The organism is Photorhabdus hainanensis (genome assembly GCF_018448965.1).
GTDB lineage: Bacteria > Pseudomonadota > Gammaproteobacteria > Enterobacterales > Enterobacteriaceae > Photorhabdus > Photorhabdus akhurstii.
Map to the genome: position 1 here is coordinate 1 of NZ_RCWD01000015.1, position 57,671 is coordinate 57,671.

The 57,671-nt window shown below is 41.5% G+C and carries 53 protein-coding genes (1 of these 53 running past the window's edge); 22 read left to right on the top strand and 31 right to left on the bottom strand.

From position 1 onward, the window contains the following. Positions 1–1,257: 1,257 nt before the first annotated feature. From trhP to EAE92_RS11015, 7 genes are all read right to left on the bottom strand, one after another. Positions 1,258–2,619 (bottom strand): prephenate-dependent tRNA uridine(34) hydroxylase TrhP, encoded by a 1,362-nt coding sequence (trhP, locus tag EAE92_RS10985; protein ID WP_214068106.1) that lies wholly within the window; start codon positions 2,617–2,619, stop codon positions 1,258–1,260. Between the two features lie 197 nt (positions 2,620–2,816). After that, on the bottom strand, positions 2,817–3,161 hold the full coding sequence (locus tag EAE92_RS10990; RefSeq protein WP_036805088.1) for a YegP family protein: 345 nt from the start codon (positions 3,159–3,161) through the stop codon (positions 2,817–2,819). Between the two features lie 97 nt (positions 3,162–3,258). After that, positions 3,259–3,963, bottom strand: a complete 705-nt coding sequence (gene baeR, locus EAE92_RS10995) for an envelope stress response regulator BaeR (protein WP_214068107.1) — start codon at positions 3,961–3,963, stop codon at positions 3,259–3,261. After that, entirely contained in the window at positions 3,960–5,348 is a 1,389-nt protein-coding gene (gene baeS / locus EAE92_RS11000) for an envelope stress sensor histidine kinase BaeS (RefSeq protein ID WP_214068108.1), read from the bottom strand. The genes baeR and baeS overlap by 4 nt, the downstream gene beginning before the upstream one ends. After that, entirely contained in the window at positions 5,345–8,431 is a 3,087-nt protein-coding gene (mdtC, locus tag EAE92_RS11005; protein ID WP_214068109.1) for a multidrug efflux RND transporter permease subunit MdtC, read from the bottom strand. Before mdtC ends, baeS begins: the two co-directional genes overlap by 4 nt. Beyond that, positions 8,428–11,574 carry an MdtB/MuxB family multidrug efflux RND transporter permease subunit gene (locus EAE92_RS11010; protein ID WP_214068110.1) on the bottom strand — a complete coding sequence of 1,049 codons (3,147 nt, stop codon included), beginning with the start codon at positions 11,572–11,574 and terminating at the stop codon, positions 8,428–8,430. The genes mdtC and EAE92_RS11010 overlap by 4 nt, the downstream gene beginning before the upstream one ends. Continuing rightward, the gene (locus EAE92_RS11015; protein WP_214068111.1) at positions 11,574–12,779 is read right to left on the bottom strand and encodes an MdtA/MuxA family multidrug efflux RND transporter periplasmic adaptor subunit; all 1,206 of its coding nucleotides are present in this window, start codon (positions 12,777–12,779) and stop codon (positions 11,574–11,576) included. The genes EAE92_RS11010 and EAE92_RS11015 overlap by 1 nt, the downstream gene beginning before the upstream one ends. 642 nt (positions 12,780–13,421) lie before the next feature. On the opposite strand from EAE92_RS11015, the gene EAE92_RS11020 reads away from it, so the two are divergent. The 3 genes from EAE92_RS11020 (at position 13,422) to EAE92_RS11030 (ending at position 16,357) form a co-directional block, all read left to right on the top strand. Beyond that, a complete protein-coding gene (locus tag EAE92_RS11020) occupies positions 13,422–14,351 on the top strand; it encodes a nucleoside hydrolase (protein WP_214068112.1) in 930 nt (309 codons plus the stop codon). A gap of 25 nt (positions 14,352–14,376) precedes the next feature. Next, complete coding sequence (add, locus tag EAE92_RS11025) at positions 14,377–15,366, top strand: adenosine deaminase (protein ID WP_214068113.1); 990 nt, start codon at positions 14,377–14,379, stop codon at positions 15,364–15,366. 310 nt (positions 15,367–15,676) lie between these two features. Beyond that, positions 15,677–16,357, top strand: a complete 681-nt coding sequence (locus EAE92_RS11030; protein ID WP_339959372.1) for a Crp/Fnr family transcriptional regulator — start codon at positions 15,677–15,679, stop codon at positions 16,355–16,357. An 81-nt stretch (positions 16,358–16,438) separates the two neighbouring features. Here the strand turns inward: EAE92_RS11030 and asnB are convergent, their stop codons facing one another. The 4 genes from asnB to EAE92_RS11050 are packed head-to-tail and all read right to left on the bottom strand — an operon-like array spanning position 16,439 to position 21,144. Next, positions 16,439–17,971: an asparagine synthase (glutamine-hydrolyzing) gene (gene asnB, locus EAE92_RS11035; RefSeq protein ID WP_214068114.1), complete on the bottom strand. Its 1,533-nt coding sequence runs from the start codon at positions 17,969–17,971 to the stop codon at positions 16,439–16,441. Positions 17,972–18,006: 35 nt separating this feature from the next. After that, positions 18,007–19,362 (bottom strand): 3-phosphoshikimate 1-carboxyvinyltransferase, encoded by a 1,356-nt coding sequence (aroA, locus tag EAE92_RS11040; protein ID WP_214068115.1) that lies wholly within the window; start codon positions 19,360–19,362, stop codon positions 18,007–18,009. 28 nt (positions 19,363–19,390) lie between these two features. After that, positions 19,391–20,695: a 3-phosphoshikimate 1-carboxyvinyltransferase gene (locus EAE92_RS11045; RefSeq protein WP_214068116.1), complete on the bottom strand. Its 1,305-nt coding sequence runs from the start codon at positions 20,693–20,695 to the stop codon at positions 19,391–19,393. A gap of 50 nt (positions 20,696–20,745) precedes the next feature. Beyond that, positions 20,746–21,144 (bottom strand): RidA family protein, encoded by a 399-nt coding sequence (locus tag EAE92_RS11050; RefSeq protein WP_036805111.1) that lies wholly within the window; start codon positions 21,142–21,144, stop codon positions 20,746–20,748. A 451-nt stretch (positions 21,145–21,595) separates the two neighbouring features. Between EAE92_RS11050 and EAE92_RS11055 the strand changes: the two genes are divergently transcribed. Continuing rightward, a complete protein-coding gene (locus EAE92_RS11055; protein WP_214068117.1) occupies positions 21,596–22,870 on the top strand; it encodes an ATP-grasp domain-containing protein in 1,275 nt (424 codons plus the stop codon). A gap of 15 nt (positions 22,871–22,885) precedes the next feature. Then, a complete protein-coding gene (locus EAE92_RS11060; protein WP_214068118.1) occupies positions 22,886–23,731 on the top strand; it encodes a DMT family transporter in 846 nt (281 codons plus the stop codon). A 250-nt stretch (positions 23,732–23,981) separates the two neighbouring features. Here EAE92_RS11060 and ppx read toward each other — a convergent pair whose 3' ends face one another. The 5 genes from ppx to purM all read right to left on the bottom strand — a co-directional run bounded on the left by ppx (position 23,982) and on the right by purM (position 30,143). Then, positions 23,982–25,514, bottom strand: a complete 1,533-nt coding sequence (ppx, locus tag EAE92_RS11065; RefSeq protein ID WP_214068119.1) for an exopolyphosphatase — start codon at positions 25,512–25,514, stop codon at positions 23,982–23,984. 3 nt (positions 25,515–25,517) lie between these two features. Then, positions 25,518–27,587, bottom strand: a complete 2,070-nt coding sequence (ppk1, locus tag EAE92_RS11070) for a polyphosphate kinase 1 (protein ID WP_214068120.1) — start codon at positions 27,585–27,587, stop codon at positions 25,518–25,520. Between the two features lie 63 nt (positions 27,588–27,650). Next, positions 27,651–28,220, bottom strand: a complete 570-nt coding sequence (speG, locus tag EAE92_RS11075; protein ID WP_110087418.1) for a spermidine N1-acetyltransferase — start codon at positions 28,218–28,220, stop codon at positions 27,651–27,653. 247 nt (positions 28,221–28,467) lie between these two features. Continuing rightward, positions 28,468–29,106, bottom strand: coding sequence for a phosphoribosylglycinamide formyltransferase (gene purN / locus EAE92_RS11080; RefSeq protein WP_214068121.1), 639 nt, complete (start codon positions 29,104–29,106; stop codon positions 28,468–28,470). Then, complete coding sequence (gene purM / locus EAE92_RS11085; RefSeq protein ID WP_214068122.1) at positions 29,103–30,143, bottom strand: phosphoribosylformylglycinamidine cyclo-ligase; 1,041 nt, start codon at positions 30,141–30,143, stop codon at positions 29,103–29,105. The genes purN and purM overlap by 4 nt, the downstream gene beginning before the upstream one ends. 225 nt (positions 30,144–30,368) lie before the next feature. Here purM and upp point away from each other — a divergent pair, with 225 nt between their 5' ends. Beyond that, on the top strand, positions 30,369–30,995 hold the full coding sequence (gene upp / locus EAE92_RS11090; protein ID WP_036805138.1) for a uracil phosphoribosyltransferase: 627 nt from the start codon (positions 30,369–30,371) through the stop codon (positions 30,993–30,995). A gap of 69 nt (positions 30,996–31,064) precedes the next feature. Further along, positions 31,065–32,357: a uracil permease gene (gene uraA, locus EAE92_RS11095; RefSeq protein ID WP_214068123.1), complete on the top strand. Its 1,293-nt coding sequence runs from the start codon at positions 31,065–31,067 to the stop codon at positions 32,355–32,357. A 134-nt stretch (positions 32,358–32,491) separates the two neighbouring features. Here the strand turns inward: uraA and EAE92_RS11100 are convergent, their stop codons facing one another. The 7 genes from EAE92_RS11100 to EAE92_RS11130 all read right to left on the bottom strand — a co-directional run bounded on the left by EAE92_RS11100 (position 32,492) and on the right by EAE92_RS11130 (position 36,894). Next, on the bottom strand, positions 32,492–32,683 hold the full coding sequence (locus EAE92_RS11100) for an AbrB/MazE/SpoVT family DNA-binding domain-containing protein (RefSeq protein WP_214068124.1): 192 nt from the start codon (positions 32,681–32,683) through the stop codon (positions 32,492–32,494). Positions 32,684–32,760: 77 nt separating this feature from the next. After that, positions 32,761–32,931 (bottom strand): hypothetical protein, encoded by a 171-nt coding sequence (locus tag EAE92_RS11105; RefSeq protein ID WP_214068125.1) that lies wholly within the window; start codon positions 32,929–32,931, stop codon positions 32,761–32,763. Then, positions 32,915–33,358 carry a hypothetical protein gene (locus EAE92_RS11110; protein ID WP_214068126.1) on the bottom strand — a complete coding sequence of 148 codons (444 nt, stop codon included), beginning with the start codon at positions 33,356–33,358 and terminating at the stop codon, positions 32,915–32,917. Before EAE92_RS11110 ends, EAE92_RS11105 begins: the two co-directional genes overlap by 17 nt. 208 nt (positions 33,359–33,566) lie before the next feature. Continuing rightward, positions 33,567–34,874, bottom strand: coding sequence for a 6-phospho-beta-glucosidase (locus tag EAE92_RS11115; protein ID WP_214068127.1), 1,308 nt, complete (start codon positions 34,872–34,874; stop codon positions 33,567–33,569). After that, the gene (locus tag EAE92_RS11120; protein WP_214068128.1) at positions 34,871–35,212 is read right to left on the bottom strand and encodes a PTS lactose/cellobiose transporter subunit IIA; all 342 of its coding nucleotides are present in this window, start codon (positions 35,210–35,212) and stop codon (positions 34,871–34,873) included. Before EAE92_RS11120 ends, EAE92_RS11115 begins: the two co-directional genes overlap by 4 nt. A gap of 18 nt (positions 35,213–35,230) precedes the next feature. After that, on the bottom strand, positions 35,231–36,559 hold the full coding sequence (locus tag EAE92_RS11125) for a PTS sugar transporter subunit IIC (RefSeq protein ID WP_214068129.1): 1,329 nt from the start codon (positions 36,557–36,559) through the stop codon (positions 35,231–35,233). 29 nt (positions 36,560–36,588) lie between these two features. Next, the gene (locus EAE92_RS11130) at positions 36,589–36,894 is read right to left on the bottom strand and encodes a PTS sugar transporter subunit IIB (protein ID WP_214068130.1); all 306 of its coding nucleotides are present in this window, start codon (positions 36,892–36,894) and stop codon (positions 36,589–36,591) included. Between the two features lie 294 nt (positions 36,895–37,188). On the opposite strand from EAE92_RS11130, the gene EAE92_RS11135 reads away from it, so the two are divergent. After that, positions 37,189–37,794 carry a hypothetical protein gene (locus EAE92_RS11135; RefSeq protein WP_214068131.1) on the top strand — a complete coding sequence of 202 codons (606 nt, stop codon included), beginning with the start codon at positions 37,189–37,191 and terminating at the stop codon, positions 37,792–37,794. Positions 37,795–38,102: 308 nt separating this feature from the next. Then, positions 38,103–38,810 (top strand): DnaA inactivator Hda, encoded by a 708-nt coding sequence (gene hda / locus EAE92_RS11140; RefSeq protein WP_011146972.1) that lies wholly within the window; start codon positions 38,103–38,105, stop codon positions 38,808–38,810. Between the two features lie 41 nt (positions 38,811–38,851). On the opposite strand, the gene arsC is transcribed toward hda, so the two are convergent. Together arsC and bepA are read right to left on the bottom strand one after the other, a co-directional pair. Then, positions 38,852–39,208, bottom strand: coding sequence for an arsenate reductase (glutaredoxin) (gene arsC, locus EAE92_RS11145; protein ID WP_036805162.1), 357 nt, complete (start codon positions 39,206–39,208; stop codon positions 38,852–38,854). Between the two features lie 9 nt (positions 39,209–39,217). Continuing rightward, the gene (gene bepA, locus EAE92_RS11150) at positions 39,218–40,681 is read right to left on the bottom strand and encodes a beta-barrel assembly-enhancing protease (protein WP_214068132.1); all 1,464 of its coding nucleotides are present in this window, start codon (positions 40,679–40,681) and stop codon (positions 39,218–39,220) included. Between the two features lie 136 nt (positions 40,682–40,817). On the opposite strand from bepA, the gene EAE92_RS11155 reads away from it, so the two are divergent. Next, positions 40,818–41,897, top strand: coding sequence for an AI-2E family transporter (locus tag EAE92_RS11155; RefSeq protein WP_214068133.1), 1,080 nt, complete (start codon positions 40,818–40,820; stop codon positions 41,895–41,897). 125 nt (positions 41,898–42,022) lie between these two features. Here EAE92_RS11155 and bcp read toward each other — a convergent pair whose 3' ends face one another. Beyond that, the gene (bcp, locus tag EAE92_RS11160) at positions 42,023–42,493 is read right to left on the bottom strand and encodes a thioredoxin-dependent thiol peroxidase (protein ID WP_214068134.1); all 471 of its coding nucleotides are present in this window, start codon (positions 42,491–42,493) and stop codon (positions 42,023–42,025) included. A 26-nt stretch (positions 42,494–42,519) separates the two neighbouring features. Further along, entirely contained in the window at positions 42,520–43,065 is a 546-nt protein-coding gene (locus EAE92_RS11165; RefSeq protein WP_214068135.1) for a glycine cleavage system transcriptional repressor, read from the bottom strand. 271 nt (positions 43,066–43,336) lie between these two features. On the opposite strand from EAE92_RS11165, the gene dapA reads away from it, so the two are divergent. From dapA to EAE92_RS11225, 12 genes are all read left to right on the top strand, one after another. Beyond that, complete coding sequence (gene dapA, locus EAE92_RS11170) at positions 43,337–44,236, top strand: 4-hydroxy-tetrahydrodipicolinate synthase (RefSeq protein WP_214068136.1); 900 nt, start codon at positions 43,337–43,339, stop codon at positions 44,234–44,236. A 16-nt stretch (positions 44,237–44,252) separates the two neighbouring features. Continuing rightward, a complete protein-coding gene (bamC, locus tag EAE92_RS11175; RefSeq protein WP_214068137.1) occupies positions 44,253–45,302 on the top strand; it encodes an outer membrane protein assembly factor BamC in 1,050 nt (349 codons plus the stop codon). Between the two features lie 296 nt (positions 45,303–45,598). Continuing rightward, complete coding sequence (locus EAE92_RS11180; protein WP_214068138.1) at positions 45,599–46,042, top strand: type III secretion system chaperone; 444 nt, start codon at positions 45,599–45,601, stop codon at positions 46,040–46,042. Next, complete coding sequence (locus EAE92_RS11185; RefSeq protein WP_214068139.1) at positions 46,029–47,195, top strand: VopS family T3SS effector adenosine monophosphate-protein transferase; 1,167 nt, start codon at positions 46,029–46,031, stop codon at positions 47,193–47,195. Before EAE92_RS11180 ends, EAE92_RS11185 begins: the two co-directional genes overlap by 14 nt. Positions 47,196–47,431: 236 nt before the next feature. Further along, positions 47,432–48,145: a phosphoribosylaminoimidazolesuccinocarboxamide synthase gene (purC, locus tag EAE92_RS11190; protein WP_105397116.1), complete on the top strand. Its 714-nt coding sequence runs from the start codon at positions 47,432–47,434 to the stop codon at positions 48,143–48,145. Between the two features lie 588 nt (positions 48,146–48,733). Next, a complete protein-coding gene (locus EAE92_RS11195; RefSeq protein ID WP_246545140.1) occupies positions 48,734–50,449 on the top strand; it encodes an ABC transporter ATP-binding protein in 1,716 nt (571 codons plus the stop codon). Then, positions 50,446–52,092: an ATP-binding cassette domain-containing protein gene (locus tag EAE92_RS11200; RefSeq protein WP_214068141.1), complete on the top strand. Its 1,647-nt coding sequence runs from the start codon at positions 50,446–50,448 to the stop codon at positions 52,090–52,092. The genes EAE92_RS11195 and EAE92_RS11200 overlap by 4 nt, the downstream gene beginning before the upstream one ends. Positions 52,093–52,183: 91 nt before the next feature. Next, positions 52,184–52,351, top strand: coding sequence for a hypothetical protein (locus tag EAE92_RS11205; protein WP_181150187.1), 168 nt, complete (start codon positions 52,184–52,186; stop codon positions 52,349–52,351). Continuing rightward, positions 52,335–52,535, top strand: a complete 201-nt coding sequence (locus EAE92_RS11210) for a hypothetical protein (protein ID WP_046397888.1) — start codon at positions 52,335–52,337, stop codon at positions 52,533–52,535. Before EAE92_RS11205 ends, EAE92_RS11210 begins: the two co-directional genes overlap by 17 nt. Beyond that, positions 52,528–53,247, top strand: a complete 720-nt coding sequence (locus EAE92_RS11215; RefSeq protein WP_214068142.1) for a nucleotidyl transferase AbiEii/AbiGii toxin family protein — start codon at positions 52,528–52,530, stop codon at positions 53,245–53,247. The genes EAE92_RS11210 and EAE92_RS11215 overlap by 8 nt, the downstream gene beginning before the upstream one ends. Positions 53,248–53,501: 254 nt before the next feature. Beyond that, positions 53,502–53,687 carry a hypothetical protein gene (locus tag EAE92_RS11220; protein WP_214068143.1) on the top strand — a complete coding sequence of 62 codons (186 nt, stop codon included), beginning with the start codon at positions 53,502–53,504 and terminating at the stop codon, positions 53,685–53,687. Between the two features lie 106 nt (positions 53,688–53,793). Next, the gene (locus tag EAE92_RS11225; protein WP_214068144.1) at positions 53,794–54,969 is read left to right on the top strand and encodes an alpha/beta hydrolase; all 1,176 of its coding nucleotides are present in this window, start codon (positions 53,794–53,796) and stop codon (positions 54,967–54,969) included. A gap of 11 nt (positions 54,970–54,980) precedes the next feature. On the opposite strand, the gene EAE92_RS11230 is transcribed toward EAE92_RS11225, so the two are convergent. The 4 genes in view from EAE92_RS11230 to EAE92_RS11245 are tightly spaced (at most 34 nt apart) and all read right to left on the bottom strand, a layout consistent with a single transcriptional unit that may run on beyond the window. After that, on the bottom strand, positions 54,981–55,211 hold the full coding sequence (locus tag EAE92_RS11230; RefSeq protein ID WP_046394789.1) for a phosphopantetheine-binding protein: 231 nt from the start codon (positions 55,209–55,211) through the stop codon (positions 54,981–54,983). 34 nt (positions 55,212–55,245) lie between these two features. Then, the gene (locus EAE92_RS11235; RefSeq protein WP_214068145.1) at positions 55,246–56,469 is read right to left on the bottom strand and encodes an ABC transporter permease; all 1,224 of its coding nucleotides are present in this window, start codon (positions 56,467–56,469) and stop codon (positions 55,246–55,248) included. A 2-nt stretch (positions 56,470–56,471) separates the two neighbouring features. Then, positions 56,472–57,137 carry an ABC transporter ATP-binding protein gene (locus EAE92_RS11240; protein ID WP_214068146.1) on the bottom strand — a complete coding sequence of 222 codons (666 nt, stop codon included), beginning with the start codon at positions 57,135–57,137 and terminating at the stop codon, positions 56,472–56,474. Continuing rightward, on the bottom strand, positions 57,121–57,671 hold the end of the coding sequence (locus EAE92_RS11245) for an efflux RND transporter periplasmic adaptor subunit (RefSeq protein ID WP_214068147.1). The gene runs 607 nt beyond the window's last position; the window shows 551 of its 1,158 coding nt (coding positions 608–1,158); its start codon lies off the right edge, out of view — the gene reads right to left on this strand; it ends in the stop codon at positions 57,121–57,123. Before EAE92_RS11245 ends, EAE92_RS11240 begins: the two co-directional genes overlap by 17 nt.

Consider the following 57,671-nt stretch of genomic DNA (forward strand, 5'->3'; position numbering starts at 1 on the left):
CGAAATCATGGCTGTCAGTATATGTGGCAATTGCTTGAGAAAGTGAAAACGTTTTTAAATTCATGTCCCTACAGGAATAGCAGAGAATAAAAAGAGTGAGTGTATTATAATTATGAAAAGTTATTTAACATCAATGTTTTTAAATCCATATAATCCTGTAAGCAACAGTCAATATGGTTATTTATTCTTTCTTAAAAGTGATAATAATATTAAATAGTAATTATACTAAATTCTTAGTTTTGACTTGTATTTATCAATTAATTAACTGATTGATAAATACATCAATATAGTTTGATTTTATCACAGGTAGAAAATTTCTCATGTTTTTATTACCAATAGTGACATTTCGGTTTCTTTCATTTACCAAGAGTAATTTATTATTACATTTCTTCTTTAGTAGTTTGTTTGCAAACGATGTTTTATAAAGTTATTGGTTCAATCGATATAGGTTAAAAGCTTGATAGATAAAGGTTGAATGTCTATTGCTATTACTCGCTAAACTAATTTTTCCTGATGTTATTGTTGGGTGATATTTTTCATGCTGGTCCGGTGTAAAAATGGGTTTCTATAGTTTTTTGGTTTACTAAGCAGCTCCTATTGTGGGATTAAATTTCATCTTTACAAGAGAGTAACATGTACTGTGCTGTTGTTTATCATCTTTAAGGTGATTTGGCTATTTTATCCCTGTTTATACTATGGATATATAAACCGAAATCCATTTTGGGCTGTTAAGTCGGTATAGTCAGCTAAATGTTGAACTAATAGTTTTAACAATAAGTAAATTGTAATTATCTGTTTTCATAATTTTCACCTGATTAATTCTATCAAATTGTATAATATTTGGTCTAAATATGATGAATTTCCTGAATTATTGAACAGTGGAAAATTTTAATTACATTTCTTTAGATAGTGTGATATTTCAATAAGTAGAAATATTCTCTTATTAATATATAGGTATAAGGAACACATTGATATAAATATTCATCGCTTTAATAGTTAAATTTCTCTATTTAATTAATCATGTAAATGAATTTTGTAACTTGTTGATTTTATTTCTCGGAGAAAAAAGAAAAGGCCAGCTCAAGGGAGATTGAGCCGGCCAAGGAGGTGGTTCCTAGTCTTACTGTAAAACTTTTTTAATTTTTTATTTTTCGTCAGCAATACTACGGTAAATAAAATAGTATTGATGTGATCTGTTTCTAAAAAAAGAAATATATCCTCATAAAGAGGGGATATTGATGATTATTTGTCTGAGTCTCAGTTCGTTTGAGCAGATTGAGAATTAATACCATTTAGATTACGTATTAATAAGGCATAATTAATATCGATTTGTTCTGGAATTGGCAAATAGACAATATACCCATCACCAGGCGCAACTTCCATTGGTTGGCCTTTTTTATCCTGCATTGCTTCCAATGTAAACTGGATATTGCCTGATGGCGTCATTAATTCGAGACGATCTCCGATTATGAATTTATTCTTGACAGCAACTTCAGCTAATCCGTTGACTCGTTTACCCGTAAATTCACCGACAAATTGTTGTGTATCGGATATCGAATAGCCATATTCATAAGTCTGATAGGCATCATGGGTATGGCGGCGTAAAAATCCTTCGGTATAGCCGCGATGAGCGAGTCCTTCTAACGTTGTTAGCAGAGTTGGATCAAAAGGTTTCCCTGCGACGGCATCATCAATGGCTCGGCGGTAAACTTGCGCTGTGCGAGCGCAGTAATAGAAGGATTTTGTCCGTCCTTCGATTTTCAAAGAGTGAACGCCCATTTTAGTTAATCGCTCAACATGCTCAACAGCACGTAAATCTTTAGAATTCATGATATAAGTACCATGCTCATCTTCGAAAGCTGACATATATTCACCAGGGCGTTTTGCTTCTTCGAACGTAAATACTTTATCTGTTGGTGTGCCCTTTCCCAATGTTGGCTCGATATTTTTTGTCGGTATAGGTTCATGCATATGCACAATATTACCGATATCATCCTCTTTGCCTTCTTGGACATGATATTCCCAACGGCAGGCATTAGTGCAGGTTCCCTGATTGGGATCTCGTTTATTAATGTAGCCGGATAACAGGCAACGGCCAGAATAGGCCATACACAACGCGCCATGTACGAAAACTTCCAGTTCCATACCGGGAACCTGCTGGCGAATCTCGTTAATTTCATCGAGAGAAAGTTCTCGGGAAAGAATGACCCGCGTCAGCCCCATTTGTTGCCAGAATTTTACTGTTGCCCAGTTAACCGCGTTAGCTTGGACGGAAAGATGAATCTCCATTGCAGGAAAAGCTTCACGAACCATCATGATCAGTCCGGGATCGGACATAATGAGAGCATCTGGTCCCATGTCAATGACAGGTTTTAGATCACGGATAAAAGTTTTCAGTTTGGCATTGTGAGGCGCAATATTGACCACAACATAAAAGCGTTTACCAAGCTCATGGGCTTCTTTAATGCCGAGCGCCAGATTTTCGTGATTAAATTCATTATTGCGAACGCGCAGGCTGTAACGTGGTTGACCGGCATATACGGCATCTGCGCCATAGGCAAAAGCATAGCGCATATTTTTCAGCGAACCGGCAGGGGAAAGTAATTCTGGAGTAAACATGGTTAAAAAATTCTCGATTTGAGTTGAGATTAATTTTCACTATAAAAAGTAAGGATAAGGCGGGGATTCTAACGCTTAATTTGTTGAGGACACAAATTTATTGGCATGAAATGTTCGTTGCAAGTGATTGATGAAGGGCGCCTTATCAATTGATAGTAACTTTCAACTGATAAGGTGCGGTTTATCATGAAAAAATGTCATTCTGACTTTGTTAAATCTCGGACATTGGTGCTGGAGCCATGTTTAATCGCAGATTGAATGCCTTTTTTGGCTGCGACTTCATTATCGTGAGATTCGCTGATGCCGATAACTTGATAGTTTCTCGCTTTCAGCACGAAATAGGACTTGCCAGATTTATTTTCTCTGATTTCGAAGTTTTTTTCTGCCGGTGAATTTGCTTGGACAGAACGAATTCCTTTATTCGCTGCTGCCTTGGTGGTGTACATTTCACTGGTAAGGATAACTTCACCGTTCGATGCTTTTAAATTGAAGTAATACTGCTTGTTTTTTGTTCTCTTAAGATCATAATGACCTATAGCCATAAGAAATTCCTCCAATTAAAGGTAAGTATTTTTAATATAGCTGAATTTCTGACCGGTGAAAGGTTGAGAGAAATTTAATTCAGTTAAAATGTGACAGTTATAACAAACGGCATATATCCGCTTCCCATCGGTAGCCAAGTCCATAAATAGAACGAATGAATGTTTTACTGTTGTCCAATTGCTCCAGTTTACGGCGTAAATTTTTAATGTGACTATCAATAGTACGGTCTGTCACGATTCGGTGATCGTCGTACAGATTATTCAGTAATTTATCACGGGAAAATACTTGTCCTGGGCGACTTGCCATCGTTTTTAATAACCGGAATTCAACTGGGGTTAAGTCCAATATTTTATCGCGGTAACGCGCTTGGAAACAGGCTTCGTCAATTTGCAGATCGCTTTGCTTGACAATATCTTGTGGTCGGTAACAACGCCGAAGAATCGTTTTAACTCGCGCGACAATTTCACGTGGACTATAAGGTTTACAAATATAATCATCTGCCCCAATTTCCAATCCAAGTAAACGGTCAATTTCTTCCGTTTTGGCAGTGACCATGATAATCGGTACGTCAGAGAAGCGGCGAATGTCCCGACAGATAGATATGCCATCACAGCCTGGAAGCATCAGATCCAGCAAAATAATATCTGGAATATGTTGTTGTACGTGGGAGACAGCTTCATCACCCCGCAGTAGCCACTGGGTTTTGTAATCAGCCGCCCGCAGGTAATCAACCAGCAACTGACCAAGCTTGGGTTCATCTTCAACAATCAAAACAGTATATTGTTCAAATTCCGTACTCATAACGTTTCGCCGTCGAGGGATTTAGTTAGCGGTAATTCTACGATAATTCTCAAACCACCTAAAGGTGAGGGTTCGGCATGGATTGTGCCGCCATGTGCTTCAACAATGTTATAGCAAATAGCTAATCCAAGCCCTGATCCGCCACTGGCGCGGTTTCGTGAGGATTCACTACGGTAGAATCGTTCAAAAACCCGTTGGCATTGCTCTGGTGACAAACCGGGCTTACTGTCCTCCCAATTCAGAATGAAGTGGTTATCGTGAAAGCAATCTTTAATGATTAATTTTCCATTATCAGCGGTATAGCGAAGACTGTTTTCCAGTAAATTATGAAATAGCTGAGTCAATCTGCTTGGATCAGCAAACACCATAATAGTTTCAGGAAGTTTAACATCTATTTGGATTTGCTTATCAAGGAAACGTCCACGATAAGATGCGATAGCAGCCTGAATTAACTCACTGATATTGATAAATTCTTTCCGGTATGCCAGCGCTCCGCGATCGGATAAAGAGAGTTGGTGTAGATCATCAACCAGTTTGGTCAATGTGGTAATTTCAGCCAATAACGAATTGAGCGTTTCTGGGGTGGGTTTGTGAACACCATCCTGTAACGCTTCCAATTCACCGCGCAATATAGAAAGGGGGGTGCGCAGTTCATGAGAAATATCGGCCATATAATCGCGACGCATCTGCTCGTTTTTTTCCAGGGTACTGGCGAGCTGGTTAAAATTGTGGGCAAGCTGACCAATTTCATCTTTACTTGATGGTGTGACTCGGGCGCTGAAATCGCCGGCTGCCAGTTTATGCGTCCCTTCAACCAAACGTTTAACGGGTTTTAACATACCGCGGGATAATAATAGCGTGGCTATGATTGCCAGCAAGGTAGATAAACCGGCAATGATCCAGCTTGTCAGTTGTTGTTGGCGATCAAAACTGATGTCAGCTTGACGGGTAATTTTATCTGATGTGCTGACAATGACCCAGCCAACGACTTGATGATGATAGAGGATTGGTTTGCGATAGGTCTCTGCCGGGATTCTACCTTCATGACCGACCAGTAGTTTCATGTCGCTGTCCACTACCCAAAATTGAGTTCGCCAGCCGCGAGGGGGTGGACCTTGATAACTTTCACTGGTTTGTTCAATGGAGCGAATAATTCGAAAAATTACCCGGTCATTTCTCTTTAAGAATTTCCAGTTACCATATTGCTGATATTGTTCAGCCAGCGCTTCGGCTAACATAGCGGTACGTAACTGGATATTTTGTTTGATATAACCAATAAAACCGTGCTGGAAGCTGCTTCTTACGCCCCAATGCATAGTGATAAGCACCAGCATACAAGTGGCGAAGATGGCCATAAATAATTTACTGCTGATGCCGAGTTTCATGATGGCTCCATAATTTGCCTGGCGGCACGCCATTGTCGCCACTTTTCCCTTAATCGATCAAAACAGAGATAGACCACCGGTGTGGTATATAGCGTCAAAAGCTGGCTCATGACCAAACCACCCACAATGGTTATTCCTAAGGGTTGACGTAATTCCGCACCATCGCCACTACTCAAAACCAGTGGCAGAGCACCAAACAAAGCGGCCAGTGTAGTCATCAGAATTGGACGGAAACGTAACAAGCTGGCTTGGAATATCGCATCACGGGCGCGGATATTACCGTTACGTTGAGCTTCAATAGCAAAATCCACCATAATAATGGCGTTCTTTTTCACGATACCAATCAATAACATGATGCCAATTAACGCTATCAGGCTGAATGGTGTGTCAAACAGTTCCAATGCCAGTAGGGCGCCAATGCCGGCAGAAGGTAGGGTAGAAAGAATAGTCAATGGATGGATATAACTTTCATACAGTATCCCTAGCACCAGATAGACGGTAATAATGGCGGCCAGAATCAAGAATAATTGGGATTTCTGAGTTTCCTGGAAAATCTGGGCGGTACCAGCAAAAGTGCCGCGAACTGTTGAGGGTACACTGAGTTCAGTCATGGTTCTTTCAATTGCATTGACAGCGTCAGAGAGGGTATAGCCTTCCGGTACATTGAAAGCAATGGTTGAAGCAGCAGAAAGCCCTTGATGATTGACACTTAGCGGAGCGTTAGCCGGTTGCCAATGGGCAAAATAGGAGAGTGGAATAGCTTTTCCTTGATTGTTAATCACAAACATTTTTTCCAGCGCACTGACATCCTGTGTATACTCTGGTGCAACTTCCATCACAACCTTGTACTGATTAAGTGGTTGATAAATGGTGGATATTTGTCGCTGACCAAAAGCATTGTTCAGCAGGCTATTGGCGTCATTGACATTGATCCCCAGACGAGACATGGTGTCGCGGTCATAGATTATTGCCATTTCAGCCCCTTTATCCTCTTTATCCGAATTTACGTCGGTCAGTTGGGGCAATTGCCCTAATGCTTTACGGATAACCGGCTCCCATTTGCGAAGATCGTTTAGATCATCTGCCAGCAATGTAAATTGATAGCTAGCATTAGCCTGGCGACCGCCAGCCTTAATATCCTGTACCGGAATGAGAAACAGATTTGCCCCCGGTTCATTGGCAAGTTTAATTCTCAGGCGTGAAATAACCTGTTCAGCGCTTTCTGACCGCTCTTTTAATGGTTTCAGAGAGATAAACATAAAGCCATTATTTACCCTTCCACCGCCAGTAAAGCCGATAACGCTGTCCACCGTAGGATCTGCATTGATTGTTTGCATGAAGTTTTTCATTTTTTCACGCATAGATTGGAAAGAGATACTTTGGTCCGCCCGAACGAACCCTAGCAACCGACCGGTATCTTGCTCCGGGAAGAAAGTTTTGGGGATATGGATGTAGAGCCAAACATTTAGGGCAATGATGCCAGCCAAAATTAACAATATCCAACGGCTATGATTAAGAACCCACATCAGGGAGCGTCCGTAAATTTGCTGAATTTTCAGCAGAACTTTACCGAATCCCCGTATTTTCTTCTGTGCTTTGGGAAGCTGAGATTTTAGTAAATGAGCGCACATCATTGGCGTTAGTGTTAGAGAAACCAATAATGAGATGCCGATTGAGGTGGTTAAGGTAATGGCAAATTCACGGAACAGCCGACCAACCAATCCATCCATGAGTAGGAGTGGGATAAAGACCGCTACCAGTGAAATACTCATCGAAAGGACGGTAAAACCCACCTCCCGGACACCACGTAGTGCCGCTTGCATAGGTTTTATACCTGCTTCAAGGTGGCGGGAAATATTCTCCAGCACCACAATCGCATCATCCACCACAAATCCTGTGGCAACCGTCAGCGCCATTAAAGAAAGATTGTTCAAACTGAAACCGCACAGATACATGGCGGTAAAGGTGCCAATGAGTGAAACGGGTACAGCGATGGCTGGGATCAATGTTGCGCGACCGGAACGCAAAAACAGGAACACCACTAGAATGACTAGCCCGATAGCAATCACCAATGCACGTTCTACTTCTGCTAATGAAGCACGAATCGTTGGTGTGCGATCTTGAGTAACTTTCAGTTGAATACTGGCAGGAATAGATTCACGTAATGCAGGTAATTGTTCCCGGATACGGTTTACTGTGGCAATAATATTCGCGCCGGCCTCACGGCGAATAATCAACAAAATAGCTGGTTTACCGCCAGAAATTCCGGCTGCTCTGACATTCTGAACAGAATCTTTTACGTTTGCTACATCCTGCAATCGCACCGGTGAACCGTTGTTGTAGTGAACGATGATTGGGCGATAGCTTTCGGCTGTTTTTAACTCATCATTCGTTTGGATTTGCCAGTGTTGCTGATCGGAATCCACATATCCTTGTGGACGGCGAACATTGGCGCTGCCGATAGCTTTGCGTACCGCGTCTAACGAAACTCCCTGATGAAACAGGGCGCCAGGATTCAATTCAACTCTGACTGCCGGTAATGAGCTTCCGCCAACAGAGACTTCACTGACGCCTTCAACTTGGGCGATTTTCTGAGCCAGCTGAGTAGAGGCAAAATCATAAAGCTGCCCTTGATTATAGGTATCAGAAGTCAATGTGAGGATCATTATCGGGGCGTCAGACGGGTTGACTTTGTAATAATGCGGTCTGCTCGGCATACCGGAAGGCAACAGACTTTGAGCGGCGTTCAGTGCTGCCTGTACATCCCTTGCTGCGCTGTTAATATCACGATTAAGGTCAAATTCAAGTGTGATATCGGTATTGCCAAGGGAGCTGCTCGACGTCATTTCATTCACTCCGGCAATTCGGCCTAGGGCATGCTCCAACGGAGTAGCGACAGATGAGGCCATTGTCTCCGGTGAGGCGCCCGGTAATGAGGCGTAAACGGAGATCACCGGAAAGTCCACTTGTGGTAAAGGAGAAACCGGCAACAAGGTAAATCCTAATACTCCACATAGGGTTATGGCTAAACTCAATAGCGTGGTGGCAACAGGACGTTGGATAAATAAGGCAAAAAATTTCACCGCGGCTCCTGATGATCAATAGATGAAGTGCTTGGGGCTGATAGCTGGCGATTGCGGCGATAGTGCGCCAACCGGTCAAATAGTAAATAGATCACCGGCGTAGTAAACAACGTCAGGATCTGGCTCATAATCAGTCCACCTACCATACAGATACCCAGAGGCCGACGTAATTCAGCGCCTACACCGGTGCTGAGCATTAAGGGGAGCGCTCCAAGCAACGCTGCCATTGTGGTCATCAGGATTGGGCGGAAACGTAATAAACACGCCTGATAAATGGCTTCGTAAGGCGATAATCCCTGTTCGCGTTCTGCCGCCAGCGCGAAATCGATCATCATGATGGCATTTTTCTTCACAATACCTATCAACAAGATAATGCCGATGATTGCAATGACATCCAGTTCCTGACCTGCCATCATCAGCGCTAGTAGCGCCCCCACTCCTGCTGTCGGCAACGTGGAGAGAATTGTCACCGGATGGATGAAGCTTTCATACAATATGCCTAGCACGATATACATAGCGATAATGGCAGCCGCGATTAGCCACAATGTATTGCCCAGCGCACTTTCAAATGCCAGCGTTGTTCCCTGAAATTGGGTGGAAATGTCTTTGGGCATTTTGATCAATTGTGCTGCATTACGAACAGCGTTCACCGCCTGTTCGAGAGAAGCATCCTCGGCAACGTTAAAAGAAAATGTCGCTGAGGGAAATTGAGCGAGATGATTGATTGCCAGTGGGCCAAATCGTTGTTCAATAGTCGCGATGGCTCTGAGAGGCACGACATGGCCGTCAGTTCCGTTAAGGCGGATGTTATCAAATGCTGCCAGCCCTGGAGTCGATGTTACATCATGTTCCAAGATGATCCGATATTGATTAGCCTGTGTATAAATGGTTGAAATTAGCCTCTGGCCGAATGCGTTGTAGAGTGCGTTATCTATAGCGGCCATTGAGATACCCAATCGGCTGGCAGTGTCTCGGTCTACTTTAACGTAAGCGATTAGCCCCTGATCTTGCCAGTCGCTGCTGATATCAACCAGTTCTGCTCTCTGCTTTAGTTCAGCCAGCAATTTGGGCACCCAGATACTCAGTTCATCGAGAGAGGTTGCCTGCAAAGTGAATTGGTATTGGGTTCGGGTAACCTGAGTGTCAATCGTCAAATCTTGCATCGGTTGCAGATAGAGTTTTATGCCGGGTATAGCGGCAACTTTTTCCTGCAAACGCGGAATAATACCAATGATTCTGTCATCACGCTGATTCAGTGGTTTTAGTGTGATTTGCAATCGTCCGTTATTCAATGTTGGGTTACTGCCATCAATACCGACAAAGGTGGTGATATTTTCTACTGCCGGATCTTGCAGTAATAAAGATGAAACTTGCTGTTGCTTATCTACCATTGCAGCAAAGGAAATGGATTGCGGCGCTTCAAGTGTTCCCTGAATCAGCCCATTATCCTGCGATGGAAAAAATCCTTTTGGAATCAACAGATAAAGCAGGGCAGTTAGCGCCAATGTGCTTAGGGCGATGCCGAATGTGATCCACGGATGGTTCAGCGCTCTTTTTAGCCATACGGCATAACCGGCGATCATTTGTTCAAAAAAGCGTTCACTGGCTTGTTCGAAACGATTGTGTTTTACCTGTGATTCCGGTTTCAGTATTCGAGCGCACATCATAGGGGTTAATGTCAGCGAGACAATGGCTGAAATCAGAATTGCCACGGCCAGGGTAATCGCGAACTCACGAAACAGGCGGCCAACGATATCGCCCATAAAAAGCAGTGGGATTAGCACCGCAATCAAAGAGAAAGTCAGGGAGATAATGGTAAAACCGATTTCACCCGCACCTTTCAATGCTGCTGTCATCGGTTTCTCGCCTCGTTCTATATAACGAGAGATATTTTCAATCACTACAATGGCGTCATCCACGACAAAACCGGTGGCAATGGTGAGCGCCATTAGCGTCAGGTTATTGACGGAGAAACCGCAGAAATACATCACTGCGAATGTACCAATCAGTGAAAGAGGAACGGCGATACTGGGAATGAGTGTTGCAATACCGTTACGTAAAAACAGGTAAATCACCATAACAACCAGTGCAATTGCCAGTAACAGCTCAAACTGAACATCTTTCACAGAAGCGCGAATGGTTGTCGTGCGGTCAGTCAGGATTTTCATCTCGACGGATTTAGGCAAGCTGCTAATAAGTTCCGGTAATATCTGACGAATGTTATCTGTGGTTTCAATGACATTGGCGCCGGGCTGGCGCTGAATATTAATCACAATGGCCTGTTTGTTATTTGACCATGCGCCGAGTTTGGTGTTTTCAGCGCCTCGTTCAATGGTTGCGACATCTTGTAACCGTACCGGTGATCCGTTTTTATAGGCAACGATCAAGTTGCGGTAATCGCTTACTGATTTCATTTGATCGTTAGCTGAAAGCGTGACGGAACGGGTCGGACCATCAAGGCTGCCTTTGGCGGAGTTAACGTTAGCGTTGTTGATTGCAGTACGGATCGTTTCGCTATCCAAGCCCTGTGCCGCGACAGCTTGAGCGTTTAACTTCACTCTGACGGCTGGTCGCTGGCCGCCGGCGAGTGTCACCAATCCTACGCCGTTGATTTGGGAAATTTTCTGTGCGATACGGGTTTCCACCATATCTTGAATCTGTGTCATTGGCATTGCGTCGGAGGTGACCGCCAGCATTAAAATAGGCGGATCAGCGGGGTTAACTTTACTGTAAATAGGAGGGTAAGGAAGGTCATTCGGCAGTAAATTACTGGCTGCGTTAATGGCTGCCTGCACTTCCTGCTCGGCGACATCTAACGGCAAAGTCAGTTGGAATTGTAATGTGATAACGGAAGCCCCGCCGGAACTTTGGGATGCCATCTGTTTAAGACCGGACATTTGCCCGAGTTGTCGTTCCAGTGGTGCGGTGACTGCCGAAGTCATCACATCGGGGCTTGCGCCGGGGTAGAGTGTGACAACCTGAATGGTGGGATAGTCCACTTCCGGTAATGCAGACACGGGCAGCATGCGATAGCCGATAATACCTGCCAGCAGGATTGCTGCCATAAACAGCGTAGTGGCGACAGGTCGCAAGATGAACAGACGTGATGGTCCGCCTCCTGGGATTAGGGAGCTTGCCTGCATCAGGAATTCTCCGTTTTGTCGTGTTTTTGCGGCTGAGGCTTATTTACCATCGGCGTGACAATATCCACCTTGGCGCCATCTGTCAGGCGATCGATACCGTCAGTGACCACTTTATCACCTGCTGCCAAGCCGGTACTGATAACAACGCGTTTTGTATCCTGCAATTTGACCGTGACCAGATGCTTGCTGACTTTATTCTCTTTGCCTAACATCCAGACAAAATTCCCTTCATTACCCATTTGCAAAGCAGCATTTGGGATCACCACTGCGTTTTCCAGTGTATCGACTTTAATACGGACATTAACGAACTGATTTGGGAATAAGACGCTATCTTGATTGGAAAAACGGGCTTTCAGCTTAATTGTACCGGTAGCGGCATCAATTTGATTATCAATGCTCAACAATTTTCCTTCGGCAAGTTGTTGCTGGTTATTGCGATCCCAGGCGCTAACAACGACGTCATGATTCGCTTTTTGAGCTTGCAAAACAGCATTGATATCGTTTTCAGGGAGTGAAAATAGCACATCTACTGGATCGGTTTGGGTAATAATCACAATAGGAGAATTGTTGCCGCTGGAGATAAAATTTCCTATATCAATCTGTTTCAAGCCCACTTTACCGGAAATGGGCGCTGTAATACGACTATAAGTGAGTTGGAGTTTAGCGCTATCAATGGTTGCTTGATCAACTTTCAGACTGGCTTCGTGTTGACGGACAAGCGCGCGTTGATTATCCATTTCTTGTTGGGAAATCAGTTTAGTGTTTGCCAATTTCTGGTAGCGATTGAGGTCTTGACGGGCATTCGCCAATATTGCCTCGTCTTTAGCCAGTTGGCCTTTGGCTTGTGCTAACTGAACTTGAAAAGGGCGTGGATCAATTTCCGCCAGTAAATCCCCTTGTTTAATTTGTTGACCTTCCTGAAAGTGCAAAGCGATAAGCTGACCTTCAACCCGGCTGGTTATCGTGGCGGTATTGGCGGCCTGAATGGTGCCAAGCCCGGTCAGAAAGCGAGGGACCGCCTGCTCTTTTGCCGTGGCGATTTGAACCGGAGGCAACGGGGGATGCCTTAAACCGGAAGGTTGATCCGATGCGCTAGATTGTTGAGGGGTTTTAAATTGGCACCAAAAAAATATGGCCGCAGCGATGGCAATGACGGCTAGTGTTGCACGGAAAATAAGGGTACGGCGTTTATTATTTTGATTCATTTCTTCGACATTCTCTCAAACGCAAGGTCAAGGTATTGCTTGATTATATCCGATTGAAATATCGGTTTAATCACATCTATTAGTTTAGACAGTGAGGATAGGCTAAAAAATGGAGAAAATGTGGAAAATATGTCAAGGAAGCGCTTTTTAAGGTAAATTGAGGCGTTTTTTGTCATTTTTTTCGAGACGGCTCCAGAAATTATGCAAATGATGCTGCCTTCGTTACCTTCTTTTCCTTTTTCTCGTTCATATTTGAGTATAATTTTAAATAGATAAACTTAATGAAAGACGTTAATTGTCTATCTTAGGCAGCTATTTTTTCTTTATATTTTGCATGTATGTATTATTTATAACCCATAACTTCAAATGATTTATTGACGGTATATACCCAATGGATTTCAAGATGCATCGCGACGGCAAGGGGGTGAATCCCTGGGAGCATAGAAAACTATGTGACCGGGGTGAGTGAGCGCAGCCAACAAAGAGGCAACTTGAAAGATGACGGGTATATTGTGAAATAGATCACATACTCGTTATATATCTCTATGCACATTGTTTCTTGATTTTGAAAAAAGGTCATGTGACTTTTTTTGGGCGGAACTTATAACTTAATGTAAGGAACATAATAAAGGGAGGTAATCTATGAGACATTTCATTATTGATACGGATACGGCTTCCGATGATGCGGTTGCATTACTGATGGCGCTCCGTGAACCTTCAGTTTTTATTGAGGGTATCACCATTGTTGCCGGTAATTGTGCTGTTGCTCAATGTAGGAAAAATGCGTTAATTAGTATTGAAAAAGCAGGAACATATATTCCTCCGGTATATGAAGGAATGAGCAAGCCATTATTTAGAGAACACTATGCTTCATATCATATTCATGGAAAAGATGGTATGGGTAATATGGATTTACCTGAGTCTTCACTAATAGCAGAGGATAAACATGCAGTAGATGCAATTATTGATATCGTAAAAAAATTCCCTGGTGAGATAGAGATAATCACTTTGGGGCCGTTGACAAATATTGCGATGGCTATCTTAAAAGAGCCAGATTTGTATAAGCTTATCAAGGGGGTTTATATTATGGGTGGGTCGGGGATGAAACCGGGTAATATTACGCCGTTAGCTGAATTCAATATTTATGTTGATGCTGAATCAGCTCATATAGTATTGAATTCTGGATTGAATCTTATATTTTGTGGGTGGGAGTTAGGTATGGATGAGGCTTTTATTGGTGAATTCGATATGGATAAATTAAATTCTTTAGGTGATCTTGGTCAGTTTGCAGTGAACTGTAATAGGACATTGATTGAATTTAATGCGGAAAGAACGAATAGAAAAGGGTTTGATCTGCCTGATCCTATAACAATGGCTATTGCTTTATATCCGAATGAAATGATAGAGGATAAATTAGAGGCGTATGGTTATGTTGAATATCAAAGTGTGCGTTCATATGGGCATTTAGTTATTGATTCAACTGATCTTCTCAATCATCCCCATAATATGACTGTGGTGACTAAAATCAAAGGTAGAGTATTTAAGAATAAATTATTTGCATTATTATCATAATTTTAATCATATAGGCGAATAAAAGATGAATTTTAATCCTGATTTACTGAGAAAGGTGGAGTTACATACACATCTTGATACTGGGTTGAGCTATCATTTCGTTAAAAAACTTATTCCTGATATTACCCAGAAGTCGTTTTGTGAAAAATATATTGCCTCTGAAAAATGTCATGATTTAGGTGATTTTTTAAATAAGATTACCCCTTCATTGGATTTGCTACAAAAAAGGGACGTCATAGCCGATGCTGTAGAAGATCTTTTCATACAATTAAAAAGCGATAATATAGTCTATGCTGAGATTAGATTTGCCCCTTTACTGCATCTTCGTTTAGGATTAAGTGACCGCGATATTGTGGAAATTGTTTTGGAGGCAATGAAAAATTCTTCAATTAAATATGGTATAGCAGCTGGTTTAATATTATGTACATTGCGGCATTTTTCAGAAGATCAAAGTTTGAGAACCGCATATCTGGTCAATGAATATATTAAATATGGTGTTGTTGCTCTCGATCTTGCTGCCGATGAGGCAAGATATCCGCTCAATGCGCATTTGAAGGCGTTTAGAATGGTGTTGGAAAATGGTGGAAATGTTATTGCACATGCAGGCGAAGCGAAAGGGGCTGAGAGTGTGCGTGAGACTATTAATGAATTAAATATCTCTCGTATAGGGCATGGTGTCAGAAGCATTGAAGATCGAGATGTTATTGAGCTTATTATAGAAAGAAATATCCATTTAGAAATATGTCCGACATGTAATATTGTTTGCGATATTTATGATATCTATGAAAACCATCCAGTTAATTTTTTAAAAGAGATTGGTGTCAATATTGGGATTAATACGGATGCCCGGACAGTTGCAAATATAACTTTATATGAAGAATATTTAAGGCTTAATCGATATTTTGGTTGGCAATATAGTGATTTTATTGAAACAAATTTGAATGCATTACAGGCTTCCTTTTCTAGTAATGAATTGAAAAATCGATTAGAAAAGGAAATAATGAGATTATCGTAGTGAAAAATTGCATTTTATTCATCTTTATATATAATTGGAAAAGTTTATATTAAATCTGTAATCTGTAATCTGTAATCTGTAAATATCTTAATGGAGAAATCTATGGAGAATAAATGGAAAGATCGGAGATATTTAAATATACTTAGTTATATACCCTATGGATTTCAAGTTGCATCGCGACGGCAAGGGAGCGAATCCCCGGTAGCATAGAGAACTATGTGACCGGGGTGAGTGAACGCAGCCAACAAAGAGGCAGCTTGAAAGATAACGGGTATAATGTGATTTAAGATATAGTGGATTAAATATGTGTGTGGATAAACAGAGGAAGCTGAAAAATTATATTGATAAATATCATCTTGATAGCATTTTTCCATTAGAATTTATGCAAAAGTTGGATGTGGTTGATGTTAAGAAAAATGCTTATCTTACGCATCAGTCATCGAATTTTACTCATCTCTATATTTTGGTTGAGGGGAAACTTAAGGTTGAGTTTTATAATGTTAATGGCAAATTCTTTGTTTTTGCCTTTGCTACTCCTCTTTTTCTTATTGGAGATTTAGAGCTTTTTCATTCCCAAGAGAATAACATAATTAATACTATTTTTGCTCAGGAGCAGTCAGTACTTCTATCAATACCGTTAGAGACGGTGAAAACATTTGGCTTAACGGCTCCTGGATTTCTTGAATTTGTTTGTAAACAACTCAGTAATAAGCTTTTCGAGTCATTTTTGTTTCGGTCGGGAGTATTTTTGACTGTTGAGGATAAATTAAAGCGATTTCTTTATTATAATTCGGAAAGAAATGGATTTGTACAGATATTAGAGAGAAGGGAAGACTTAGCATCTATTTTAGGTGTTTCAGTTAGGCAATTAAATAGGGCTATTAAGAGTTTGAATGAGAAAGGAATCATTATGTCAAAGAATAAGAGAGTTGAAATTATTGATTATGATTTTTTAAAAAAGGATATTGAGTTCCAGTTTGATGTTAAGTGATGTAAATAATAAATTCTATTTTCTCAAATAACTGCATTGTTAGCAGGATAAACAATGCAGCATATCAACACAATGGCGAAATTATGATATGAAATTAAAGTAACCAGATTCTGAGAAATCTTTACCAGATTCTTTGAAACGTTCCTTGGGTAGTGGATAGCCTAAAGAGAGATATTTTTCAGCGAAATAGAGAGCGCTTTGGTTGGTTAACCCGATAGTATTAAGGTTGTCAACAACGCTCTTTGGTAGATCGCATTTAATATCTTTAATGTAATCTATGATAGTATTTTTTACCCCGCTACCATCTGGCATTCTTATTTTGGGTCTGTCAATGATATATTCGGGTATTTTTCCTCTGAATGCTTCACGTAAAATATATTTTTCTACCCCGTTATTAAGTTTGTAAGAGAAATCCAGACTTAAGACATAAGGAACTAGTGCTGAATCCATAAAGGGAACTCTTGCTTCAACCGTATTTCTCATGCTTGCTCGATCAACTCTTTGTAAATCAGTCCTATGTAGATTATTTAATCGATATAGGGAGAGATAATGGGGATCGGGGTATGTCTTAAATAGATCGTAGCCAGCAAAAATTTCATCACTGCCTTCTCCACATAGCGCGATTTTAAAGCCGAGGCGGTTAGCGATATAATAACCAAAGTGAGCAATATTCGAATCAATTGCATCAATCTGTTCGAAAAATTCACCATAATAGATAGCATCTTGGATGTTATTAATTAATTCTTCCTGAGTAAAGGTATAGATGATGTGTTTTATCTTATTCTCAGAACAATATCTTTGGGCAATTTCAATATCTTTTGAGCCGGGTAATCCAAATGAAATTGCTGTAACATCGTGGTGATATTTGTGTGCAAGATAGAGCACAATGGTGCTGTCTATACCGCCGCTAAACATAATTGATATGGGCAGATCTGTATCAACCCTCTTTTTGACCGCATTATCTAAAAGTGAATAGACTTTTTCTTTTGCCCGTTCGAAATTATCGTTGCTTGCGAAAATATTTGTGTCGTAGCTAATATATTTTTCACTGGTAAAGCCGTCGAAAATTGAACCGGGTTCAACAGGTTTAATTTCTGAATTGAATTCGATCAATGATTTTATTTCTGATGCTACATACCAGTTACCCTCTTTTTGGGTATAATAGAGTGGTTTTATTCCGACGTGATCTCTTCCTAATAAGAATTTATTATTCTTATTATCAAATAGAATAAAACTGAACATTCCATCTAATTTTTTAATAAATGACTTGCCATAGCAAATGTAGGCGATTAGGGTAACTTCTGCGTCGCCGCCATTTTTAAATTGATAGCCTTGTTTAATTAATTCATTTCGAAGAGACTTATAGTTATAAATTTGACCATTTAGAACAAGATGAAGATCATGTTCCTGATTCGATATGGGTTGATAGGCTGAATCACGTTCGACAATAGCAAGCCTGTTGGTTGCGATTGCAAAATTATTTCTGACAACCTTTTCATTAAACCGAGATGAATCACCTCGATGCGCTATTTTTGACATTATAGTATGTAGCTTATTTTCAATATCATCAATAAGCCTGTTTTCTGTATTAAAAATACCACCAATTCCACACATAGTGAATTCCTTTGGTTAAGAGTTATCAATGATATTTAAACGTCTTCTGGTATAGGGCCAGAATATTTTAATTCATTCACGTTGGCGCCCAATGTGGATATTTCGGCGAAATATTCTGGATAGGTTTGACCAACATGATATGGTTCACTAATAATGAGTGGCTCATCACAATGTAAACCTATTGTGGTGAGCGCCATGATTAACCCATGATCATAATGGCCATCAACAATAACACCGCCTTTATATCCATATGGATTGCCATAAATAATTAATTGATCTAGCTTCTCTTCTGATCTAATTCCTATTTTGTCTAATTCCCGCCGAAAATCGGAAATTCTATCTGATTCTTTATAGCGAATATGTTCAATGTTATAGAAAACGCTTTTACCATCGGCAAACGCGGCTAATGCAGCAAGTGCAGGTACCGCATCCGGCGCCAGTGAACCATCGAAATCTTGCGCTTTTAGGCAGCCGTCAGAGCGAATATTGAGACAATCTTCTCTGATAAAGCTGATTTTCGTTCCACTGTTAATTAAATAATCCACCACTGCGCCGTTACCTAATTCTTCCTCAAAGAAACCGTTTAGGGTGACGTCAGAATTCAGTGAGGCGCAAAGTGCAAGGATCGCTGCCGTGCTGGCGGGATCAGCGCCGACGCTAAATTCTGATGGGATAAATCGACTTTTTCCTGTGGTAAAGAAATTGCGGAATTTATCGTCATATTCAATATTGATGCCGGATTTGCGCAAATTATTAATTGTCGTGTGAACCATCGATGGCGCGGTAATTGTATCGGTGACTTTTATTTGTAGATCTCGTTCACTGATAGCGCCTAAGTAAAGTAGTCCACTCAGGAATTGAGAGCTTTTTCTGCATGAAATCTCAGTGTAATTACCGATATTTCTGTTTGATTTCATGCTTATTGGTAAAAGTGAATCTGGCCCAACGGCGGTACACTGAATATTGAGTAATTTGAGTGCATTGACCATTTCTGATTGTGAACGTGTACCCAGGGAGTGACGGTATTCTGTAATAAATTCAGTATCAGGTAAATAACCGGATACACCCATTAATAGTCGTAATACAACGCCAGAATTACCTGGATTAAAGATGATTTTTTTATTAATTTTTCTGATATCTATGCCTTCTACAATGGTTCCTGTAATATCATTATTAAATGATGCTCCTAAACGGGAACAGTTTAATTTCATTGCTGTTGTATTGTTCCCTGATGCCATGTTATTTATTTTACTTGTACCTTCCGTTAATGATGCAGTCAGAATGGCGCGAGTTGAAGAACTTTTTGAGGCAGGTAAAGTTATTGAACCATTTAGTGATTTGGTTTTATTTATTTCGATAAATGGCGGATGATTATTACCATAATACTTCATATTTTTATCTCGCTTATTATACTGTTAGCTAATTTATTCTAGCCCCGAGAGAATTTAAGGATTGGATAAATCCAGGAAAACCATCATCTAATTTATGTATATGATTAACGGTTGTTGGTTCTCTTGCTCCTAGTGATGCAATAATATTGGATGCGCAAATCCGATGATCATAGTAGCTGAATATTTCAACGCCTCCATTTAATGGTCCGTTACCGTTAATCCTTATTTTTTCGAAAGCCCCAGTATCATTAAAAATTAAATAACTTTTTCCTCCCATCATGCGTATGTTCTCATTAATAATAAATGCTCGTTGGCATTTATGATTATTTATAGCATTAAGGCCGGAAAATGTGATATCTCTATTACCATTAATCGCCGCCGCGATGATATTAGTGGCAACAGAAGGGAGTTCATTTAAATGGATTTCATCTGTAATGGCGTTATATTCCTCCTCTAGGCTGATATTAAGTTCATTCTTAATTGGGTTATGGTTTAAATTCATACCAAATTTTTTATATATATCAAATAGTACTCTTTCGTTAATGGTATTCCCCAGATAATAATTTTTTATGGTGACTTTGCTTGGTCGATTAATACTTAATATTGATGAAGCAATGTAGCTTAGTGATGTAAAATCCGAAGGGATATTAATAGTAATATTCTTTGATTGATATTCAGTTGAAATAAATGTGCTGCCTATGCGGGTAATTTTACTTCCCAGTAACTCCATCATGCTAATTGTTATATTGACATATCCATTTTTAGTTTCGCCGTTGTTGTTAATGATAAGACTTTTTCCCTTAATAAATGGCGAAATAAGAAGAGAGAATGATAGGAATTGAGTGCTCTTATTGAAATTTAATGGTGATTGTGATGGATATATTCTTCTGGAAACCATGATGATATTTTCTTCTTGCTTTTCTGCAAATACATTTAGATATGAAAAAAATGATTCATCATACAGGCTTTCTCTGTTAAACAGTGAATCATTGCATTTTATATAAACTTCTTTTTCCGTCAGTGAGGCTAACGCGACACTGATTCTAAATAACATACCAGATCCATTAGCATTAATAATCCCATTGCAATGATATATTGGACGTGCTCCTTTCAATATGATGTGATTTTTACCTCTGTCCAGAATTTGTAAACCAAACTGTTGTAAAGCAATAAGGAGATCTTCTGTTTCGGTACACCACGATATATTATTTACAGTAGTTATTTCTTCATTCAATAGTGCTAATAGTAGCGCTCTTTGGATATGAGGCTTAGATGATGGTATGACTATTTCCCCATTAAGAGTGGAGCCGGGGAGCACGCTAATTTTATTCATGCCAAGCCTCCAGGTAGATCAATTACCATTGGTATTATTCTTTAATTTAACTATTTGCTGTCGATGGCAATAGTTGTAATTTCAACATAATGTTCTGGCTTCACCATCGATTTAACGGCAATGGTGGTATTGACCGGCCGTATATCGCCAAATTTCTCATTAAATGCTCGACAATAATCATCAAAATGTTGGAAGTCTGTTAAATGTGTTACCGTACTAACAACATCAGTCAGCTCTGCACCAAGTTCTTTCAAATATTTCTCAATTTTTTCTATGATAAATAGAGTTTGTTCGTAAGCATTTTCCCCCATAACATTTCCATCACCATCTGAGGCGACACATCCTGCAATAAAGATTTGATTGCCAACTCTTTTTCCTCTTGAATATCCCATTTTATTTTCCCACGGGGAAGGGCTGAATACTGTTTTTCTAACTTCATGAGATGACATAAATACTCCTATAAATGAAAATATATAAGAAGAAGATTTGGGAATAATAAATAAATTTAAACAATTTATTCTATTAACTAAAAAATATCCGTAAATCAATGTAGTATTAATAAAAGTATATAAATTCTGATATGTCAAATAAATCTAATTATTAAAATAGAATAATTTTTTGTTTTTTTATTAAAAAAGTGAATAAATATTTTATCTTAACAGTAAAGTTATTTTTTATGAAAAAAATTCTATTATTATTTAATTAGTTATGTATCAAAGAGATGAATCTGGTTGTATTTTGACTATTTTTGTATTTGAAAGTCACCTTAGTTGGAACTATACATGATAATTAGGTTGTCTTAATTTTGATGGAAATTTTATTTATTAATAAAAATAGATAATTTAAAGAGTGAATAAAATGGGTATAAAGTAATAATTATTAACTGATGATGGGGTGGATATGGGCGTTTTTATTTTTATTGAAGCAAGGCCGGTTGAATGCTCTGCGATTGATTATATTAGAAATTTAGGATTTTCTCCTGTATTGTTTACTTCAATGGAGTCAATGAATAAAGGATTATATGATGATTTGAAGAAGGAATTATTTGATAATGTTTATTATTTAAATACGAGAAGTAGTGCGGATATCATTAATTTAATTAAAGATAACAACATTCCTGTTGTAGCGATCCTGGGCTGCTATGATGATTTTATGATTGTAGCGTCTGAAGCGGCGTTAGAATTCGGTTTGCCTCATTCGGATATAGATGGTTTGAGGAACGCATTTAGTAAGAAGAATGTTAGAGATATCCTGGCGCAGCACGGTTATGAACAACCTGCCTACGAGGTTTTTCCTTATAATAATATGCCAGAAAATCCTAAAGTTCCTTTCCCATTTGTTATTAAGCCACTTCGTGATGCGGGGGCTTATGGGGTATCGCTTTGTAAGTCTCAAGATGATTACCGTCATGTGATTTCAGAAATTTCATCTAATGGCACGATGTCGATGCTTGGTGAAGTTAATGAGGAGTTCTTGATAGAGGAATTCTTGCAAGGAAATTTTTATGGGGCGGAATTAATTTGTAGTCATGACGAATGGCATATAATTGGCATCAACAGAATTTTTGTTTCTCCTGATGATGACCTGTGTATGATAGGTTTATCTCATCCTGCTGAGTTGTCTGAATTTGAATTTACAATGGCTTGTAAGCTTGTTAAAGAGTGGGTAGCTGTTTTGGGATTACGGGGCGGCGCAATCAATGTAGAATTTATTTATACCTCTCGTGGGCCTGTATTGGTTGAAATCAATTTACGTATAGCGGGCGCTAGAGCCGCTCAACAGATCTTCATGACCTCTGGAATTAATATGGTCAAATACTTGGTCGATTTTGTTTGTGGTATCGAAAGTTCTATATCACCGGAGTCAGAAATAGTTTATCCATTTGTTGCTGATGCATTTGTCTTTTATCGTGATGAGGGGATGGTAAATGATATCGAGGTAGATACTGATATCCCTTATTTTATTTCCGCAGGGTTTAAAAAAACGCCTTTTACTATTTCACCTAAAAATAAAAGTTCGTCCAAAAATAAAAGTTCACCTAAAAATAAAAATTCATCGAAGAATAAGAATTTTGGTTCTATTGTCGGTTATGTTCTGGCTTATGGTGATAGCTGCGAGGAAGCGATGGAGAATGCGACACGTATTGCTAACAGTGTTCGGTTAACAACAAATTAATAAGAGATCATCATTATGGCTATCCTGATGGGGTTGATTTCAGCATTGTGCTGGGGGAGTACTGATTTTCTGGCAGGGCAAGTGGCAAGAAAAATCGGCGTTGCTAAATCTTTATTCTACAGCCAGCTATTTGGTTTTTTTGTTTTATCGTTGCTGCTGTTTTTTTATTTTGAGATGTCGTTTGTTAATGCAAGCTTCTTGCAACTGACTATATGTGTTGTTGCTTCGGTTTGCAATTTAATGGCAATGGTGTTTTTGCTTAAAGCGTTATCGATCGGCAAAGCCTCTATTGTCGCGCCGATTGTTTCGCTTTATGGGGCCGTTACCACGATTTTGTCACTGATAAATGGGAAAGCAATGACCGCTTTGGTTTTGTTTAGTCTATTTATTTGTGTTGTTGGCGCCTGTCTAACCAGTATACCGAAATCAAAAGATGGACGACGAGAATCATCTGGTTCAATTTTCTTCGCGCTTTTATCTTCATTGATGTTTGGTTTGGGCTTCTGGCTGCAAGGGGAATTTGCTGTTAAAGATCTGGGTGTTATCAATGCATTATGGGTTTACTATTTAACCGCTGTGGTTCTTTTGTTCCTCACGTTGTTACAAAAAGGGAATTTATCATTACCGCCGATTTCAATTATCGCTCTGGTTTTTTCAATTAGTTTCTTTAGTTTGATAGGGTTTGCTTCATTAGCTTACGGCTCTGCTACGGGACATGTTGCCGTTGTTACCGTTTTGAGTTCATTGGCAAGTGGCGTCACCGCGTTATTAGGTTTTTTTATTCGCGGAGAACGGTTGAGCCGAATTCAGTGGATGGGCATTGTGATAATAATTGTGGGTGTTATTCTTTTGAAATTATGACATTTATGATAGCTTGTTTCCCCGAATTCTTCGGGGAAGCAGTGAAATAATTACATTAATTTAGGCGCCAGGTTGATTATTTCATTTGATGATTTTCACTTTTCTCTATTATGGCTTTTTTATTTTGCTGATGATGCTCTAATGCCGCGATGGATGAGTAAATGAAACGGCCAAATAAAATCAGAAAGCTGATAAGTAAAACCAATTTAATTATCTGAGATCGCTTCTTTTTTTTCATAGTTTGAGATCGCTATATTGATTCCTCGGCTATTTCTAATTGCCAACCCGTAACGTTATGCCAGTAACTTTGCTCTTTTTCCAGATCAAGTTGCATCAGGGTGTTTTCTGATAAATAGTTGTAAGGCAGGTAGAGCGCCCAATGACTATCATCAGTAACGAGTCTGAGTGATTCAGGGATAGTTGTGGATTGGCGTTGATTATTGAGTAACGTTGCCAGACGTAGGATCTGTATTAATGGCAGATACTGTTTTTTCTTGAATAAATTGAATCTTGGTAAATCATCCAGTTTTATTGTTTTACGATGATAGCGAACCAAGGTTGCCAGTAGTAATTGTTGTTCCTGATTAAAGCCCGGTAAGTTGGTGTTTTGCAGAATATAGGCAGAGTGTCGTTGTAATCCGCTTAAGTTAATACTTAGTCCAACTTCATGTAGCATTGCCGCCCAGTGTAAAATCGCTTCGAGTTGAGGTTGCGCCAGTTTGGGATTTTGCATTGCCCACTGTTGGTAAAGTGTTTCAGTCGTATTAAGTACGCGCCTGGCCTGTTCTCTGTCGATATTATAGTGTTCAGCTAAACTTTTTGCGGTTCTTTGGCGAATATCTTGATGACGGAAGCGGCCTTCCATTTCATACAAAACACCTTCACGTAGTGCGCCGTCCGAGAGTTGTAGCGTTTTTATGTGCAGAGCATCGAATATACCGCATAAGATAGCCAGGCCAGGAATAAAAAAATGTTTGCGATCGTCTGATAATCCAGGTAGATCAAAGGTTTTTAACTTTTTGAATTTGAGTATTTCTTTGACTAGCATCTCTAATCGTTCAGGGGTGATTAATCCATCCTTTTCTCCCATTGCGACCAGTACTTCATATACGGCTTTAATCGTCCCTGATGCGCCAAGTGCTGAATTCCAGCCGGTGACGCGGTATTGCCATGAGAGATTTTCCAGTTTTTGCGCGGCTTCGAGCCGCGCTCTGCGGAATTTCTCTGTGCTAATTTCGTCATCGGGAAAAAATTGGTGGGCGAAACTAATGCATCCCATTCGGCGGCTTTCTACTAATACTGGCTCAAAATTTTCACCAATTACCAGCTCAGTGGAGCCGCCGCCAATATCAATCACCAGTTTACGGTCTTTTTCTGGTTGCGTATGTTCCACTCCCATATAGATTAGACGGGCTTCTTCATGACCGGAAATAATTTCAATCGGGTAGGGGATAACGTCTTTAGCGCGTTCAATAAATTCTTTTGCATTACTGGCTTCACGTAGGCTGTGAGTGCCCACCAGACAAACATTATCAGCAGGAAAGCTTTGTAATCGTTCTGCGAATAGAGCCAGACAAGCAAGACCGCGCTCCATTGCTTCTTCGCTTAATTGATTGTTGTGGTCAAGGCCGTCGGCGAGATGGACGCGTTGTTTTAGGCGGCCCAGGATCTGAAATGCGCCGTTAACAATTCGTGCGATAATCATATGAAAACTGTTTGAGCCCAGATCAATAGCCGCGATTTCTATTGGTCTGGGTGTTGGCTTGTCGTGTGTTAGCGGCATAGATTAAGCTCTTGGTTCAGGTTGTTCGAGGGCTTTTATATAGTCATAAATAGCCAGTTGCGCCCGGATTTTCCGCTTATTACCTCGTGGCACATAACTATTGCTCAGTTCTTTATCAACGTAACGGGCTTTGACTGTATCATTGAATTGTAATTCGAGAATATCCAGTACCCGTTGTTTTAATTGTGGATCAAGTAGGCAAACCGCAACTTCAATTCGGTAGTCGATATTACGGGTCATCCAATCGGCAGACGACAGAAAGACTTTTTCATCTCCGTCATTAGTGAATACGTAAACCCGATCATGTTCGAGGAAACGGTCAACGATACTGATAATCTGAATATTTTCACTAAACCCGGGCTGATTGGGTACCAGTGAACACATACCACGTATCAGCAGACGTATTTTTACCCCCGCTTCTGAAGCGTCGTATAAACGGTCCACCAGCTCTTTATCAACCAGATTATTAATCTTTAATGTAATGCCTGCCGGCTTATTTGCTTTGGCGTTGGCGATTTCCTGTGAAATAAGCTGGTTGAGCATCGCGCGGGAATTTTGCGGCGAAACCATCAGGTTTTCAAATTTAACCGGACGGTAGGGATTTTCAATAAAGTTGAATACCCGACGTACTTCGTTAGTAATTTGTGGATTGGCTGTCAGCAAGGAGTAGTCGGTGTAGAGGCGAGCTGTTTTTTCATTAAAATTACCCGTACCAATATGAGCATAGCGAATAATTTCTTCGCCTTCCAGACGGGAAATAAGGAACAGCTTTGCGTGAATTTTTAGTCCCGGTGCTGAGAAAATAACATGTACACCCGCTTCGGTTAGCCGCTTGGCCCAATGAATATTGGCTTCCTCATCAAATCGGGCCTGTAATTCAACCACAACTGTCACTTTTTTACCGTTATGGGCGGCATGGATCATGGAATCAATAATGCGGGAGTCTTTTGCTACCCGGTAAATATTGATCTTGATGGAAAGTACACTTGGGTCGAAAGAAGCCTGACGTAATAATTCCAACACATGTTCAAAGGTGTGATAGGGATAATAGAGCAGCACATCTTGTTCACGAATCGCATCAAATCCATTGCGGAAATTATCAAACCAAGTGTGTCGTAATCTCGGCAAGGGTTTATTGAGTAGATTTCTCTTCCCCTCATTGGGGAATTTAATGAAATCTTTAAAATTGTGATAGCGTCCGCCAGCAATCACCGAGTCATCGTTTGACAAACCAAGTTTGCTACGCAGTAATTCCACCATTTCATCTGGCATTTCTCGTTGGTAAACGAATCTTACCGGTTCCGCTGTCAGCCGTTGTTTCAGCGTGGATGACATCAGTTCGAGCAAGCTTGATTCCATCTCTGTGGCTAGATCATATTCAGAATCACGGGTCATTTTCATTGAGTAGGCGTTCAGGGAATCATAATCGAAAAAGCCTTTGAAAATTTCATCAAGACAATAACGCATAATATTATCTAGCAGGATCATTGATTTGCGGCGATGCGGCATTTCAGGCGGCAAGTTAACAAAACGTGGCACCTTATCTGACGGAATTTCCAATAGCGCATATTGAATATTCTGTCCGTGGACAATTTCAACTGCCAGATAAGTGTAGTCATCTTTCAGAAATTCAACCAGGTTGGTTTCTGGATTGATTAAGATTGGCGTAGTGTGTGGCCGCAGATGTTGACGAAAATATTGACGTAACCAGATTTGTTGATTGGGTGAAATTTGTCGTTCATTGATTAGAAAAATTTGATTACGAGCGATTTCTAATAGCAATTCATTATAGAGCACATCAAATTCTTGATCGGTTTTAGCCACTTTAGCTTGAATTTTTTTCAGTACATTTCGAGCGCTGGCGGCCGATCCTCGTTCTTCATTAATTAATATCCGCCGTTTTACATCAGCAAAACGGACTTTGTAAAATTCATCCAGATTATTGGAGTAAATACCAAGGAACCGCATCCGTTCTATTAATGGATTGCTCTTATCCGCCGCTTCTTGAAGCACACGTTCGTTGAATGATAACCAACTAAGTTCTTTCTCGGTATAGAGCCTGTCTTGGGACATTGTTACTCCAGGTGTTAAGGTAAAAGTATTAAAACTTTGAATACGACAGGGCGTCGTTTGTCGCTATATTTCTGTCTGTAATTGCTGACTCATTTTTTCATCTTCCTTGGATACAAAATATTGATGTTGAAAAACGCACATGCGAATGGCTGTGTGGTAACTACCATTAATAAAGAATTCGTCTATTAACTCGCCTTCAGTATAGAAACCTAGTTTATTATAGATGTGAATGGCCTTGGCGTTCTCTTTATCAACAATCAGGTAGAGTTTATACAGATTAAGGACGGAAAATGCATATTCCATCGCTAGTTTTGCCGCTTTGGTTGCATGACCTTGGCCCTGATGCGCAGGAGCGATAATAATCTGAAATTCTGACCGGCGGTGGATATAGTCGATTTCGACTAATTCAACTAAACCCACTTTGGCGTCAGAACTTTCGATAATAAACCTGCGCTCGCTCTGGTCGTGAATATGTTTGTCATAGAGATCGCATAGTTCAACGAAAGCTTCATAAGGTTCTTCGAACCAGTAACGCATTACGCTGGCATTGTTATCTAATTGATGGACAAAAGGGAGATCTTCCCGTTCAAGGGGACGTAACCTAACAGGTGGGGTATGAGAACCACCAGACATTTGACACCTCAGTGTTTTTAGTAAGGAACATAATTAATAATAGCTCGCAGTGCCGGGTATGTTACCACAGCACTGTAATTAGCCGTTAATGCCGTTAATATACCCATTAGGGTATATACCCGTCACCTTTCAAGTTGCCTCTTTGTTGGCTACGCTCACTCACCCCGGTCACATAGTTATCTATGCTCCCGGGGATTCGTTCCCTTGCCGTCGCGATGCATCTTGAAATCCATAGGGTATAAATAGATTATTCCGCGGCATAGCCTTCTGGAGGGAGCATCTTTCCATCCAGATACGCTTTGCCATTAACCATACTTAGGCGCCCTTCGATAAACCAGTTGATAACTAACGGATAGATGTCGTGTTCTTGGGTCTGAACCCGTTTAACAACCTCATTTTCCTGATCACCGGCAAAAATAGGAACTTTAGCTTGCAGGATCACCGGACCGCCATCCAGTTCTTCTGTTACAAAATGGACGGAAGTACCGTGCTCTGTATCACCATTTTCTATCGCTTTGCGGTGAGTATGCAGGCCAGGATATTTGGGCAACAGAGAAGGGTGAATGTTTAACAGGCGGCCAAGATAGTGTTGCACGAAATCTGGCGTCAGAATACGCATATAACCCGCGAGGACCACCAAGTCTGGTTGATACTGATCAATGGCATGTTTCAACGCTTCATCATAAGCCGGGCGATCTGCATAGTCTTTCGGGCTAATAACATGAGCGGGAATATCCGCCTGTTTAGCGCGTAACAGACCGTAAGCATTTGCTGTATTGCTAAATACCGCGCAAACCTGACCATTGATTCTGTTCTGCTGGCAGGCGTCAATCACCGCCTGGAGATTGCTGCCGCTGCCAGAGATGAGTACAACGATATTTTTCATTTAATAATGACCTGTTGTTCACCCTCTTGCAGTGCCGCGATAGAGCCGATATGCCAGGCTTTCTCACCGGCGGCAGTGAGTAATTCAATAGCCTGTTCAACGGCTGTTGGTGGTAATGCGATTACCATCCCGACACCACAGTTGAATGTACGGTACATTTCATGACGGCTAACATTGCCTGTCTGTTGCAGCCAATTAAATATGGCCGGCCACTGCCAACTGGATTCGTTAATCTGCGCCTGGGTTTTTTCAGGTAGAACGCGCGGAATATTTTCCCAGAAACCGCCGCCGGTTAGATGAGCAATAGCGTGAACATCAACGTGTTCAATCAAGGATAAAAGGGATTTCACATAAATTTTTGTCGGGGCGAGTAGGTGATCTGCCAGTGATTTACCTTCAAGCTCTGTTGTTTCTGGATCGGTGTTGCTGACGGCCAGAATTTTGCGTATCAGAGAATAGCCGTTTGAGTGAGGGCCGCTGGCGGCAAGGGCAATCAAGGCATCACCCGCTTGAACCTTACTGCCATCGATAATTTCTGATTTTTCAACCACGCCGACGCAGAAGCCGGCAACATCATAATCTTCGCCGTGGTACATCCCCGGCATTTCTGCGGTTTCTCCACCGACCAAAGCACAGCCGGATAATTGACAGCCTTCCGCGATACCGGTGATAACGCTGGCGGCAGTATCAACATCCAGTTTTCCGGTTGCATAGTAATCGAGGAAAAATAGGGGTTCTGCGCCTTGAACAACCAGGTCATTAACGCACATTGCAACTAAGTCAATGCCGATAGTGTCATGGCGTTTGAGATCCATTGCCAGACGTAACTTGGTGCCGACGCCATCAGTACCAGAAACCAGAATGGGTTCGCGGTATTTTTGTGGTAATGCGCATAAAGCGCCAAACCCGCCTAAACCACCCATAACTTCCGGGCGACGGGTCTGTTTTACAACACCTTTAATACGGTTGACTAAGGTGTTACCGGCGTCGATATCGACACCGGCGTCTTTATAACTGAGAGAGGTTTTGTTGGTCACTCGAAGCCCCCAAGGCGGTTGCGTTTGATAAATTAAGACAGAATAGTAACAATTCTAACAGTCTAAGCAAACGTTTGCGAGACTCTTGTTTAGGATCAAAATTCTCGCAAGTAGGGCTGCGCTTGATGAAAATCAACGGATTGGTAGTGGTGTTATGGTTAAAAGAGGGTATAATCTCGCGGTTTTTTTGTCTGCTGGCGACATGACATACAGTAGGAGAAGTCCATGAAGATCGTTGAGGTGAATCACCCTCTTGTTAAACATAAACTCGGTCTGATGCGAGCGAATGATATCAGCACCAAACGCTTTCGTGAACTGGCCGCAGAAGTTGGAAGCCTTCTGACTTATGAAGCGACTGCTGATTTAGAAACTGAAAAAGTCACTATTGATGGCTGGTGTGGTCCGGTGGCAGTTGAGCAGATTAAAGGTAAAAAAATAACTGTCGTACCTATTCTGCGTGCGGGATTGGGGATGATGGATGGTGTATTGGAGAATGTTCCCAGTGCCCGGATCAGCGTCGTAGGGGTTTATCGTAATGAAGAAACCTTAGAACCTGTCCCTTATTTCCAGAAACTGGCCTCCAATATTGATGAACGTATGGCGCTGGTGGTTGACCCTATGTTGGCAACCGGCGGCTCTATGATTGCAACTATCGATTTACTGAAAAAAGCCGGCTGCCAGTCGATTAAAGTTCTGGTTTTGGTGGCCGCTCCTGAAGGTATTGCCGCGTTGGAAAAAGCCCATCCTGATGTGGAACTGTATACAGCCTCTATTGATGAGAGACTCAATGAACAGGGATACATTGTGCCTGGCCTGGGGGATGCGGGCGATAAGATATTTGGTACGAAATAATAAGTTAGCCGACTTTTGAGTCGGCTTTTTTTTGGCTCTAACGCAAAGAATATTAAGAGGATAAAGAAAATGACCCGTCGTACAATTGGAGTAGATGAGCGGCCTCCTTTTTTACAGACCATTCCACTCAGCTTCCAACATCTTTTTGCTATGTTTGGTGCGACGGTATTGGTGCCTGTTTTGTTTAAAGTCAACCCGGCGACAATTCTGCTGTTTAACGGTATCGGTACATTGTTGTATCTGGTGATTTGTAAGGGGAAAGTTCCAGCGTATTTGGGATCGAGTTTTGCTTTTATTTCGCCGGTTTTATTGCTGTTGCCGCTGGGATATGAGTTGGCTCTGGGCGGGTTTATTCTGTGCGGTGTGCTATTTTGTCTGATTTCACTGGTTGTCAAGGTGGCAGGGCGAAGTTGGATTAATGTGTTGTTTCCGCCTGCGGCAATGGGGGCGATTGTGGCTGTTATCGGTCTGGAACTTGCTGGTGTTGCGGCTGATATGGCGGGTTTGCGTCCGGCGGAAGGCGCCAGTATTGATCCGACAACGTTGACAATTTCTCTGGTAACGCTGGCGGTAACCGTGCTTGGTTCAGTGATGTTCCGTGGGTTTCTGGCCATTATCCCGATTTTCATTGGCGTATTGGTAGGTTATGCGTTGGCGTTTCTGATGGGGGTAGTTGACCTGACGCCAATACGTGAAGCGCCGTGGTTTGCATTGCCAACTTTTTATACCCCGCGTTTTGAATGGCTCGCTATTATGACGATCTTGCCTGCGGCGCTGGTTGTGATAGCGGAGCATGTTGGTCATTTAGTTGTGACGGCGAATATTGTGAAGAAAGATTTGTTAAAAGAGCCGGGTTTGCATCGTTCTATGTTCGCAAATGGTTTATCAACTGTGATTTCCGGTTTCTTTGGTTCAACGCCGAATACGACTTATGGTGAAAATATTGGTGTCATGGCAATTACCAAAGTGTACAGTACTTGGGTTATTGGCGGTGCTGCGATACTGGCGATTTTGCTCTCCTGCGTCGGTAAATTGGCGGCGGCAATTCAGGCCGTGCCGGTTCCAGTCATGGGCGGTGTATCGCTGTTGCTTTATGGGGTTATTGGCGCATCAGGGATTCGGGTGCTGATTGATTCCAAAGTGGATTACAACAAAGCGCAAAATCTTATCCTGACTTCCGTTATTCTTATCATCGGCGTCAGTGGGGCGAAAATTAATATCGGTGTCGCTGAACTTAAAGGTATGGCGCTGGCAACGATTGTAGGTATCGGGATGAGTTTGATTTTCCGACTGGTCGCTATTTTCCGTCCCGAAGAACGATATATTGAATCTTCCGTTGAATCTGTTAATCGGAATCATTAACTGAAGCAATAAATTCGATTCATTACCCCCGCTTTGAATGATTTAATTAGGGAAGAGCGGGGATGGGTTGGGTAATTAATCTTATTCCGTGGAGCAGTCACGAAGGCAAATATCACCACGTTTAGGCACGAACATCAGTAATTAAGCTCCTGATTATTTGGAGTCACTCTTTCGTCGGCATGAGCAGTATAAGCAGATAAGCCATTTAGTAAGTCAGATTCAGTCAATCGTTTTTTGGCGGCTTTTTGAATAATTGATCCTTGTTTACTAATCTTCTCAATGTCTACAGCATCGCCTGCTTCAAATTTGGGTATTATTTTGAACATACACAAGAAAGCCATTATCGAGGGTGTTAGGTTTTAGTTATGAAGCAAAAAAGGAGCGAAAAGCTCCCTTCAAATGTTTATCGGACTACGTACCAGTTTCGTTTTTCATTGAGATACTGAACAGTACCCTCTCTTTCGGATTTTTTTAGGGCGCTGTAAGCAGCTCTCATACGTTCCGCTTTTTTAGCTACCGCTTCTTCGAGTTCAAGCTTTCCTTTTTCAGCTTGTTCGTTATGTATGTATGACATAACCCCTCCCGTTTGGCTCTAACTTATCTATTATGGTAAAGCCGTTTTGTGTCACAAATCGATATATATACCGCTTATAGACCCTGTTTAGTCGCTCATCTGCGGCTAGTAAAATGTATCCACTAGGGCTGACCGCATTATAGTGCTCATTAATCAGCCTTTCAACTGCGTACATAATCCCTATCATCTGATTATGGTTATTTGTAGGACACCTCTCAAATAGCGTGTTGTTATCTAAATTGTTTTTTGCATCAAATGAGACTTCGAAAAAATTGTTTAAATCGAAGCTGTAATTTTCAGGTAAAAAGACAGAAGAATCTCCCTTTGAAATAATCTCCATTATAATCAGGGTATATTCCACGCCAGACACCTCAAAATCTGAGATATGTGCTTCACCATATCCCAAGTTTTCTATTTTAAATGGCATAGATTTTCCTAAAATTTCAACGTATTGAAACTTTATATTCCAATATTCTTCAATCAATTGATTTCAGCGCAGTATAATACAGAATCTCTTGTTCAAACTTAACGTGAAAGATAAATGCGTGCGGCGCCGCAAAAAAAAGAGGTTACAAAGTCAGTTAGCGATATCTGTTAGTCAGAAGTAACAGATATCGTTTTAACTTTATGTTTATTCATTGAAATTGCGGTAGATAATCACGGTTTATTGCTAATACGTCATCCAATAGTGGTGAAGCAATGTCTACATCGGCAACCAGTGGGTTGGTGATCAGCGCCAATAGTGCGGCGTCGCGGTCGCCATGAACTGCTGCTTTGATCGTTAAGCGTTCATAGGTTTTTATCTGTTGCGTCAGAGGATACATACTGTCAGGCAGGCGGCCGAATGTCAGCGGGTGGGCGCCTTCTGCATTAATAATACAATTGGTTTCGATGACGGCATCGTCCGGTAAACCCCGAATAGCGCCGTGGTTTGTGGTATTGACTACCAATTGGCTATCGAGATTGTTATGAATGGCGCAAATCAGATCCAGTGCAACCTCAGAATAGAATGCGCCACCGCGGAAACTGAGTTGCTCTGGCTTGTGATCAAGTTCTGGATCAGCATACAGTTCAAATAGTTCCTGTTCTACTTTCATGACCTGTTCTGCCCGGGTGCCTTGTGCGACAGCGGCTTCGTGCTCTTCCTGTAACATATTGCGGGTTTGGTAGAAGTAGCGGTGATAAGGGCAAGGGATTGCGCCTAGTGCCTTAAGGAGTGGCGGAGGCCAGGGCGCTTCTTGAATATTATTCATGGTTAAGGTTGCACCATTGCATAGCATATCAAGTACCTGTTGAGTTTTATCCTGACCCGCGACTAGTACTTGATGTACCCAGACCATATGATTCAGCCCGGCAAAGTGTAACTGCACATCCTGATAAGGGCGTTGTAGCATATTAGCTATCATGTGATGCATTGTGACCGGGACATTACATAGGCCGATAATTTTTGCTTTGCTATAGCGGGAAATTGCTTCGGTAACGATCCCGGCTGGATTGGTGAAGTTAATAATCCATGCGTCCGGTGCAACTTGTTCAACTTTATGGGCAATATCCAGCAAAATGGGGATGGTGCGTAATGCTTTGGCAAAGCCGCCTACGCCGGTAGTTTCCTGACCGATCAAGCCATATTTTAGTCCCAGACGCTCGTCCGCAGAGCGAGCCGGAAGCTGACCGACACGTAATTGAGTTAAAATAAAATTAGCCCCGCGAATGGCGTTATCTGGTGTGAAATGGACGCTGACAATAACGTGTTCCATGCCATGACGAGCTAACATACGGCGAGTAAGCGCGGCGATAATTTCTACTTTCTGTTTTCCACTGTCAATGTCAACTAATGCCAGCTCAGATAGTGGAATGTTTTTTTGGTGTTGAATAAGCCCTTCGACTAATTCAGGTGTGTAGCTGCTACCGCCGCCAATAACGGCTATTTTGATTCGTTTCATACCTTTTCCTCTTGTGATGGTATTCGGCGATAGAGTTCAATCATATCGCTGGCGAGATCTTGAATAACCATTGCGTTCATTAAATGATCTTGCGCATGGACAGTGATGAGATTGACAGGTAATTTACCGCAGCCTTCATCCAATCCGATGAGGGTGGTTTGAATCGTGTGTGCTTCTTTAATTGCCTGTTGGGATTCAGCCATCAGTGTTTGTGCTGTCTGAAAGTCACTGTTTCTGGCATGTTGTAATGCCATTAGCGCGTGACTGCGCGCGCTTCCGGCATGAACCAATAGCTCTACAATAGTTTTTTCTAAATCAATGGTTTGTCCTAAATTCATGTGTAAATCCTCCGAAAATTAGGGTTGGGATTGAGTTTCTACACCGGTGGATGCTGTGTTTTCTCGCTGTTTATTTTCTTCGTTGACCAACTGTTTTTCATAAATTTTGAAGAAGGGATACCAGATAAAGAGGTCGATTATCATTAGTATGAACACGAGTACTGCCGCACGATAATCCCAGGCAGCGGAAATCATTGCGCCGAATGGCGCCGGCGCAGTCCAGGGGGAAAGAGCGACCATTTTATGCACCAGGCCAAGATGCAGAGTGCTGTAAGACAATACTGCATTGACCAATGGCACAACCAGTAGTGGAATGAATAAGGTTGGATTCATCACAATGGGTGAGCCAAACAGTAGTGGTTCGTTAATATTGAATATGGACGGAACCACGCTCAGTTTTCCGATAGTACGCAAATGTATAGAACGGCTGCGCAGATAAAGGAACGCCAGAACCAGCGTAGAGCCAGAGCCGCCAATACAGATATAAAACGACCAGTAAGGGTCAGTAAAAATTTGTGTTGTAGCCGTACCTTGAGCCATTAATGTTGCATTGGCGGCAATATTTGCCATAAAAATAGGGGCCATCAAGCCAGTGACAATGTTGGCGCCATGAATACCGGCAAACCACAGTAGGTTCGCAATGAGTAGCGCCAGTATAATGGCAGGCAGAGTATCACCGACGGAAATGAGTGGGTGGAACATCTGCATTATGGCTGCGGGAATAAGTAGATTGAGTTCACTCTGTAGTAGCAAGCTGGCAGGATAAACTGTTAGCAAGATACCTATGACTGGGTATAGAAGTTCAAAAGAACGGGCAATTGCTGGCGGCACTTGTGTTGGCATTCGGATGGTAATGTTATATTTTTTTAGTAAACGTGTTAGTTCAACTGACCAGATAGCGCAAATTAATGCGGTAAATACACCGGTGCCGCCGAGGAAATCGAGTGCTATTTTGTTTTCTATCTGTGGTGCTGCTGCTAGCAAAAACGCCATTAGTGACAGTAAAGCAGAAGTTAGTCCGTCCAAACCGTAAGATTTAGCTAAACTGTAGGCGGTGCCGACCGAAACAAAGATACTCATTAAACCCATAGTCATAAAGTAAGGCATAGTGATGGTGTCCCAGTGAGTTTTGGCAAAGGACAACCAAACTTGGCCGAATGAGGATGCAGTCTGTAAATCGAAGGGTGGGTTTGCCACAATTAACATCATGCTGCCGATGATCAAAAATGGCATGGCTGAGATAAAGCCGTCACGCATTGCAATAATATGCCGTTGGTTACCGATTCGCCCGGCAATCGGGATAATATAGTTTTCTAAGACACGTGTAAAAGAGGTATAGAGACTCATGGGGGGACTCCGAATGGTAATGAAATTGTTTATTCCAACAGGCTTAGTGCCTTATCGAGAACCTTATCACCACGAAGAGTGCCATAATCCGTCATGTCAATAACGTCTATTGGTTTGCCGTGTGGTTTGGCGATAGCGGAAAGATGGGCCAATTGATACCTCACTTGTGGACCGAGTAAAACAACGTCAACATCGGCTATCCGGTGTTCTAATTCGGCTATGGGAGCTGCTTTGATCTCAATGTCCAATGCCCGTTTTATCACTTCTGCTTGCATACGTTGTACCAACATGCTGGTGGACATACCGGCCGCACAACACAATAGGATTTTTTTCATTGCTAAGTCTCCAGTTTGTTATACCGTTTCTTATGAGATAAGTGGTTGATGAAAGCTTTCACTTTTTATTAAGACTAGCAATTTATGTTAAATATGTTGCGATTTTGTTCGCATATTAATCAAGAATAGTTTAAGGAATAGAGATAGAATGTGATCTTCGTTTGTATTGTACCTAGGTAGTGTACATAGCGTGAAAATGTCAAATTATATAGGACGTTGCAGCGAGATTTTTCACTTATGGAGTAAGAGTGAGTGTTTGGATTATAGTAAATATTGGCAACTAGTGATGAAGCAATGCTAAAGTTAATTCCTGAAGTAGATTTCGATATCAAACTTAACATGATAGAGAAAAATGCAGAACACACTCAGGCTTTCATTGAACGTGGAGTGAAAGACTTTTCTTTGCCTGGATTTGTTACTCCACACGGTTACCGCTTACTGACATCTGTTTCTGGCAATCAATATAGATTGGTGACTGATGCAGATATGCCGGAGACGGTTTACGCGGTAAAGCTCAAATTTATGGAATTAATTGTTCCATCAAAAAAAACATGCACACAGATACTTGTATGGCGTACAGTTCTTCCTCAACATGACGGGGCAGTGCGAGGTTTGCCACAAGAGTTTTTTAGATTTTTCCTTGAAAGATACTCCATTGTCGTGTCTGACAGTGAGCAAACGCTAGATGGACGTAGGTTTTGGGAGCGTATGATTGCTTGGGCTATCAGCATTAGTGGGTATCATGTGTATGTTTCTGATGGCGCTAAAGAGGAACGTCCACTGAACCTGATTACCTCGTGGGATGACTTCTATGGAACCTGGGCTAATTATTGCTGGGGTCATGATAAGGATTATCACTATCATCGCCTTTTTGTTATCAGTAAAGAGCTATTACATTGATCTTTGCTAAGAATGAATAAAACTCACTATCTGATGGCTTTTTCTTAAATAATATAGCTCTTAAATAACATAATTCTTAAATAACATAGGACTGAAAACTTAAATTTTTCCTGCTCTTACATGAGGAATATTTTATAGGAGTTTGCGGTCCGTTCTGTGCTATGACGAAATATTATGCGCTTCTAGGGCTGGAATGGATTTAACTTATTGAATCCTAAAAATAGTTTTTTTATTCTTTACCTATACAGTTCATTTACAACTATTTTCTGTGATAAACTTGTTGGCGTTTATTACCAGCTCTGTTTGAGGTGCTTCTGAACACACCATCGCAGCTTTCGTTACCTTTGTATCTTCCCGATGATGAAACTTTTGCCAGTTTCTTTCCGGGGGAAAACGCCACCCTGTTAGCTGCAATCAAATTGGCCATTAATCAGCCGCATGGCAGCTATATTTATTTTTGGTCCCGTGACAGTGGGGGCCGAAGTCATTTGTTGCATGCCGCCTGTGCTGAGTTGTCCCTGAAAGATGAAGCTGTGGGTTATGTTCCGCTGGATAAACGTGCCTATTTTATCCCTGAGGTGCTTGATGGCATGGAACACTTATCACTGGTTTGTATCGATAATATTGAGAGTATCGCTGGTGATGAAGAGTGGGAAATGGCGATTTTCAATCTTTATAATCGCATTCTGGAGATTGGCCGCACTTGTTTGCTTATTAGCGGCGATCGTCCACCTCGCCAGATTAATCTTAAGTTACCTGATTTGGCTTCTCGTCTGGATTGGGGGCAAATTTATAAATTACAGCCGCTTTCCGATGATGAGAAATTACAAGCTTTGCAATTGCGAGCGAAGTTACGCGGCTTTGAATTGCCAGAAGATGTAGGGCGCTTTTTACTAAAAAGATTAGACAGAGAAATGCGGACTCTGTTTATGGCATTAAATCAGTTAGATCACGCTTCGATAGTTGCCCAGCGCAAGCTGACGATTCCATTTGTGAAAGATATTTTGCATCTTTGAAGATGATGATGGTGGCGTCACCATCATCATATCTATTCTTATCAATCAAGAAGTTCTTTTACTTTTTCCGGTGGGCGCCCAAGTTTAGCTTTATCACCGCAAACGACGATTGGGCGTTCAATCAGTTTAGGATTGGCAATCATCGCTTTCAGTAAATCATGCTGAGTGAGTTTTTCATCAGCTAGATTTAGCTCCTTGTATAGATCTTCTTTGGTTCTCATCAATTGGCGAGCATCATGGAAACCAAGCTGTTCTAGCAAAACGGATAATTGCTCTACAGTGAGAGGAGCCTCCAGATAGAGAATAATCTGTGGTTTAATTCCCCGTTCTTCAATAAGAGCCAAAGTTTCACGGCTTTTGGAGCAGCGGGGATTATGATAAATCGTCACCTGTTGCATGAGAGTTCCTTAACGTTTGTATTGACTGTAACGCTGTTGTAGCTGGCGTAATTGATCGATACGAGCATCATAACGTGCTTGATCGTAACTGCCTAATTTTACGAGTGCGCTGGCGCTACTGAGATACTTGATGGCATTGTCAAATTGACCGCGAAGCGCCATTTCTTCAGCATACGCTGATAGTTCTTCATGGCGTTTGCCTTGTTTGGCGGCGGCTTCGGCCATCAGGCGCCAACCGTTTGGATCATCCGGGTTATTGAATGTATAGCGGTGGAGCAGTTTTAAAGCTTGTTGATATTGTTTTGCGTGAATAAGCGCATTAGCAAGATTAATTTGTAATACCAAATTGTCCTTTTGTTTTTGTAAGGCGTTCTGTAACCGGGTGATAGCTTGAGCAATTCGGTTCTGTTCAATGTCGATATCAGTCATTGTGTCAATAAACCAGACATTATCCGGCTGTTTTGCTAATAGTGGTTCCAGAATAGCCCGTGCCTCGGTGTATTTTTTATCTTGAGAAAGCAAGATTGCCCGGCCATAAGCGGCGGCAAGTTGCTCTTTAGCTGTGCCTCTACGGTAATTTTCTAAAATTTGCTCAAGATAGCCGCGTTGTTCTGTGCTGTACATGCCCATAACCCGGATTCTGGCGAACAGAAAATCTTGAGATTGTGGAATGTTCTGGGCCGGATATTGATTAGCGCGGTTACGCGCATCGGCAAGGCGGCTGTCAGGTAACGGGTGAGTGAGTAACATTTCCGGCGGCTTAGAACTGTAACGGGTTTGATCTACCATGATCTGCATAAAAGCCGGCATCCCTTGAGGATCAAAGCCAGCTTTACGTAATGTCTGCATGCCAATGCGATCAGCTTCTTGTTCATTGGATTGAGTAAAACTGATCATGCCTTGTTGTACACCGGCAAGAGTACCACTGAGGGCTGCCATTCCTGCTTGCGGGTTAGCCATTAGCAAAAGGATAGAACCCAACGTGCCTGCCCAGGCTAACGGTGCTGTACGTTGCTGATCTTCCATCATTCGCGCCAGGTGGCGTTGAGTGACGTGAGAAATTTCGTGAGCCATTACGGAGGCAAGCTCGCTTTCATTACGGCTATAACGAAAAAGTGCGGCATGGAGTACCACATTTCCGCCAAAGAAAGCGTAAGCGTTGATATTCGGGTTATCAATCAGATAGAAATGGAAAGGCGTTTTAACCGAGTCAGCATGAGCCACTAGCCTTTGTCCAATGGCATTAATATATTGTGTCAACAATGGGTCATAAATCAGTGGAGCGTTGTCACGCATCTGGCGAACGTAGAAATCTCCCATTGCCAGTTCCTGATTGATGCTCAGGACTGAACCTGCCGTGGTGCCGATATCCGGCAATGAATCTTCAATAGAGGCGCTGAGAACTGGGGGACTTGTGAGCAATAATGTACTGATTAATATTGCTGTCAGAGATTGATTAGACATTATTTTCATAAAACAAAAGTGCTCTCATTTGGCCATCGTCTTAGATAATGCGTGTATGATAAACAAGGGTACCTTAAAATTAATCAATTAGTACAATTTTTAAGAAAAATAGAAATATGAATATTGCTATCAAGGAGCCTGGTCAATGCTGGATATGATTATACAGTGGTATCGCCGTCGGTTTACTGATCCGCAAGTTATTGCGTTATTTGTCATCCTTTTAGCAGGGTTTTGCATTATTTATTTCTTACATGGCATTTTGGCGCCTTTGCTGGTAGCGATTGTTCTTGCCTACTTGCTGGAATGGCCAACGGCTAAACTTGAAAGATTGGGATGTTCGCGCACAGTGGCTGTTTGTATTGTGCTGATTATTTTTTCTGGTATTAGTTTGTTGGTTATCTTTATTGTCGCGCCAACCGCATGGCAGCAGGGGATTAATCTGTTGTCAGATATACCCAATATGCTTAATCGGTTTAATGAATATGCCCAAACATTACCGGCTCGTTATCCGGTTTTGGTTGATGCTGGCATCATTGATGTAATGGCTGAAAATCTGCGTAGCAAAATTTCAACGGCTGGAGAATCTGTGGTGAAATTTTCGGTGGCTTCGTTGATTGGTTTATTAACGCTGGCTATCTATCTGATTCTTGTGCCGCTGATGGCCTTTTTCTTGCTAAAAGATAAAACCCAAATGCTGCAAGCATTGCAACGGGTCCTGCCACGTAACCGCATTTTGGCCGGACAGGTATGGCGCGAGGTGAATCAACAAATTACTAACTATATTCGGGGTAAAGTCACCGAGATGGCGATCGTCGGTATTTGTACCTACGCGGTGTTTGTATTTCTTGGATTGGATTATTCATTACTGCTCTCTGTTTTGGTTGGGTTATCAGTGCTAATTCCCTATGTGGGGGCGCTGATTGTCACAATTCCTGTTGTGCTGGTTGCGCTATTTCAATGGGGAGTCGGGACAGATTTCTGGACCTTGATTATTGCTTATTTGGTCGTTCAGGGGCTGGATGGTAATTTGCTGGTGCCGATTTTATTCTCCGAAGCGGTGAACTTGCACCCTTTGGTAATCATTCTTTCTGTGATTACTTTTGGTGGTTTGTGGGGATTCTGGGGCGTATTTTTTGCTATTCCGCTGGCGACGCTGATTAAGGCGGTGATCCATGCATGGCCGGAAGAGATAGTTATAGCAGAAGACGATGAAATAAAAGAGTAAATCTATTTTTAATGATACTGGTACCCGTATTAGAAGAAGCACGGGATGGGGATATCCCTCCCGTACTTGCCTTTGGCGTCTTGAGCTGTTAAATGAGCGTGATTAAATTTTGAATCATTTTCTATTTAAGGGTGCTGTTTTAGATAGTTCACCACGATTTGGTGGTGATCACTGGTCTTAAATTTATCAAAAACGTGCTCAATATTGCCGTTGGTATCGATCAAGAAACTGATACGGTGGATACCATCATAGATTTTTCCCATAAACTGTTTCTCGCCCCAGACGCCAAACTGTTCAGCAACTTGATGATCCTCATCGGACAACAATGTGAAGTTCAGCATTTCTTTCTCCACAAAGCGTGACAATTTACTTGGGGTATCTGTGCTGATGCCTAGCACTTCAACACCGGATGCCTTTAATGTATCCATTTCATCGCGCAGACCACAAGCTTGTACAGTACAACCAGGAGTCATTGCTTTAGGGTAAAAATAGACTAAAACACGCTGACCTTCGAAATCAGATAAATTGATTGTTTCTCCATCTTGGTCAGGAAGGCTGAACTGAGGGGCCTTATCACCGGCTTTCAATGGGTTCATCCCGTATTCTCCGTTTAATCTTTCAACTAAAGTGGTTCAAGAATACTAATACTGCCTTGTGCGTTTAGATCTGTACATAACTTATTAAACGCCTGCTTAATAATTATGCCGTCATCCTCTAATAGACTATGGGCGGTAATCTGGATCTGCAACCGAGAAGGGATATCGCCTTCTGCCGGCTGTGTTTTTGATACCAGTTCAGCAATATTAAAATCCTGTGTGGTAAACAGATTGGTAAACTGCTCGACAATACCGGGTGAATCATCAACATCAACCTTAACGGAAACCGTGGAAGGAAATGTTGTATGGGCATCGCACTTTGTGCGTTTCATGACGATAAGAAGATCGAGCTCGGCTCCTTTCTGTGGCAGTGAAGATTCAATCATTGTGATAGCGTTCCAGCTACCGGAAAGCAGCATAATGAAGGTGAATTCCTCACCAAACATGGCTAAGCGGCTGTCTTCAATGTTACAACCACACTCACTCACAAGACGAGTAATGGTGTTGACGATACCCGGACGGTCAGCGCCTAAAGCGGTTATAACGAGAAAATGTTGTTGTGATTGTGGCAAAGTCACTTTTCCTTCTCTGCTATGGTTTCGTTAAGGTAAACATAAAAAGGCTATACTGCCAAGGCCAATCGCACCAAAGTTGTTCTATTGCGTTCCCATATTGTGTTCCCATTCACTGACATTGAATTTCAACAAATTACTTTGATTATCACTTCTTTTTAATGGAGGTTATCTGGTATTAACAAAATTCATTGAAATTCCGTGTTAAATAGTTTCCTTCTGGATGACTAAAAAGTACCATTGAGTTCTTGTTTGTATAGGGGGTAATGTAATGTCTAGCGGGAGATTTGAATTTACAGGCAGCATTGTTGCGCTGGTAACACCAATGGATGCAAATGGTCAGGTTGATAAGGTCAGTTTGAAAAAGTTAATCGATTACCATGTTGCTAGTGGGACATCAGCGATAGTCTCGGTCGGGACAACCGGAGAATCAGCCACATTGAGTCATGATGAGCACGGTGATGTTGTTTTGACAACCGTAGAATTGGCTGATGGGCGTATTCCGGTTATTGCCGGAACAGGTGCAAATGCGACTGCTGAGGCAATATCCCTAACGAAACGTTTTGAAAACAGTGGCGTTGTTGGTTGCCTAACGGTAACGCCTTATTATAATAAGCCGTCGCAAGAAGGTTTATATCAGCATTTTAAAACGATTGCTGAAAATACGGATTTACCACAAATTCTATATAATGTGCCTTCTCGTACCGGGTGTGATCTGCTGCCGTCAACTGTAGCGCGTTTGGCGAAAATTAAAAATATTGTCGCAATTAAAGAAGCTACAGGGAACTTAAATCGTGTCAGTCAAATCCAAGAATTGGTTAATGATGATAGTTTCATCTTATTGAGTGGCGATGATGCAAGTGGGTTGGATTTTATCCAGCTTGGTGGCAAAGGGGTTATTTCTGTTACTGCAAACATTGCAGCGCCTGATGTTGCGAAGTTTTGTGAATTGGCATTAAACGGCCAGTTTGCAGAGGCGCGTAAGGTAAATAATCGCTTGATGGATTTGCATCGTCAGCTATTTGTTGAACCTAACCCGATTCCAGTTAAATGGGGATGTTGCAAATTGGGTCTGATTGCTGATGACACCCTGCGTTTGCCGATGACGCCATTGACAGATGCAGGAAAAGTCTCAGTTGAAAAAGCCTTGAAAACGGCCGGATTACTGTAAAATTTAGGGAATTTTAATGGCAATATTGTTGCAAAAATCGAAGGTGATAAAGGTTGCAGGTATGTCACTTGTCGTGTTACTGGCGGCCTGTTCTAATGACCAGAGCTATAAGCGCCAAGTCAATGATGATGACACATATCTTGAAACACCTCCCCTGAAGGCGTTGAAAGTTCCCGCGGGTATGGTATTGCCATTGCAGAATGGTGAATATGATATTCCAGCAATAGCCTCTAAAGGGCAGGTTGGGAAAGCGCTTGATATTCGTCCTCCATCTCAAACATTAGCCCTGTTGAGTGGTTCCCGTACTGAAAACAGTGCAAAGAGCAGTAAATTGCTACTTGAAAGCACTCCTGAGAATAGCCATTTGTGGTCGCAGATCAACAATGTTCTGTTGAAAAAAGGTTATCAAGTTAGCCAACGCGATGATGCTAGCCAGACATTGACAACTGATTGGATCGATTGGCCGCGCGCAGATGAAAATGTTTCATATCAGACTCGTCATCGTATTAGTGTTGCACGCCAGAGCTATCAGATTGAGTTATCCGTGACTAATGAAGGGCTGAGACAAGGTGATCAACAGGTCACTGATCCTATTGAAATCCAGCGTTATAACTCACTGATGCTCAATGAATTAATTGAAGGTGTGAACCAGCGGCGCGAACGCGTTAGCGATGATGCCGTGGCGCGTAATCTAGGCCCATTGGATGTACAGAGTGGCGGTGACATGTCTGGATTACCTCAGATAATTGTTCGTGCGCCATATAATATTGTTTGGGATAGATTACCGGCGGCACTGGAAAAAGTAGGCATGAAAGTGGGTAGCCGCAGCCGTTCAACAGGGGCTATCACTGTGACTTATAAAAGCCTCAGCTCATCTAGCTGGAAATCAATGGGTGTTAGTGAACCATCCATTAGTGAAGGTGATTACAAATTACAGGTTGGTGATTTGAATAACCGGAGCAGCTTACAGTTTATTAGTGATAAAGGTAAACCGTTGACCCAATCACAAAATGATGAATTAGTTGCAGCGTTGAAGGCCGCTTTTAGCCAGACAACGGGGTTATAGGTCTAATAACGGGGTGAAAAGCCCCTTGGATTATTGACAAAACGCTGGTTGTTTATTAGCTAGCGTTTTGGTTTTTATATAAAAAACGAGTTTGGCGCGAGATTAATAAGACCCCCAACGCAATTTTTCCTTGAATCCTCGATAGTCAATTTTGAATTTATCTGTGATAAAGCGGTTATCTGTAACTGCCTAATACCGGTCGCTAATATACAAAAGATAGGCTATATCTGACAGTCATCATATTTCTGAAAGCTTAAAATCCTGCCATCAAAATAATTGATTTTCCTTTCTCTACTATGAATGATCATTTCACTAATATATTAATGACCGAACTGGCGACTAAGTTAGGCATGAATGGACTCTCCTTTGATGAAGAGGGGAATTGCTTCTTACTCGTCGACAACTCTATGCCTGTTATTTTGCGTCGCCAGGAAGAACATTTAGTCATTATTTGCCAGATAGATATGGTACTTCCAGATTCAGCAGACGCTGATACTCTTCGTTATTTGCTCAATACAGCACTCAATCCATTAAATAACCGGCTGCCTGGTATTGGTTGGCATCAGGAGCTTGGGGTTGTTGCGTATAAAATATTGCCCTTACTACATCTAACGGCCAATAAGTTGGAGCATGAATTGTCTGAATTTATTACTTGGGCAAATAAATTTCCATCGTCACTATCACAGAAAAGTACCTTGCAGCCGTCTTATGACAGGAGAATGATTTATGATCGAATTTAAGAATCTTGCTGTATTACAGCATGCCTCGCCACAAATACAAGAGCAGGTTCGGAGCGAAGGTAAACTGCAAATTGCTGGCCGTGAGTACCATATTAATGCAGATCTGCAACAGGTTTTGCGTACGCATCCAAAAAGTGATCAACTTGCCCGCTTCTTTGAAGGAGTAAGTAAATTTTTCTTACATGGCAGTAGTGCTTCAGTAGCCAAAGAGGCGACTAAAACCCTCTTTTCTACTGAGGGGGCACAGCAACAGCGTTTACAGAGTACAGATTCGGTCAGCCATGCTCGTATGTTGTTTAAGGATGGTAGTTTGCAGACATCAGAACAAGTACTAGAAAAATTAAGGACGGTAGATACCCATAAAATGACAGAAGCCATGTTGGCTGAACATACGCTTTTACTACAGCGTACTATGTCAGAATCGCTACAAAATACAGAAACGGGTAGAAAATTACAGGATTTGATGGGGCGCCAGGCAACAGCTCAATTGACCAACAAATTGGTTGCCCCTCAACAGTCTTTTGTCAGCCTTGAACAATTGCGTAAGCAATCTTCGGCTGCTAATGCTGTTGCCAGTCTTGAGCCAGTTTTGATGATGGAAGAGAAGAACTTGCTGGCAGCCCTACATCATCAAGAAGCAATAAGAGGCCAAGATCTTAACCAGGGCATTTACGCAGAAACACTTCCTGAAGAGTTTTATAACCCAGGTAAATTAACTGATAATGTTGATCGGGCTGCGGCCTGGATACTTAAGGCGTCGACTTCGGGGGGGAATGAGTGGAGTAACTTCACCGCGCTACTCGAGGAGTATACCTATAACGGCAAAGATCTGACTGATAGCCAAGTCCTCAAGGAACTTCATCATAGACTGGTTCCAAACATAGAGCGTGATTATCGCGGTCCAGCAATCAGCGGTGGGAGCCTTCCTTCCAGTATAGGTGGAGCAGCAATGCTGGCACATCATTTGGAGACATTGGATAAGGAAAATCCCCAGATTGGAAAACAGCTTTTTGCCGCTGTCGTCGGTTTTCACGGTTTCACTGATGGTAATGGCAGGATGGGACGCCTCCTCTATGCGCTGACAGAACTGAGAGCGGCTCAATTCACCCCCCTTTCTGTCAAGGCAGAAAATGCTTTGCATGGGATCAAATGAAAATAGGCCTGCGTATGCAGGCCAGCTTATTGATAGGGCGTTGTTTCTTAAGTCGGTGTCTGATCGCTAAAATCTCGGATAAAAAAACAAACTAGCGCAGTGTGAAGAATATCCTCTCTACATCATTTCTTCTTGATATAGTAAAAAATCAGCCCTTTGGACAGGATTTTATCGACAATCTGTTTTATTATTTATCTATGGTATTTATACAGTAGTAATATCTCTGGAGATATAAGATGCAAAAAAAAGCTGAGTTGTATCGTGGAAAGGCAAAAACGGTGTATACCACGGATGATCCTGATTTGCTCGTGCTGGAGTTCCGTAATGATACATCAGCATTGGATGGCGAACGTATTGAACAGTTTGATCGTAAAGGGATGGTGAACAATAAATTTAACCATTTCATTATGAGCAAATTGGCAGAAGCAGGGATTCCGACACAAATGGAACGGCTGTTATCGGACACTGAGGTATTAGTTAAAAAGCTGGATATGGTGCCGGTTGAATGTGTTATTCGCAATCGGGCTGCGGGTTCATTAGTTAGACGCCTTGGTGTTGAAGAAGGTCTGGTATTGAATCCACCTCTGTTCGATCTGTTTCTGAAAAATGATGCTAAGCACGATCCAATGGTGAATGAGTCTTATTGTGAAACTTTTGGTTGGGTTAGCAAAGAACATCTGGCTGAAATGAAGGAATTGAGCTACAAGGCCAATGAAGTATTGAGCAAATTGTTTGATGACGCGGGTTTAATTCTGGTTGACTTCAAACTGGAATTTGGTTTGTTCAAGGGGCAGATAGTTCTGGGGGATGAATTTTCTCCTGATGGCAGCCGTTTGTGGGATAAAGAGACCTTGAACAAAATGGATAAAGATCGTTTCCGCCAAAGCCTTGGTGGCCTGATTGAAGCGTATGAGGAAGTAGCGCGTCGTATCGGTGTTATTTTGGACTAATTGCGCAAACGATTACCTGGGCCGAAAGGCCCTTTTTATTGGCCTCTTATGACTAAATATTATCCGACCACTAAGTAGTTAATATGAATTAATCCAATTATAGAATAAACTACTGCTTTGCAAGAGGTAATTTGATTGAATTATGAGCAAGTTGAGGTGTGTTAATATTGAATAGGAATTCATTTATATAATCGTATATATTTTAAAAATGATTATAATTCATTGGAATTATTGATATTTTTTTACTCCATCTATGATTCATCATTTGGAATAAATTATTTATTATTCAAATTGGCGATATATTTCTCAATCAGTGCATTAAATAACCTAATAAAGGTATTGATATTGTAGGATAAGGTATCGATTTTATTTTTCGGCTATTTTCTTGTGATAGCGTTTATAAACATTTCAATCAGATCGTGATAAATGCGGGTATTTTGCGATAATTACATTTTGCTAAATGTGAACCAGATCTTGCTGTTGTGATCGATCTGTTATTAATAATCTTGATGTTGGCTGCATACACTGATGTTGCAAATAACATCGCTAATTTTAATGAGGTGCCATAACCTAAAGATGAAAAGCGTGATGTCAAAGAAGTTAACTGTATGGCGGATATTGCTACAGAGCGCCATACCATTTAAGGCGACTGTTTTATGTGCGTTTTTGGCCTTAGCCGTTACATTATCGTGCGATCTAAGCGGTCCTTATATTATTAGGAATTACGTTGATAAGGCGACATCAGGGACGACTGTTGATCAACTTATCATGTTGGCAATCATTTATGTTTTTATTGCGTCGATTGGTGTTATTGGCAGTCTAGTCACCAGTTACATGAGCACCAAGGCCGGTTGGGGGATTGCTGATACCATTAGATATAAGCTCTTTCATCATGTGATGACAGTTTTACCTGTATTGGAAATAGAACGACGATCGCAGGGGGAATTGCTGGAAAATATCGAAGGTAATGCTGATATTATAGGAAAAACGATTTCTAAAGCAGGTTTCAAAGCCATTGCTAATTTAGCGCTGACATTAGGGACATTGATCATTATATTCAGCGTCATGCCTCAGGCAGGTATTGCCATAGCAATCGTCGTCATACTGGTGGCGTATGTATTGATTCAGTTAACTAGGCTTTCTGTTCGTCGTTGGCTAATTGCGCGAAATGAAAAAGCCAAAATCTTTGGTTTTGTTGGTGATTCATTACATGCAATGGATGATTTACAGCCATTGTCGCAGGCGCATTGGCCTGCCGTTGCATTTCGTAAGATGTTGTCAATGTTGCTCAAATTTGAACGCAGTGCTTATATTGGCGGCAGGGTTTTTTGGCCAATTACCCAGATCTTCTTTGCACTCTGTTTCGGTATAGGTTTTGGTTTTGGGCTTCAGTTACTTGGTGTGGGCAGCTTAAGCATCGGTACATTAACGATGGTTTATCTCTATGTTGATAAACTTCGGGAACCGGTGGAGGATATGTCATCAGAAATAGAGCTGATACAGAAATTATTTGCTGCTTTGTCACTTTCGGCAAAAATGTTAAATGAAGGTACCCCAGATAAATCATCGGATAATTTACTGCCTGATGGTCCTCTCTCTATCCATTTTGATAATGTTGATTTCAGTTATAACGGAGAAGAAACGCAAGTTTTGCATGGCGTTAATTTTTACGTCGCTCCGGGGAGCAAAATTGGCATTATTGGTAGAACAGGAGCGGGAAAAAGTACCATTCTTAATTTGATGTGTGGATTTGCGCGACCCGATTCAGGAAGAGTGACCATTGGCAATGTCGATGTCTCAACGATTCAACCGGAAGAGTTTGCGAAAAAGATTGCTGTTCTTAGTCAACGTTCTCATCTGTTTTCCGCAACGTTGCGGGAAAATTTAACGCTTTTCAGTAATGAAGTATCTGACGATCAAATTTGGGAGGTTCTTCAAGAATTAGATGCGCTTGAATGGGTTAGGGCACTGCCAGATGGTCTTGATACACAGGTTGGTACTAATGGTCTGATGCTATCAGCAGGAGAAATTCAAATGATAGCGGGCGCCAGAGTGATGTTGCAGCATTGCTCGTTAGTGATTATTGATGAAGGAACTTCTCAGCTTGATCCCCGAACGGAAGAGAGTTGGCTGAAATTGCTTGAAAAGTTAAGCCGCAATTGCACCGTAGTGATGGTTGCACATCGCCTTCACACGCTTTCGGTCGTTGATGAAATTATCATTATCGATGATGGACGGATTCAACAACGAATCCCTGAAACAGAAGTCGCAATGTTAACGAGTAATCATGGGCTTATGGTATGACTATATCCAATGTATCAACTAAACTTAAAATGCTACCAGCCTTGACTGAGCTGATAAAAAAGTTTGCTCCTCTCTATTTCATTACCATGTTTGTGTGGACGCTAATGCATGGTTTTCCTCTGTTGATTGGTTACCAAATCAGCAAATTACTCGATAGAGCAATGAATGAGCCAACTAACCCTGTCGTCTGGTGGTTGCTGGCCTCTGCGATTGCGACTATGGTCTTGCGATCACTATTTCTATTCTTGGGATTAACCTTTGATTTTACGTTGATTTTCAAGGTCAGTGCTTACCTGAAAGAGCGGGTTTTGTGGGGAGTGAGCCATTGTTCTCACGATCAGAGACAGGCTTTTTCTCAAGGCGATATACTGAACCGTATTCGTGATGATAGTGATGAGATTGCGGAATTTCTGAGTTGGACCTCTGATTTTATTTACCGCGCATTACTTTTAATTATCGCATTAGTTGTGCTTATCAACACTGACATAATAACCACACTTGCTCTTATGCCTATGATTGTGGGCCTTTGGGTCGGGGCGATACTTAAACGCAAGGTAGGGAATTTACAGAAGAGTAAACGTCAATCGCAAGGGGATATTGCCGGCAAGATTACTGATGTCTTAACGGGTATACGCGACTTGCGTCTTGGCAACAAAATGGAAGGGCAGATTGAGCGGTTATCGCAGAAATTTGTCAATCGACGGGCTATTCAAGCCAAACATCAGGTATTTACTGACCTTCTTTCTGGGCTGTTCAAAAATATTGTCATACTTGGGACGTCGGCTGTTTTACTGATAGTGAGTAAACGGATCGTTGATGGCAGTTTTACTGTAGGGAATCTGGCATTATTTTTGACCTATATCGGCTGGATCAGTGAACAGATACTTTTCTTTGGTCGGTCAGTCGCCTATTACAAAAATGCTGATGTGTGCTATAGCCGAATCAGGCAGTTTCTGGCGAATAGTAAAAAAGAAACTAAGGAATATGGGCAAGATGAAATCTTACATAAGCTAAGTGTTAATCATCTGGCTTACTCAAAAACTCAGCCTCCTGTTTCGTTTGAGGCAACGACTAATCAGGTTATTGGCATTGTCGGTGATATTGGCTCGGGTAAAACCACCTTTTTGCGTTACCTGATTGGTCTGGAAAAATCCAGTTCCGGCAGTGTACTTTGGAATAACCGAGAGGTTCTGGGCAATGAAAACTGGTGGCGGAATCCACGTATCGGATATGCCAGACAGAAAGCGGGTTTTTTTGGTGGAACCGTAAGGCAAAACCTCGCGTTGGGTGATAAGGATATCGATGATGATGTCATGGTGCGGGCGCTGGAGGCGGTAGGTTTGACGCCCGGCTCATATGAATTGCCGGAAGGACTCGATACCGTTATTAATTCTGGCAGTGCCGGTCAATTATCTGGCGGCCAGCGTCAACGTTTGGCATTGGCCCGGATGTTATGTCGTCCCGCTGACGTTTATATTGTTGATAACTGCGATTCGTCATTAGATACGGATACGGCTCGTCGTTTATGGACTGTTTTACCTGAGCGCTGGCCTGGCTTGTGGATTGTTGTCTCGCATAATGCCGATCTTCTCGCTAAAGCGGATCATATTGTCACCGTTCAACAACGGAGAGAGTTGGCATAATCCATTGGATATCCACTCCTGGCTAAGTCGGTAGGAGTGGATGTCAATAATGAAATGGTATATATTTTTTTATATCAAACGAGGAGGGACTATGGGTAAACAAGCTGTTTTTACTATGAAACTTGAATCAGATCTACGTGATCACTTTATGGCTGCTACTGCGGTGAATATGTGGGCATTTGCAATATGGTTGAGTTGGCAGTTCACTCTGCTATATTGTAAATATGAAAGGAGAGGTTATTATGATAAAAATCGCTGATTATCCACAAATGAAAAATTGTGCTTGGTATTTGGCTGAGGATACTGAGCTAACTGATCGTGATGCGCTTGCATTTTACGAACGCAATTGGAAATATGTCGAAGAAGATAAGCTTGAACCTCAAGAGCGTCAGCTGATTGAACGACTCATCCATGAGCAGGGGCACGGTTTTTTGAATGTCTAGTTTTCGCCTTGAGCATCATAATCGTATTGCTAAAGTATTAAGTTCTTTATCACATGGATTTCTTGATGACGCAGATTGCTATTTTGCTGGGGGAACTGCAATAGTTATGATGCTTTCTGAATATAGGGAATCGGTCGATATTGATTTTTTGTGCTCTTCACGTGAAGGTTATAGTAAGCTTCGTTCAGCCCTTTATGGGACAGATTTTTCCCCACTTTTTACATCATCTGTGCCCACCATTGGAGAGATTAAAAAAGATCAATATGGTATTAGAGGACGCATCAATATTGATGGTGTTCCTATTAGACTCGAATTTGTGAGTGAATCCCGACTGGATCTTTCGTTTGGTACCCGTATTCTTGGTGTGCCAACACTGGGTAAAGTAGATCTATTGGCAGCTAAACTCCTAGCTAACGTTGATCGTGGCCTTGATAAAGCCTCACAGAGTAAAGATCTCATCGATCTAAGCATGATGCAGTCCGAATGGGGATGTATCCCCGTTGAAGCTTGGAATAAAGCGCGCTCTGCATATGGTATTACGGTTGATAAAGCTTACGACTCTGCCATTCAAATGCTGAATAATAATCAAGCTTATTTTGATAAATGCATAAAGAATTTGGTTATTTCTGCTGAAAATAAGGAGAAGATAGTTAATACCCTGAAATTGGAATTTGTTCCCCCTGAGCGAGATAGTTATTATCACGATTATTAATCTATACCCTATGGATTTCAAGATGCATTGCGACGACAAGGGAGTGAATCTCCGGGAGCATACGAACTATGTGACCGAGGTGAGCGGGTACAGCCAACAAAGAGGTAACTTGAAAGATAACGGGTATACTTCTTCGTCATTAAGACTTTGCTTAAGAAGCAAGAGGTTCAAGAGCCTTCTGCAAACTGCTTTTCTTATTACTGTTTGTAGGTAATGAAATGGTATATATTTTTTATATCAAACGAGGAGGGACTATGGGTAAACAAGCTGTTTTTACTATGAAACTTGAATCAGATCTGCGCGAATATAAATATCGTACTTTCCTTCAGGAAAAGGTTGATATCGCACGCCAATCTGTAAAAGAGGGTAATGGTGTTGAACATAGCGACGTAAAAGCGATTTTTGCGGCTCGAAGAGAACAGGTTAAGGCTCGTAAGTGAACGTAATTTGGACACTCAGGCGCTATTGACTGGTTTATAAGGACTATCTGGATTTTAGCTTTAGTACATACATCGCGGTTGTGGCCGCAAGAAGTTGAGTAATTACATGCTTATTAAAAACTTAATTACCACATTGGAAGGTGAAATACAGATATTAATAACTACATTGCTTAATGAGCAATGGGAAGCAGCCAGGGAATTAATGAATGAATCATTGCGTATGGCGGCTGATGATTTGGCTTTAACTGTATTGGCAGATAATCTGTATAACTCAGATATCGATATTATTTACCAGCAGCAAGGTGCTTGTCATCTGCGGCTAAATACCCTCAATGGAAAGTTCAATCTTTATATTGGGATTAAAGATCGGCAAATTGATTCTCTCACATTATCTCGATGCCCAATACCTGATGCGCATGCGAAACAGGGTATTTTTATCGAAAAAACGTTAAAGACGTTTGGTCTTAGAGATATCCCGGATGGTTTGGTATGTTTGCCGTCACCACATAATGATGCCAAAGCACTTGTTTTATTGCTTGCGGGTTCTGGTCCGCATTCGATGGATTATGATGTTGGGCCTAATCCACTGTTTCGTATGTTGGCACATGAATTAAGTCAATATGGAATTGCGAGTGTACGTTTTGACAAACGTTATTACCGTATTCGGCAGAGAAATATGGACCCTGAGGTTGTCGATCTCAATACGGAAATTGTTGACGATGCTTGTAATATTCTGACCGGTTTAATGGGACATATTGAATTTCACGATATGCCAGTGTTTCTAGTTGGGCACAGTTTCGGCGGATATGTCAGCCCATTAATTGCAAAGAACTTACAGCAAAAATCGGGTTTAAATGTTACGGGTATTGCGATGTTGGCGGCGCCCTTCCGTAATTTACTCCGGGTGATTTTATCCCAATTACCCAGTGGGAAAGAGAAAGACGCAGTATCTCTTGAGAGCTTTTTGTCAGTGCCGGATAGTTATCTCAAACAGATTGAGAATTATCATGCATTTGGTTGCTTAAACAGCTTGCCTGCAATGCCGTTATTTTTTGCCCAGGGAGATCAGGATTTCCAGATTTTGCATGATGTTGATTTCACGATGTGGAAAACCGCACTGCAAAATAATAAGCAGGCAGAGTTCAAACTCTACACTGGATTGAATCATATTTTATTGCCCACAATGGGGTGCGATGGTGGCGAGGATTATCTGCAACCAGGTCAGATCCCGGTGCAGGTAATTGCAGATTTGGCTGCATGGATCATCCACCATTCGTCATGAAATAGACAGCGCTATTTATCTTTTGCGAGCAGTTTGATCCAATCGTTGATTGTCGGCCAGCGAGCTAAGTCTGCAAAGTTGATTGGATACCCTGCATCATTTAGCCGATCAACCAGCATCAGCATTTTTACCGAATCGAAACCGATATCAAAAAGATTTTCATCCTCCGGTATTGTCTCTACTTCCGGGTAAAGCGCTCTGATTTCTCGATGTAAGATCTCATGGATAAGCTGATTTTTCATTGTATCTCCAAAAAGTTTTATGAAACGGAACAAGCTACAATTCTCTGATACCTTCGATTGGCGCTGATGCGGCTGCGCGATGTGATGGATATACACCAAACACTACGGTGATAAAGCAGGCTGCGAGGGAAGCGAGTAAAAAGGAATAGAAAGAGAAGCCAACCGCAATATCAAATAGTAATAAAATTCTGAAACCGATAAATGAGAATAACAATCCTAATAGTGCTCCCAATAATGAAATCAAAAATGCTTCGGTAAGAAATTGGTAAAAAATATCGGAATAACTTGCTCCTACGGCAAGCCGTATACCAATCTCTCTTCTACGTTCTCTGACACTAATGAGAATGGTATTCATGACACTGACACCCGCGACAAAGAGGGTTACTGATGATATTGACAACAGGAAAAGATTAATTTTTGATTGAGTTTCATGCAACGTTTTTAACAATTCCGTGGTATTACGTATTTCATAGCTTTGTTGATGTTTAAACCGTGATAATCGTTGTTCAACAGCGTATTTAACCGGCTCAATATGAGTGGCGTCTTTGGCTTTCAGCACCATGCCGCCAGGAGGCGTGTGGCCGAACAGCCGTACCAGATAGCTGTTGCCTGGCAAAAATGCGGCATCATCGACACCTGCATCCATGCCTTCGCCTTTCTGTGTCAAGATACCGATAACTTGCATTGAGATGTCATTGATCTTGATGCTCTGCTCAAATGCGGTTTCTTTTTGTGGAAAAAGTCGTTCGGCCAGAGATGCTCCCAAAACAACGACATTTGCCAGAGCCGCGTCGTCTTGTGGTGTATAAAAACGTCCACGATCAATCACCAGATTACGGATAATCGCGATATCTGCATTGGCGCCAATCAATTGGACATCAGCAGAACCTTGTGGAGAAACTATCGTTCCTGACGCGGTGTAAAACAGGGTGCTGTGACTAATATGGGGGTTATCTGCAAGTGACGTTATATCCTCTTGCGTCAGATAATTATTATGGGAATCGAAAGCGCCGTTTTTTTGTCCCTTGTATTTTACTGAAATGATATTACTTCCCATTGAAGAAACCACCTTAACAATATGATGCTTGGTTTCTGTGCCAATTGCTTGCATGATTACAATCGAAGCTACCCCGATGGCAATACATAATAGAGTCAAGAAGACTCGTGTTTTATGAGCGGTAAGAGAGCGTGCCGCCATTTTGAGGTTGAACAGGATAACGGTTAAATACGCATTGAATTTTAAGGTTATTTTACTCATGCTCATTGAGTCACCAAACAACCATTATCCAGATACAGCTTGCGTTTGGCATATTCGGCGACAGCTTGATCATGTGTTACCAGGATGATACCGCACCCTTTATGATGTAATTCAGTAAAAAGCCGCATGAGATTGGTCGCATTAGTGGTATCTAACGCGCCGGTAGGTTCATCGGCAATAATAAACTTTGGGTTGTTAATCAAAGCGCGAGCTACAGCAACCCGTTGCTGTTCTCCCCCTGACAAATGGCGCGGGTATTTATCTAATAAATTATTAAGCTGGAGGCGATCAATTAAGTAATGGAAATGTTCTCTGTCATAATTGAAGTTTCTTTTTAGGTAATACATGGGCATCAAGATATTTTCATCAATACGGTAGTTTTCCAGCAGACTATAATTCTGAAAGACAAAGCCAAAATATTTTCGCCGTAAAAGCGCCAATGAGTGAATCTTTTGCTGAGTCACAGTGAGATCATTAATAAGATATTCTCCCGCACTGGCGATATCCAAAAGCCCTATTATATTCAATAAGGTACTTTTCCCTGAGCCAGAACGACCAAGAATAGCAACATAATCATTCTGGTCTATGGTTAAGCAAATATCTTTCAGGACAAGATGTTGTTTACTCTCATTGCCGTAGGTTTTGCAGATATTATTTAGCGTTATCATTGCTACTACCCCCAAGATTATCTTGTTTAGCAAGTACAACGATCTGCTCATTATTCTGCAATCCACTGACAACGACTGAACGTCTTCCGTCGTTATGGCCGATTAGCAATTTTCTTACTACGATGTTTCCATCTTTCATCTCACGTAAAAAATAGGTAGTTAGATCATCGTTCAAAGGTTGATGCCGTTTATTATTCAGTATGTCGCTGGGTATGGTCACTACTCCGGCGCTTTCGTGGGTTACAATAGTGACATCCGCACTCATACTGGGTTTGAGCAGGAGATTATCATTAGGGACATCAAATAGCACTGTATAATAGACGGCATTATTAATGAGATCAGGTTTATACATAATCTTCTTAACATTGCCGTGCCATATATGTTGATTTGCACCATAGATCTTAAAGGCGGCTTTTTGCCCTGTCACAATTTGGTTAATATCTGCTTCGGAAACTTTTGCATAAACCGTCATGTTTTTGAGGTCGGCAATTTGCATGAGAACCGGTGTCTGTTGATTGACATTCAGCGTTTGCC

Bases quoted from the DNA above. Each gene is read 5' to 3' on its own strand.
- trhP (WP_214068106.1), bottom strand. From the start codon at position 2,619: ATGTTTACTCCAGAATTACTTTCCCCTGCCGGTTCGCTGAAAAATATG.
- EAE92_RS10990 (WP_036805088.1), bottom strand. From the start codon at position 3,161: ATGGCTATAGGTCATTATGATCTTAAGAGAACAAAAAACAAGCAGTAT.
- baeR (WP_214068107.1), bottom strand. From the start codon at position 3,963: ATGAGTACGGAATTTGAACAATATACTGTTTTGATTGTTGAAGATGAA.
- baeS (WP_214068108.1), bottom strand. From the start codon at position 5,348: ATGAAACTCGGCATCAGCAGTAAATTATTTATGGCCATCTTCGCCACT.
- EAE92_RS11010 (WP_214068110.1), bottom strand. From the start codon at position 11,574: ATGCAGGCAAGCTCCCTAATCCCAGGAGGCGGACCATCACGTCTGTTC.
- EAE92_RS11015 (WP_214068111.1), bottom strand. From the start codon at position 12,779: ATGAATCAAAATAATAAACGCCGTACCCTTATTTTCCGTGCAACACTA.
- EAE92_RS11020 (WP_214068112.1), top strand. From the start codon at position 13,422: ATGAGACATTTCATTATTGATACGGATACGGCTTCCGATGATGCGGTT.
- add (WP_214068113.1), top strand. From the start codon at position 14,377: ATGAATTTTAATCCTGATTTACTGAGAAAGGTGGAGTTACATACACAT.
- asnB (WP_214068114.1), bottom strand. From the start codon at position 17,971: ATGTGTGGAATTGGTGGTATTTTTAATACAGAAAACAGGCTTATTGAT.
- aroA (WP_214068115.1), bottom strand. From the start codon at position 19,362: ATGAAGTATTATGGTAATAATCATCCGCCATTTATCGAAATAAATAAA.
- EAE92_RS11045 (WP_214068116.1), bottom strand. From the start codon at position 20,695: ATGAATAAAATTAGCGTGCTCCCCGGCTCCACTCTTAATGGGGAAATA.
- EAE92_RS11050 (WP_036805111.1), bottom strand. From the start codon at position 21,144: ATGTCATCTCATGAAGTTAGAAAAACAGTATTCAGCCCTTCCCCGTGG.
- EAE92_RS11055 (WP_214068117.1), top strand. From the start codon at position 21,596: ATGGGCGTTTTTATTTTTATTGAAGCAAGGCCGGTTGAATGCTCTGCG.
- EAE92_RS11060 (WP_214068118.1), top strand. From the start codon at position 22,886: ATGGCTATCCTGATGGGGTTGATTTCAGCATTGTGCTGGGGGAGTACT.
- ppx (WP_214068119.1), bottom strand. From the start codon at position 25,514: ATGCCGCTAACACACGACAAGCCAACACCCAGACCAATAGAAATCGCG.
- ppk1 (WP_214068120.1), bottom strand. From the start codon at position 27,587: ATGTCCCAAGACAGGCTCTATACCGAGAAAGAACTTAGTTGGTTATCA.
- speG (WP_110087418.1), bottom strand. From the start codon at position 28,220: ATGTCTGGTGGTTCTCATACCCCACCTGTTAGGTTACGTCCCCTTGAA.
- purN (WP_214068121.1), bottom strand. From the start codon at position 29,106: ATGAAAAATATCGTTGTACTCATCTCTGGCAGCGGCAGCAATCTCCAG.
- upp (WP_036805138.1), top strand. From the start codon at position 30,369: ATGAAGATCGTTGAGGTGAATCACCCTCTTGTTAAACATAAACTCGGT.
- uraA (WP_214068123.1), top strand. From the start codon at position 31,065: ATGACCCGTCGTACAATTGGAGTAGATGAGCGGCCTCCTTTTTTACAG.
- EAE92_RS11100 (WP_214068124.1), bottom strand. From the start codon at position 32,683: ATGTTCAAAATAATACCCAAATTTGAAGCAGGCGATGCTGTAGACATT.
- EAE92_RS11105 (WP_214068125.1), bottom strand. From the start codon at position 32,931: ATGTCATACATACATAACGAACAAGCTGAAAAAGGAAAGCTTGAACTC.
- EAE92_RS11110 (WP_214068126.1), bottom strand. From the start codon at position 33,358: ATGCCATTTAAAATAGAAAACTTGGGATATGGTGAAGCACATATCTCA.
- EAE92_RS11115 (WP_214068127.1), bottom strand. From the start codon at position 34,874: ATGAAACGAATCAAAATAGCCGTTATTGGCGGCGGTAGCAGCTACACA.
- EAE92_RS11120 (WP_214068128.1), bottom strand. From the start codon at position 35,212: ATGAATTTAGGACAAACCATTGATTTAGAAAAAACTATTGTAGAGCTA.
- EAE92_RS11125 (WP_214068129.1), bottom strand. From the start codon at position 36,559: ATGAGTCTCTATACCTCTTTTACACGTGTCTTAGAAAACTATATTATC.
- EAE92_RS11130 (WP_214068130.1), bottom strand. From the start codon at position 36,894: ATGAAAAAAATCCTATTGTGTTGTGCGGCCGGTATGTCCACCAGCATG.
- EAE92_RS11135 (WP_214068131.1), top strand. From the start codon at position 37,189: ATGCTAAAGTTAATTCCTGAAGTAGATTTCGATATCAAACTTAACATG.
- arsC (WP_036805162.1), bottom strand. From the start codon at position 39,208: ATGCAACAGGTGACGATTTATCATAATCCCCGCTGCTCCAAAAGCCGT.
- bepA (WP_214068132.1), bottom strand. From the start codon at position 40,681: ATGAAAATAATGTCTAATCAATCTCTGACAGCAATATTAATCAGTACA.
- EAE92_RS11155 (WP_214068133.1), top strand. From the start codon at position 40,818: ATGCTGGATATGATTATACAGTGGTATCGCCGTCGGTTTACTGATCCG.
- bcp (WP_214068134.1), bottom strand. From the start codon at position 42,493: ATGAACCCATTGAAAGCCGGTGATAAGGCCCCTCAGTTCAGCCTTCCT.
- dapA (WP_214068136.1), top strand. From the start codon at position 43,337: ATGTCTAGCGGGAGATTTGAATTTACAGGCAGCATTGTTGCGCTGGTA.
- bamC (WP_214068137.1), top strand. From the start codon at position 44,253: ATGGCAATATTGTTGCAAAAATCGAAGGTGATAAAGGTTGCAGGTATG.
- EAE92_RS11180 (WP_214068138.1), top strand. From the start codon at position 45,599: ATGAATGATCATTTCACTAATATATTAATGACCGAACTGGCGACTAAG.
- EAE92_RS11185 (WP_214068139.1), top strand. From the start codon at position 46,029: ATGATCGAATTTAAGAATCTTGCTGTATTACAGCATGCCTCGCCACAA.
- purC (WP_105397116.1), top strand. From the start codon at position 47,432: ATGCAAAAAAAAGCTGAGTTGTATCGTGGAAAGGCAAAAACGGTGTAT.
- EAE92_RS11195 (WP_246545140.1), top strand. From the start codon at position 48,734: ATGTCAAAGAAGTTAACTGTATGGCGGATATTGCTACAGAGCGCCATA.
- EAE92_RS11200 (WP_214068141.1), top strand. From the start codon at position 50,446: ATGACTATATCCAATGTATCAACTAAACTTAAAATGCTACCAGCCTTG.
- EAE92_RS11205 (WP_181150187.1), top strand. From the start codon at position 52,184: ATGGGTAAACAAGCTGTTTTTACTATGAAACTTGAATCAGATCTACGT.
- EAE92_RS11210 (WP_046397888.1), top strand. From the start codon at position 52,335: ATGATAAAAATCGCTGATTATCCACAAATGAAAAATTGTGCTTGGTAT.
- EAE92_RS11215 (WP_214068142.1), top strand. From the start codon at position 52,528: ATGTCTAGTTTTCGCCTTGAGCATCATAATCGTATTGCTAAAGTATTA.
- EAE92_RS11220 (WP_214068143.1), top strand. From the start codon at position 53,502: ATGGGTAAACAAGCTGTTTTTACTATGAAACTTGAATCAGATCTGCGC.
- EAE92_RS11225 (WP_214068144.1), top strand. From the start codon at position 53,794: ATGCTTATTAAAAACTTAATTACCACATTGGAAGGTGAAATACAGATA.
- EAE92_RS11230 (WP_046394789.1), bottom strand. From the start codon at position 55,211: ATGAAAAATCAGCTTATCCATGAGATCTTACATCGAGAAATCAGAGCG.
- EAE92_RS11235 (WP_214068145.1), bottom strand. From the start codon at position 56,469: ATGAGTAAAATAACCTTAAAATTCAATGCGTATTTAACCGTTATCCTG.
- EAE92_RS11240 (WP_214068146.1), bottom strand. From the start codon at position 57,137: ATGATAACGCTAAATAATATCTGCAAAACCTACGGCAATGAGAGTAAA.